This window comes from Pseudomonas flexibilis (assembly GCF_000802425.1).
GTDB classification, from domain to species: domain Bacteria; phylum Pseudomonadota; class Gammaproteobacteria; order Pseudomonadales; family Pseudomonadaceae; genus Serpens; species Serpens flexibilis.
The window spans coordinates 53,391-110,039 of the sequence record NZ_JRUD01000016.1 but is presented as its reverse complement, the minus strand read 5'-3'; the positions used below and the strand labels follow the sequence as shown (position 1 = coordinate 110,039).

Genomic DNA, 56,649 nt, shown 5'->3' with positions numbered 1-56,649 from the left:
CGTCGCGTTGTCATTAGTGGGCTAACTGTCTATACTCCGTAGCCGGCCGTCATGGGCATAGCGCCTGTGTTTTGGCGGTTGCACTCCATGTGGGTGGGTACCTGACCAGTGCACTTCCCAACAACAACGCCCTGCTTCCTGGGGCTCAAAGTGTGAAAAGAAGCCGTGAATAGCCAACGACCAGTAAACCTAGACCTTAGGACTATCAAGCTCCCTGTCACCGCTTACACGTCCATCCTTCACCGCATCTCCGGCGTGATCCTGTTCCTCGGGCTCGTCGTGCTCCTTTACGGGCTCGATATGTCCCTGGCGTCCGAGGAGAGCTTCGAAGAGCTGAAGGCGTGCCTGGCCAGTCCGCTGGCAAAGCTGGTGATCTGGGGTCTGCTGTCCGCTCTGCTGTACCACCTGGTGGCCGGGATTCGCCACCTGTTCATGGATGCCGGCGTCGGTGAGACGCTGGAGGGCGGCAAGCTCGGCTCGAAGATCGTCATTGCCGTTGCCGTAGTATTGATTGTCCTGGCTGGGGTGTGGGTATGGTAACCAACGTCACTAACTTTTCGCGCTCCGGCCTCTATGACTGGATGGCTCAGCGCGTCTCCGCGGTCGTGCTGGCTGCGTATTTCATTTTTCTGCTCGGCTTCGTGCTGCTCAATCCAGGCCTGACCTACGCCGACTGGCATGGTCTGTTCTCCCACAATGCGATGCGCATCTTCAGTCTGCTGGCGCTGCTGGCGACGGTGGTGCATGCCTGGGTCGGCATGTGGACCATCTCGACTGACTACCTGACGCCGATGGCTTTCGGTCGTTGGGCAACCGTGTTGCGCTTCTTCTTCCAGGCGGCCTGCGGCGTGCTGCAGTTTGTGCTGTTCGTCTGGGGCGTGCAGATTCTGTGGGGTATCTGATCCATGTCTAGCATTCGCACTCTTTCCTTCGACGCCATCATCGTCGGTGGCGGTGGCGCCGGCATGCGCGCCGCGCTGCAACTGGCCCAGGGTGGTCACAAGACTGCCGTGGTGACCAAGGTCTTCCCGACCCGTTCGCACACCGTGTCCGCCCAGGGCGGCATCACCTGCGCCATCGCTTCGGCCGACCCGAACGACGATTGGCGCTGGCACATGTACGACACCGTCAAGGGCTCCGACTACATCGGTGACCAGGACGCGATCGAGTACATGTGTTCCGTGGGGCCGGAGGCCGTGTTCGAGCTCGAGCACATGGGTCTGCCGTTCTCCCGCACCGAGCAGGGGCGCATCTACCAGCGCCCGTTCGGCGGCCAGTCCAAGGACTTCGGCAAGGGTGGTCAGGCAGCTCGTACCTGTGCCGCGGCTGACCGTACCGGTCACGCCCTGCTGCACACCCTGTACCAGGCCAACCTGAAGAACGGTACCTCGTTCCTGAACGAGTGGTACGCCGTGGACCTGGTGAAGAACCAGGACGGCGCCATCGTCGGCATCATCGCCATCTGCATCGAGACTGGCGAAACCGTCTACATCCGCTCCAAGGCCGTGGTCCTGGCTACTGGTGGCGCCGGCCGCATCTATGCGTCCACCACCAACGCCCTGATCAACACCGGCGACGGCGTGGGCATGGCCCTGCGTGCTGGTGTGCCGGTCCAGGACATCGAAATGTGGCAGTTCCACCCGACCGGTATCGCCGGTGCCGGCGTGCTGGTGACCGAAGGTTGCCGTGGCGAGGGTGGCTACCTGATCAACGCCCACGGCGAGCGCTTCATGGAGCGTTATGCTCCGAACGCCAAGGACCTGGCAGGTCGCGACGTGGTCGCCCGTTCCATGGTCAAGGAAGTCATCGCCGGCAACGGTGTTGGTCCGAACAAGGATCACGTGCTGCTGAAGCTGGACCACCTGGGCGAGGACGTGCTGCACAGCCGCCTGCCGGGTATCTGCGAACTGTCCAAGACCTTCGCGCATGTCGACCCGGTTGTTGCGCCGATTCCGGTTATCCCGACCTGCCACTACATGATGGGCGGCATTGCCACCAACATTCATGGCCAGGCCATCACCCAGGACGCCAACGGCAACGACAAGATCGTCGAAGGCCTGTTCGCTGTGGGTGAAGTGGCGTGCGTATCCGTACACGGTGCCAACCGACTGGGCGGCAACTCGCTGCTCGACCTGGTGGTGTTCGGTCGTGCCGCTGGTCTGCACCTGGAGAAGGCGCTGAAGGAAGGTGTCGAGGCGCGCAGCGCCAGCGAGACCGACATCGAGGCTTCCCTGAAGCGTCTGGCCGGCGTCAATGAGCGTACCTCCGGTGAGGAAGTGGCCCCGCTCAAGCGCGAGCTGCAGAGCTGCATGCAGAACTACTTCGGTGTATTCCGTACCGGCGAATACATGAAGAAGGGCATCGCCCAGCTGGCCGAGCTGCGCGAGCGCATCGCCACCGTCAAGATCAACGACAAGAGCCAGGCCTTCAACACTGCGCGCATCGAAGCGCTCGAGCTGCAGAACCTGCTCGAAGTGGCTGAAGCAACCGCCATCGCTGCCGATACCCGTACCGAGTCCCGTGGTGCCCACGCCCGCGAAGACTACGAAGAGCGCGACGACCAGAACTGGCTGTGCCATACCCTGTACTTCCCGGGCGAAAAACGCGTCGCCAAGCGCGCCGTCAACTTCGCACCGAAGACTGTGCCGGCGTTCGAGCCGAAAGTACGTACTTACTAAGGGTGATGTGAATGTCTCTGCCCAAGACTTTGCAAGTAAGCGTTTACCGCTACAACCCGGAGCGCGATGCGTCTCCCTACATGCAGGACTTCAACGTCGAGATCGACGGCAAGGATCTGATGGTCCTGGACGTGCTGGCGCTGATCAAGGAACAGGACGAAGGTTTTTCCTACCGTCGCTCCTGCCGTGAAGGCGTTTGCGGTTCCGACGGCATGAACATCAGCGGCAAGAACGGCCTGGCCTGTATCACCCCGCTGTCCAGCGTGGTGAAGAACGGCAAGCTGGTGATCCGCCCGCTGCCGGGTCTGCCGGTCATCCGTGACCTGGCCGTCGATATGAGCATCTTCTACAAGCAATACGAGAAGGTGCAGCCGTACCTGCAGAACAACACGCCGGCTCCGGCCATCGAACGTCTGCAGAGCCCGGAAGACCGCGAGAAGCTGGATGGCTTGTACGAATGCATTCTGTGCGCGTGCTGCTCGACCAGCTGCCCGTCCTTCTGGTGGAACCCGGACAAGTTCCTGGGCCCGGCCGCGCTGCTGCAGGCCTATCGTTTCCTGGCCGATAGCCGTGACACGATGACCGAACAGCGTCTGGCGGCCATGGATGACCCGTTCAGCGTCTTCCGTTGCCGCGGCATCATGAACTGCGTGAACGTATGTCCCAAGGGTCTGAACCCGACCAAGGCCATCGGTCACATCCGTAACATGCTGCTGCAAAGCGGTACCTGATCCCTCGGGATCGTACCCAGGCTGTACCTCTACGCTGTCGGCTAACCCCGGCAGCGTAGTTTTAAGCGGGTCCGGAGCTCACAAAGCACTGGACCCTTCCTGAAAAGTAAATGATGGCTATCAGGGGCATCCGGTAAAAACCCGGTCTATCTGCGGGGTCCCGTAGTGGCTTAACCAGTTGCTCAGGCACGCCGTGCTGCGGTTTCCACGCCGATGGTGTTCCCTTATCGAGGGTGACCAAGCATGCAAGAAAGCGTAATGCAGCGCATGTGGAACAGTGCCCACCTTTCCGGTGGTAACGCTGCCTATGTCGAGGAGCTGTATGAGCTCTATCTGCACGACCCCAACGCTGTGCCCGAAGAGTGGCGCACCTATTTCCAGAAGCTGCCTAACGATGGCGGCAACACGACTGACGTTCCGCATTCGCCCATTCGCGATCACTTCGTCCTGCTTGCCAAGAACCAGCGCCGCGCGCAGCCAGCTTCTGCCGCCAGCGTGAGCAGCGAGTACGAGAAGAAGCAAGTCCAGGTATTGCGCCTGATCCAGGCCTTCCGCGCCCGTGGCCATCAGGCCGCCAAGCTCGACCCGCTGGGTCTGTGGCAGCGCCAGGTGCCGGCCGATCTCACCATTCAGAACTACGGGCTGACCGACGCCGATCTGGATACCACCTTCCAGACGGGCGAGCTGTTCATTGGCAAGGAAGCGGCAACTCTGCGCGAGATTGTCCAGTCCCTGCAAGATACCTATTGCCGCACCATCGGCGCCGAGTTCAACCACATCACTGACTCCGAGCAGCGCAAGTGGTTCGCCCAGCGTCTGGAGAGCGTGCGTGGTCGCCCCACCTACTCGCGTGATGCGCAGGCTCATCTGTTGGAGCGCCTGACTGCAGCCGAAGGCCTGGAGAAGTACCTGGGCACCAAGTACCCGGGCACCAAGCGCTTCGGCCTGGAAGGCGGCGAAAGCCTGATCCCGATGGTCGACGAGATCATCCAGCGTTCCGGCTCCTACGGCATGAAGGAAATCGTCATCGGCATGGCCCACCGCGGCCGTCTGAACATGCTGGTGAACACCTTCGGCAAGAACCCGCGCGACCTGTTCGACGAGTTCGAAGGCAAGAAAGTCGAGGGTCTGTCCTCCGGCGACGTGAAGTACCATCAGGGCTTCTCGTCCAACGTCACCACCCCGGGTGGCGAACTGCACCTGGCCATGGCCTTCAACCCGTCGCACCTGGAAATCGTCTCCCCGGTGGTCGAGGGCTCCGTGCGTGCCCGCCAGGACCGTCGTCTCGATCCGAATGGCGACAAGGTTCTCCCGGTCTCCATCCACGGTGACGCGGCCTTCGCCGGCCAGGGCGTGGTGATGGAAACCTTCCAGATGTCGCAGATCCGCGGCTTCAAGACTGGCGGTACCATCCACATCGTCATCAACAACCAGGTCGGCTTCACCACCAGCAACCCGCAGGATGCGCGCTCCACCGAGTACGCTACCGACGTGGCCAAGATGATCGAGGCGCCGATCCTGCACGTGAACGGCGATGATCCGGAAGCCGTCCTGTTCGTCACCCAGCTGGCCGTCGACTACCGCATGCAGTTCAAGCGTGACGTGGTGCTCGACCTGGTCTGCTATCGCCGTCGTGGCCACAACGAGGCCGACGAGCCGAGCGGCACCCAGCCGCTGATGTACCAGCAGATTGCCAAGCAGCGCACCACCCGTGAGCTGTATGCCGATGCCCTGATCAAGGCCGGTGCACAAACCAACGAAGACGTGCAGGCCAAGATCGACGAGTACCGCACCGCCCTGGACAATGGCCAGCACGTGGTGAAGAGCCTGGTCAAGGAGCCGAACCCCGACCTGTTCGTGGACTGGACTCCCTACCTGGGCCATGCCTGGACCGCTCGCCACGATACCCGTGTACCGCTGGACAAGCTGCGCGAGATTGCCGCTGGCCTGACCCGCATTCCGGAAGGCTTCGTGGTACAGCGCCAGGTTGGCAAGGTCTACGAAGACCGCCAGAAGATGACCGCCGGCGCCATGCCGATCAACTGGGGCTATGCGGAAACCCTGGCCTACGCCACGCTGCTGCATGACGGCCACCCGGTGCGCATGACCGGCCAGGACGTCGGCCGCGGCACCTTCTCGCATCGCCATGCCGCGCTGCACAGCCAGAAGGACGCAACCACTTACATCCCGCTGAAGAACCTGTTCGAGGGTCAGCCGCGTTTCGACCTGTACGACTCCTTCCTGTCGGAGGAAGCTGTCCTGGCCTTCGAATACGGCTATGCCACCACCACGCCCAACGCGCTGGTGATCTGGGAAGCCCAGTTCGGCGACTTCGCCAACGGTGCCCAGGTAGTGTTCGACCAGTTCATTTCCAGCGGCGAGACCAAGTGGGGCCGCCTGTGCGGTCTGACCGTCCTGCTGCCGCACGGTTATGAAGGCCAGGGTCCGGAGCACAGCTCCGCGCGTCTGGAGCGTTACCTGCAGCTGTGCGCCGAGCACAACATCCAGGTCTGCGTGCCGACCACCCCGGCACAGGTCTACCACATGCTGCGTCGCCAGGTGGTTCGCCCGCTGCGCAAGCCGCTGATTGCCCTGACGCCCAAGTCGCTGCTGCGCCACCCGCTGGCCATCTCGACCCTGGAAGATCTGGCCGAAGGCTCCTTCCAGACCGTGATCCCGGAAGTGGACGCCGTCGATCCGGCCAAGGTCGAGCGCCTGATCATGTGTTCGGGCAAGGTCTATTACGACCTGCTGACCAAGCGCCGCAACGAAGGCCGCGACGACACCATCATCGTGCGCATCGAGCAGCTGTACCCGTTCCCGGAAGAGGATCTGGCCGAGATCATCGCGCCCTACAAGAACCTCAAGAAGGTGATCTGGTGTCAGGAAGAACCGATGAACCAGGGCGCCTGGTACTGCTCGCAGCACCACATGCGTCGTGTCGCCAGCGCGCATCAGAAGGGCCTGTTCCTGGAGTACGCCGGCCGCGAGGCCTCCGCTTCTCCGGCCTGCGGCTACCCGTCGATGCATGCCGAGCAGCAGGAAAAACTGCTGCATGACGCCTTCAATATCTAACCCACGTTCTCGAACGTAGTATCGGAAAGACAGGAATTCATCACATGGCTATTGAGATCAAAGCCCCCGCCTTCCCGGAATCGGTTGCCGACGGCACCGTTGCCACCTGGCACAAGAAGCCGGGCGAAGCCGTAAAGCGCGACGAACTGATCGTCGACATCGAAACCGACAAGGTTGTTATGGAAGTGCTGGCCGAAGCCGATGGCGTGGTCGGTGAAATCATCAAGGGCGAGGGCGAGACCGTTCTCTCCGGCGAAGTGCTGGGCACCCTGAACGCTGGCGCCGTGGCCGCCGCTCCGGCTCCGGCCGCTGCTGCTGCCCCGGCAGCCGCCGCCGCTCCGGCCGCTGCTGCCGAAGACAAGATCCTGTCTCCGGCCGCCCGCAAGATCGCCGACGAAGCCGGCGTCGACCGCAATAGCATCGAAGGCACCGGCAAGGGTGGTCGCGTGACCAAGGAAGACGCCGTTGCTGCCGCTTCCGGCAAGCCGGCCGCCGCTCCGGCTGCCAAGACTGCCGCTCCGGCTGCCGACGCTCCGGTCTTCGCTGCCGGCGACCGCGTCGAGAAGCGCGTGCCGATGACCCGTCTGCGCGCCAAGGTTGCTCAGCGTCTGGTCGAGGCCCAGTCCTCCATGGCAATGCTGACGACCTACAACGAAGTCAACATGAAGCCGATCATGGACCTGCGCGCCAAGTACAAGGACCTGTTCGAGAAGAAGCACAATGGCGTGCGTCTGGGCTTCATGTCCTTCTTCGTCAAGGCGGCTGTCGAGGCGCTGAAGCGCCAGCCGGTGGTCAATGCTTCCATCGACGGTAACGACATCGTCTACCACGGCTACCAGGACATCGGCGTGGCCGTGTCCAGCGACCGTGGCCTGGTGGTACCGGTGCTGCGCAACGCCGAGTTCATGAGCCTGGCGGAAATCGAAGGCGGCATCGCTGCCTACGGCCGCAAGGCGAAGGAAGGCAAGCTGACCATCGAGGAAATGACCGGTGGCACCTTCACCATCTCCAACGGTGGTGTGTTCGGTTCGCTGCTCTCCAGCCCGATCGTCAACCCGCCGCAGTCCGCCATCCTCGGCATGCACAAGATCCAGGAGCGCCCGATGGCCGTGAACGGCCAGGTGGTGATTCTGCCGATGATGTACCTGGCGCTGTCCTACGACCACCGCCTGCTGGATGGCAAGGAAGCGGTCACCTTCCTGGTCACCCTCAAGGATCTGCTGGAAGACCCGGCGCGCCTGCTGCTGGACATCTGATCGACGTGTGATTCGCGTCAGGCAGAACCCGGCATGTCCGGGCTCTGCCGTTTGTGGACTTCGCAATTTTCGAAGAGGAAACCCTATGAGCCAGAAATTCGACGTCGTGGTGATCGGTGCCGGCCCCGGCGGCTATGTCGCTGCCATCCGCGCGGCCCAACTGGGCAAGAAGACCGCCATCATCGAGAAGTACACCGGCAAGGACGGCAAGCTGGCCCTGGGCGGCACCTGCCTGAACGTCGGCTGCATCCCCTCCAAGGCGCTGCTGGACAGCTCCTACAAGTTCCATGAAGCCCACGAGAGCTTCAAGCTGCACGGCATCAGCACCGGTGACGTGAAGATGGACGTGCCGACCATGGTCGGCCGCAAGGACCAGATCGTCAAAAACCTCACCGGCGGTGTCTCCGCGCTGATGAAGGCCAATGGCGTGACCGTGTTCGAAGGCCACGGCAAGCTGCTGGCCGGCAAGCAGGTGGAAGTCACCAAAACCGACGGCAGCGTTGAAGTGCTGGCCGCCGAGAACGTGATCCTGGCCTCCGGTTCCAAGCCGGTCGAGATTCCGCCGGCTCCGGTCGATCAGAAGGTCATCGTCGACTCCACCGGCGCCCTGGACTTCCAGAACGTTCCCGGCAAGCTGGGCGTCATCGGCGCCGGCGTGATCGGTCTCGAGCTGGGTTCGGTCTGGGCCCGTCTGGGCAGCCAGGTCACCGTGCTGGAAGCCATGGACAAGTTCCTGGCCGCCGCCGACGAGCAGATCGCCAAGGAAGCCCAGAAGATTCTCACCAAGCAGGGTCTGGACATCCGTCTGGGCGCGCGCGTCACCGGCACCGAGGTCAAGGGCGAGCAAGTGGTCGTCACCTTCAGCGATGCCAATGGCGAACAGCAGCTGACCTTCGACAAGCTGATCGTAGCGGTCGGCCGCCGTCCGGTGACCACCAACCTGCTGGCCGCCGACAGCGGCGTGACCATGGACGAGCGCGGCTTCATCTTCGTCGATGACTTCTGTGCCACCAGCGTTCCGGGCGTCTACGCCATCGGCGACGTGGTGCGCGGCGCCATGCTGGCCCACAAGGCCTCTGAAGAGGGCGTGATGGTTGCCGAGCGCATCGCCGGTCACAAGACCCAGATGAACTACGACCTGATCCCGGGCGTCATCTACACCCATCCGGAAATCGCATGGGTCGGCAAGACCGAGCAGTCCCTGAAGGCCGAAGGCGTGGAGATCAACGTGGGTGTTGCCCCGTTCGCCGCCAGCGGTCGCGCCATGGCTGCCAACGAAACCGCCGGTTTCGTCAAGGTCATTGCCGATGCCAAAACCGATCGCGTGCTGGGCGTCCACGTCGTGGGCCCGAGCGCTGCCGAGCTGGTTCAGCAGGGCGCCATCGCCATGGAATTCGGCACCAGTGCCGAGGACCTGGGCATGATGGTGTTCGCGCACCCGACGCTGTCCGAATCGCTTCATGAAGCGGCCTTGGCTGTGAATGGTCATGCCATCCACGTTGCCAACCGCAAGAAGCGCTAAGGGAGCCCGGCAGGTGGCTTGAACTTTTGCGAGGGGGGAGGGCTCACCTGCCGTATAGGAGGCGTGTCCGTGAGGACACGCCTATTGCCAATAGCAAAAACTAGAAACGGTAGAGAAGCATGAATCTTCACGAGTATCAGGGTAAGCAGCTCTTCGCTGAATACGGCCTGCCCGTCTCCATCGGCCATGCTGTAGACACCCCGCAACAGGCCGCAGAAGCCTGCAAGGAGATCGGTGGCGATGCATGGGTCGTCAAGGCCCAGGTGCATGCCGGCGGGCGAGGAAAGGCCGGCGGTGTAAAGCTGGTTCGCAATCCGGAGGAGGCGCGGGAGTTCGCAACCCACTGGCTGGGCAAGCGCCTGGTGACGTACCAGACCGATGCCAATGGCCAACCGGTCAGCAAGATCCTGGTCGAGGCCTGCACCGACATCGACAAGGAGCTGTATCTCGGCGCCGTGGTCGATCGTTCAAGTCGACGCATCGTCTTCATGGCGTCCACCGAGGGTGGTGTGGAGATCGAGAAGGTCGCCCACGATACCCCCGAGAAGATTCTCAAGGCCACCATCGACCCGTTGGTGGGCCCGCAGCCCTACCAGGGCCGCAGCCTGGCGTTCCAGCTGGGCCTGCAGGGTGAGCAGATCAAGCAATTCACCCACATCTTCATGGGCCTGGCGCGCCTGTTCAAGGACTACGACCTGGCCCTGCTCGAAGTCAATCCGCTGGTCATCAAGAAGGACGGCAACCTGCATTGCCTGGATGCCAAGGTGAACATCGACGGCAACGCGCTGTATCGCCAGTCCAAGCTGCGCGCCATGCATGACCCGTCCCAGGATGATCCCCGCGAGGCCCACGCGGCACGCTGGGAGCTCAATTACGTGGCCCTCGATGGCAACATTGGTTGCATGGTTAACGGCGCGGGCCTGGCCATGGGCACCATGGACATCATCAATCTGCACGGTGGCAAGCCGGCCAACTTCCTCGACGTGGGCGGCGGCGCGACCAAGGAACGCGTGACCGAAGCGTTCAAGATCATTCTCTCCGACAGCAACGTGAAGGCCGTGCTGGTGAACATCTTCGGCGGCATCGTGCGCTGCGACATGATTGCCGAGGGCATCATGGGCGCCGTGCGTGAAGTCGGCGTCAAGGTACCCGTGGTGGTGCGCCTGGAGGGCAACAATGCCCAGCTCGGCGCCAAGATGCTGGCCGAAAGCGGCCTGAACATCATCCCGGCAACCAGTCTGACCGAGGCCGCCCAGCAGGTGGTCAAGGCTGCGGAGAGCAACCAATGAGCATTCTGATCAACAAGGACACCAAGGTCATCTGCCAGGGCTTCACCGGCTCGCAGGGTACGTTCCACAGCGAACAGGCCATCGAATACGGCACGAAAATGGTGGGCGGCGTGACGCCGGGCAAGGGCGGCACCACGCACCTGGGCCTGCCGGTCTTCAACTCGGTTGCCGAGGCCGTGCAAGCCACCGGTGCGGATGCCTCCGTTATCTACGTGCCGGCGCCGTTCTGCAAGGACTCCATCCTCGAAGCGGCGTTCGGCGGCATCAAGCTGATCGTCTGCATCACCGAAGGCATTCCGACCCTGGACATGCTGGAAGTGAAGATCAAGTGCGACGAGCTGGGCGTGCGTCTGATCGGTCCGAACTGCCCGGGCGTGATCACCCCCGGCGAGTGCAAGATCGGTATCCAACCCGGCTATATCCATATGCCGGGCAAGGTCGGCATCGTGTCCCGCTCCGGCACCCTGACCTATGAAGCGGTGAAGCAGACCACCGACGCCGGCTTCGGCCAGTCCACCTGCGTGGGCATCGGCGGCGACCCGATCCCCGGTTCCAGCTTCGTCGACATCCTCAAGTTGTTCCAGGAAGACCCGCAGACCGAAGCCATCGTGATGATCGGCGAGATCGGCGGCAGCGCCGAGGAGGAAGCGGCGGCCTTCATCAAGGCCAACGTCACCAAGCCGGTGGTGTCCTACATCGCCGGCGTGACCGCGCCGCCTGGCAAGCGCATGGGCCATGCCGGTGCGATCATTTCCGGTGGCAAGGGCACGGCGGAAGAGAAGTTCGCCGCGCTGCAGGACGCCGGCGTGAAAACCGTGCGCTCCCTGGCCGATATCGGCAAGGCGCTGGCTGAAGTCACCGGCTGGCAGGTCAAGCGGGCCTGAGCCCCGGCGTGCAAGCAAAGGCCACCGCAAGGTGGCCTTTGTGTTTGCGCATGGCACCGGATGTCCATCAGAAGGTGCAGTAATGACCGTAAATCGTTAGGCTTTGCATCTTTTTGAACGTCCTCTTCAAAAGAGAGCGTCGTTCTGGCCCGCAGCCAGTTTCCCTTACCCCGGGAAGCCACGACATAACATTCTTTTGCAGTGGTGTTACTTCCCATGACCCGTCTGAAAGGTTCCGACCTGGTTGCCCTTGGTTTCATGACCTTCGCGCTGTTCCTCGGCGCCGGCAACATCATCTTCCCCGCAAGCGCCGGCATGGCCTCGGGCGACAATATCTGGCCCGTGGCACTGGGCTTCCTGCTCACCGGAGTCGGCCTGCCGCTGCTGACCATCGTGGCCCTGGCCCGGGTCGGTGGTGGTATGCCGAGCCTGACCGGGCCACTTGGCAAGGTAGCCGGTACCGTGCTGGCCGTGGCCGTCTACCTGTCCATCGGGCCGCTGTTCGCCACGCCGCGTACTGCGGTGGTGTCGTTCGAGATCGGTGTCGCGCCCTTCACCGGTAACAGTGACTGGGCGTTGTTCATCTATTCCCTGGTGTTCTTCGGACTGGTGCTGTTCCTGGTGCTCAACCCCGGACGGTTGATCGACCGGGTTGGCAAGATCATCACCCCGGTGCTGCTGCTGGCCCTGGTGTTGCTGGGTGCCGCCGCGATCTTCGCGCCGGCCGGCCCGGTGGGGGGCACTGCCGTGGAGTACCGCGATGTGCCCCTGTTGCAGGGCTTCCTGCAGGGCTACCTGACCATGGACGCCCTGGGCGCGCTGGTGTTCGGCATCGTGATCGCCACCGCGATCCGCGATCGCGGTGTGACCAGTCCGAGTCTGGTGACCCGCTATTCCATCATTGCGGTGATCATCGCCGCGGTTGGCCTGGCGCTGGTCTACCTGGCGCTGTTCTACCTGGGCGCCACCAGCCAGAGCGTGGCGGGTGAAGCAAGCAATGGCGGGCAGATCCTCACTGCCTACGTGCAGCACACCTTCGGTACTCCCGGCCTGCTGCTGCTGGCCGCGGTGATCATCCTCGCCTGTCTGACCACCGCGGTGGGCCTGCTCACCGCCTGCGGCGAATTCTTCGGCGAGCTGCTGCACACGTCCTATCGCAACGTGGCCGTGGGCTTCACGCTGTTCAGCCTGCTGGTGGCCAACCAGGGGCTCGACCAGCTGATTCGCATCTCGGTGCCGGTGCTGGTGGGCCTGTATCCGCTGGCCATCGTGCTGGTACTGCTGAGCCTGGCCGACAGGCTGTGGCGCGAGCCGCACCGGGTGTTCCGCCCGGTGATGGCGGTCGCCCTGGTCTTCGGTCTGGCGGACGGCCTGCTGGCCAGCGCCTTCAAGGATGTGGTGCCCCCGTTCTTCACCACCTTGCCCTGGGCGGCGCAAAGCATGGGCTGGGTACTGCCCGTGCTGGTGGTGCTGCTGATCAGTGTGGTCATTGATCGCCTGCTGCCGGCTCGACAGTAGTGGCGTAAAGGCATTAGCGGAGAGGACAAGCCGGGTATAATCGCCCGGCTCTGAAGGGAACGTGCCTATGACCTTGACCGACGATTATCTGCGCCAGTTGGTGGCAGCCCTCTGGTTCGTCTTCTGCTGGCTGGGCTACACGCGCTACGCGATCTGGAAGGGCCGGGACACGCCGTGCCTGGCCAGCGTCATGGCCCTGTACCGCGAGGACTGGATGCGGCGCATGCTGCAGCGCGACAACCGCATCGCCGATGCCAGCGTGATCGGCAATCTGGAACGCAATGCCTCGTTCTTCGCCTCTAGTACGCTGATCATCCTGGCCGGTATCGTCACTGCGCTGGGGGCTTCCGACCGTGCGGTATCGCTGCTGGCCGAGCTGCCCTTCATCGAACCGGTCGGCCGGGGCATGTCCGAGCTCAAGCTGTTGTTGCTGGCCATGGTGTTCGTCTACGCCTTCTTCACGTTCAGCTGGTGCATGCGCCAGTACAACTTTGCCGCCGTGCTGCTGGGCTCGGCGCCGCTGCTGGCCGAACGCAACGTCAGCGATCAGGAGCGCAACATCTTCGCCAAGCGCGCCGCCAAGCTGCTGTCGAGCGCCGGCAACCAGTTCAACCTAGGCCTGCGGGCGTACTATTTTGGCCTGGCGGCGCTGTCCTGGTTCATCCATCCGTGGGTGTTCATGGTCGTGACCGCCGGTGTGGTGCTGGTTCTGTACCATCGCGAATTCCACTCCCGGGTACTCAAGGTGCTGACCCATACCCCCGCTCCGATTGCCGCCCCCTCAGCCCAACAGGAGCCCCGCGAGCCCGATTTCCATTGACCCGGGCGGCCTGATGCCGCCCGTTCTGCACCTTGCGAGCCATAACCATGAACAAGAATCCACTCGTGCAGCGCGCCGAACGCTTCCTTTCTGCCCTGCGGCACTGCCAGGTGCTGGGCATGCAGGTGGAAGCGGCCGACAAAAAGGGCCTGACGCTACGCCTGCCATACAGCGAGAAGATCGTCGGCAATCCGGAAACCGGCGGTATCCATGGCGGCGCCATCACCACCCTGATGGACACCACCTGCGGAATTTCCACCGTGTGTTTCCTGCCCGATTTCGAGGTCTGCCCGACCCTGGACCTGCGCATCGACTACATGCACCCGGCCGATCCGCACAAGGACGTCTATGGCTTTGCCGAATGCTATCGGGTGACGCCGACGGTGATCTTCACCCGTGGCGTGGCCTATCAGGATGATCCCGCGCAACCGATCGCCCACGCGGTGGGCACCTTCATGCGCCTGGGGTCCGGCGCGCACATCAAGAGCGGTTTCCCGGAGGGCAAGGCATGAACCGGCAGGCGTTCAACGCACTCTTGAGCGAGGCGCATACCCGCAACGACTACAGCGCCCTGATCGATCTGGTTCCCTATGCACGGCTGATCGGCATCGAATGCCTGCGTCTGGGGGATGACATGGTGTTCCGCCTGCCGGCCCAGGCCGACAACATCGGTAACCCGGTACTGCCGGCGCTGCACGGCGGGGTGATCGCCGGATTCATGGAACATGCCGCATTGCTGCACCTGCTGATGTTCATGGGCAGCGCGCATTTGCCGAAAACCATCGACTTCTCGGTGGATTACCTCAGGGCCGGTCACTATCGTGACACCTTCGCTCAATGCCAGGTGTGGCGACAGGGCCGTCGAGTGGCCAACGTGGCCATCACCGCCTGGCAAACCACGCAAACCGAACCCATCGCCACCGCCCGAGCGCACTTCAAGGTCGACGAATCCTGATCGACCGTTCCGCGCCCGGTGCTCTGGCCGGACGAGGAACATTCAATGGATGCCTTGCTGATTCTCGGCGGCTTCTTCCTGCTGCTTGGCAGTTTCTTCTGGCTGGCCTTGCGCGCGTTTGCGCGGGGGGCCGGCTGGGGATTGCTGTGCCTGCTGCCGCCGTTGACCCTGCTGTACCTGTTCCGCTATGGCAAGGAGGCGCGCGCGCCCCTGCTGTGCGCGCTGCTTGCCGCCATGCCGTTGGGTTTCGGCCTGCTCGGACTGGCGGAGCAGGACCCCAATCGCTTGCGCGCCCTGCTGAACCTGGAATGGCTGGAGCCCGTGCGCAATCCCTGGCAGCCGGACATCCGCCTGCGCGGTCGCCTGTGGGGCGAACCTTTCGCGCCGGTGGAAGGCGAGTTCATCGATGGCCGGTTGCGACTGAGTCAGGGTTCGGCAAGCTTCGACTGGCGCGAGTTGGTGATCCACCTGGGCGAGTTTTCCGGTTCGCAACTGACGCTGGACATCCTGCCGCAGGACGATGACGTCCCGACCATCGAGCTGGTGCGCCAGTTGGGCGGCAATCCGTTACCCGAGGCGTTGCGCCTGGAGCGCGGCTACAGCATGCATCTGCAGTTGCAACGCCAGGCGCCCAACCGGCTGGTGGGCAACCTCCACCTGGGCTTGCCGAGTGCGCACAGGACCTGGGTGTCCGGCCCCATCGAAGTCTTCACCGACCGGTTGCGCTACCGCGAAGGCCGGGTGGATACCCGTTTCGACTCGGTGCAGACCCTGCAGGTCGTCATCGAAGACTACCTGCAGCGCCGCTTTCCGCAGCACCGCGTTGAGGCGGTGCAATTGCCGGACATCGACTGGAACAGCCGGCCGCTGGAACTGCGTGTCCAGGCGCGCATCGGCAACCGGGCGCTGATCGTGCCCTTGCTACTGCTCAAGGACGAACAGATGGGCTGGGGCGTGCCGGGCGACCGTTATCCGCCGCGCGGCGCGTCCGATCAGGAGGCTGATGCCGCCAAGCCCTTGAAATCATGAGCCTCGTCCCCCATCTGCTGGGACACCCCGTCGCGCAAGCGGCCCGTACCCAACACCTGGAGAGTTGAAGACGATGAGTGTGGAAACTCAAAAAGAAACCCTGGGCTTCCAGACCGAGGTGAAGCAGCTGCTGCACCTGATGATCCATTCCCTGTACTCCAACAAGGAAATCTTCCTGCGCGAGCTGATCTCCAACGCTTCCGACGCCGCCGACAAGCTGCGTTTCGAGGCGCTGGCCAAGCCGGAGCTGCTCGAAGGCGGCGCCGAGCTGAAGATCCGTGTCAGCTTCGACAAGGACGCCAAGACCCTCACCGTCGAAGACAACGGCATCGGCCTGAGCCGTGAGGATGCCATTACCCACCTGGGTACCATCGCCAAGTCCGGCACCGCCGAATTCCTCAAGAATCTCACCGGCGACCAGAAGAAGGATTCCCGCCTGATCGGCCAGTTCGGCGTGGGCTTCTATTCCGCATTCATCGTCGCCGACAAGGTGGACGTGTTCAGCCGCCGCGCCGGCCTGCCGGCCGCCGAGGGCGTGCACTGGTCGTCGAAGGGCGAGGGCGAGTTCGAAGTGGCCACCGTGGAGAAGGCCGAGCGCGGCACGCGCATCGTGTTGCACCTGAAGAGCGGTGAGGAAGAGTTCGCCGACGGCTGGCGCCTGCGCAACATCATCAAGAAATACTCCGACCACGTGGCGCTGCCCATCGAACTGCCGAAGGAGCATTACGGGGAAGAGAAGGACAAGCCGGCGGAACCCGAGTGGGAGACCGTCAACCGCGCCAGCGCCCTGTGGACCCGGCCGCGCAGCGAGATCAAGGACGAGGAATACACCGAGTTCTACAAGCACGTCGGTCACGACTTCGAAGACCCGCTGGCCTGGAGCCACAACAAGGTCGAGGGCAAGCTGGAATACACCTCGCTGCTCTACGTGCCGGGCCGCGCGCCGTTCGACCTGTACCACCGCGAAGCACCCAAGGGCCTGAAACTCTATGTGCAGCGCGTGTTCATCATGGATCAGGCCGACCAGTTCCTGCCGCTGTACCTGCGCTTCATCAAGGGCGTGGTGGATTCCAATGACCTGTCCCTGAACGTTTCCCGCGAAATCCTGCAGTCGGGCCCGGTCATCGACTCCATGAAGTCGGCGCTGACCAAGCGCGCCCTGGACATGCTGGAAAAGCTCGCCAAGGACAAGCCCGAGGACTACAAGACCTTCTGGAAACAGTTTGGCCAGGTGCTCAAGGAAGGCCCCGCCGAGGACTTCGCCAACAAGGAGAAGATCGCCGGCCTGCTGCGTTTCAGCTCCACCCACGACGCCAGCGGCGAACAGTCCGTGTCGCTTGCCGACTACCTGGGTCGCCTGAAGGAAGGTCAGGACAAGCTCTATTTCCTCACCGGCGAGAGCTACGGCCAGGTCAAGAACAGCCCGCACCTGGAAGTGTTCCGCAAGAAGGGCGTGGAAGTGCTGCTGCTCACCGATCGCATCGACGAGTGGCTGATGAGCTACCTGACCGAGTTCGACGGCAAGCAGTTCGTCGACGTGGCGCGCGGTGACCTGGACCTCGGCAAGCTGGACACCGAGGAGGACAAGAAGGCCCAGGAAGAAGTCGCCAAGACCAAGGAACAGCTGGTCGAGCGCTTGAAGAAGGTGTTGGAGGCGGAGGTCGCCGAGGTGCGCGTGTCGCACCGTCTGACGGAATCGCCGGCGATTCTCGCCATCGGCGAGCAGGACCTGGGTCTGCAGATGCGCCAGATCCTCGAGGCCAGCGGCCAGAAGGTGCCGGAGAGCAAGCCGATCTTCGAGATCAATCCGCAGCACCCGCTGATCGAGAAGCTGGACGCCGAGGCCGACGAAGACCGCTTCGCCGACCTCAGCCACATCCTGTTCGACCAGGCCGCCCTCGCCGCCGGCGACAGCCTGAAGGACCCGGCCGGCTACGTGCAGCGCCTGAACAAGCTGCTGCTGGAACTGAGCGCCTGAGCGTTGCGCTGAAATCACAAAGGGCCACTTCGGTGGCCCTTTGTGTTTACGCCGCAGTTTTAGGGCGGTCGGCGCATGTCCGGCCGCTGTTGGGCCACGGCGCCATGGCCATGGTGGACAAGGAAAACGTTGTCCACCCTACGTTTGCCCGGCCCGCGACACCTTAGCAACCGTAGGGTGGTCGGCGCACTTCCGGCCGCCGTTGGGCCATGGCACCGTGGCATGGTGGACAAAAACATTGTCCACCCCCACGTGCATCACGCCAGCGCCGTGCTTACCTTGGTGCCATTCAGCAGGGTTTCCATCACCGGGCAGCGGCGTTCCACTTCTTCCAGAAAGGCCTGCTTGCGCGCCTGATCCAGTTCCGGCGCGTCGATGTCGACCTTCAGGCGGATCTCCTGGAAGCCCACCCGGGCGTCGGTCTCGCGGCCGAGCAGGCCGCTGGGGTCGTAGTCGGCCTCCACCTCGAATGTCATGGCGTTGATGGCGAGCTTCTGCTGATGGGCGACGATGCGCCCGATACTGCCGAAGCAGCCGGCCACGGTGGCGATCATCACCTCCAGCGGGCTGGCGCCCAGGTCTGCTCCGCCGGCGGTCTTGGGCTGGTCCATGATGACGTGGTGGCTGCCACACTGGATGTCGATGGTCATGCCGGCCTGCATGTGGCCGCTGGCTTTGATGGTCTTGAGCGCCATGCGCGAACTACCTCATGAAAAGATAAAAAAGCCTGGGAAGGCTAGGGGTGGTTTGGCGCTTCGTCCTTGATGCGCATCAATACCCCTTGGGGTATCAATCGAAGGCCAGCATGCTACGACGTTTGGTCTCGGGATGAAACAGGCGCGCCCGCGGAAATGAAAAAGCCCGGGCATTGGCCCGGGCTTTGGGGGTATCGCGGACCGGATCAGTCCTCGATGGCACCCATGGCGGTGGTGTTGAAACCGCCGTCGACATACATGATTTCGCCGCTGATGCCGGACGCCAGGTCCGAGCACAGGAAGGCGGCGGCATTGCCGACTTCCTCGATGGTCACGTTGCGACGCAGGGGGGTCTGCTTCTCGTTGGCGGCGAGCATCTTGCGGAAGCTCTTGATGCCGGACGCGGCCAGGGTACGGATCGGGCCGGCGGACACGGCGTTCACGCGGGTGCCTTCCGGGCCGAGGCTGCCGGCCAGGTAGCGCACGCCGGCTTCCAGGCTGGCCTTGGCCATGCCCATCACGTTGTAGTTGGGCATGGTGCGCTCGGCGCCCAGGTAGGTGAGGGTCAGCAGGCTGCCGTTGCGGCCCTTCATCATCGGGCGGCCAGCCTTGGCCAGGGCGACGAAGCTGTAGGCGCTGATGTCGTGGGCGATCTTGAAGCCTTCGCGGGTGGTGACTTCGGTGAAGTCGCCGTCCAACTGGTCACCGGGGGCGAAGCCGACGGAGTGGACGATGCAGTCCAGGCCGTCCCACTTCTTGGCCAGCTCTTCGAAGACCTTGGCGATGTCCTCGTCCTTGGCGACGTCGCAGGGGAAGCACAGGTCGGCGCTGGAGCCCCAGCCGGCGGCGAAGTCTTCCACGCGGCCCTTGAGCTTGTCGTTCTGGTAGGTGAAAGCCAGTTCTGCACCTTCGCGGTACATGGCTTCGGCGATGCCCGAGGCAATCGACAGCTTGCTGGCGACACCGACGATCAGTACGCGCTTACCGGCGAGAAAACCCATGTTCTATTCCTCTTGCTTGGTTGGTTGGCGTTGCCGGGGCCATGAAGGCCGCTTCCAGCAACTGCCGGGTATAAGGGTGTTGTGGGTCGGCGAATACCTGCCGCGCCTCGCCTTGCTCGACGACCTGTCCCTGTTTCATCACCAGCAGGTGATGAGAGAGGGCCCTGACCACCGCCAGATCATGGCTGATGAACAGGTAAGTCAGGTTGTGCCGGGCCTGCAAGTTGCGCAGCAGCTCGACGACCTGGCGCTGTACCGTGCGGTCGAGCGCCGAGGTGGGCTCGTCCAGCAGGATCAGCGCCGGCTTCAACACCAGTGCCCGGGCAATGGCTATACGCTGCCGTTGCCCGCCGGAAAACTCGTGGGGATAGCGGTGCCGGGCATCCGGGTCCAGACCTACCTCCGTGAGCGCGTCGATGATGGCCTGTTCCTGCTCCTCGGCGCTGCCGAGACGGTGAATGCGCAGCCCCTCGCCGACGATCTCGCCCACCGACATGCGCGGGCTGAGACTGCCGTAAGGGTCCTGGAAGACCACCTGCATCTGGCGGCGCAAGGGCCGCACCTGCTGCTGGCTGAGGCCTTCCAGGGCCTGGTCCTGGAAACGGATGCCGCCCTGACTGCTGATCAGGCGCAGGATGGCCATTCCCAGCGTGGACTTGCCGGAACCGCTTTCCCCCACGATGCCCAGGGTTTGCCCTTGCAGCAGGGAGAAGTCGATGCCGTCCACGGCCTTCACATGATCGACCGTGCGCCGCAGCAGCCCCTTCCTGATGGGGAACCACACACGCAGGTCGTTCACTTGCAGAATCGGCTGGCCGACGGGGTTGTCCGCCGGCTCGCCGCTGGGTTCTGCGCCGAGCAGTTCCTGGCTATAGGGATGCTGCGGAGCGCGGAACAATTCCTCACACGACGCCTGTTCGACGATGCGTCCGCGCTGCATGACACATACGCGGTGGGCGATTCTGCGCACCAGGTTGAGGTCGTGGCTGATGATCAGCAGTGACATGCCCAAACGGGCCTGCAAGTCCTGGAGAAGTTCGAGGATCTTGAGCTGAACGGTGACATCCAGCGCGGTCGTGGGTTCGTCGGCGATCAGCAGCTCTGGCTCGTTGGCCAGGGCCATGGCAATCATCACGCGCTGGCGCTGGCCGCCGGACAGCTCATGGGGATAGGCCTTGAGGCGCTTGGCCGGCTCGGGAATGCCCACCAGATCCAGCAGTTCAAGGGTGCGCGCGGTGGCGGCGCTGCCGCTCAGCCCCTTGTGCAGGCCCAGGACTTCGTTGATCTGCTTTTCCACCGTATGCAGGGGGTTGAGCGAGGTCATCGGTTCCTGGAAGACCATGGCGATGCGGTTGCCGCGGATGCCGCGCAGGGTCTTCTCGTTCGCCTGCAGCAGGTCCTGGCCCTGGTAATGAACGCTGCCGGCCGGATGGCGGGCCAGCGGGTAGGGCAGCAGGCGCAGGATGGAATGCGCAGTGACGGACTTGCCCGAGCCGCTTTCGCCCACCAGCGCCAGGGTCTCGCCCTTGCGGATGTCGAAGCTGACGCCTTCCACCACGCGCTGCGCCTGGTCGCCGGTGACGAACTCGACGGCCAGGTCGCGGATTTCGATCAGGTTGTCGCTCATCTCACTTCCTCGGGTCGAAGGCATCGCGGGCGGCTTCGCCGATGAACACCAGCAGGCTCAGCATGATCGCCAGCACGCTGAACGCGGCGATGCCCAGCCAGGGCGCCTGCAGGTTGGATTTGGCCTGGGCCACCAGTTCGCCCAGCGAGGGAGAGCCGGCGGGGAGGCCGAAGCCGAGGAAATCCAGGGCGGTCAGGGTGCCGATGGCCCCGGTCAAAATGAACGGCATGAAGGTCATGGTGGAGACCATGGCGTTGGGCAGGATGTGACGGAACATGATGGCGCCGTTCTGCATGCCTAGCGCTCGGGCGGCGCGCACGTACTCCAGGTTGCGGCCGCGCAGGAACTCGGCACGCACCACGTCCACCAGGCTCATCCAGGAGAACAGCAGCATGATGCCCAGCAGCCACCAGAAGTTCGGCTGCACGAAGCTGGCCAGGATGATCAGCAGGTAGAGCACCGGCAACCCCGACCAGATCTCCAGGAAGCGCTGCCCGGCCAGGTCCACCCAGCCGCCGTAGAAACCCTGCACGGCGCCGGCTATGACGCCGATCAGCGAGCTGAGCAGGGTCAACGTCAGGGCGAACAGCACCGACACGCGGAAGCCATAGATGATCCGCGCCAGCACGTCGCGGCCCTGGTCATCGGTGCCCAGCCAGTTCTGGATGGAGGGCGGGGCGGGGGCCGGGATGTCCAGATCGTAGTTGATGCTGGCGTAATCGAAGGGAATCGGCGGCCAGAGCATCCAACCGCCTTTCTCTTCGATGAGCTGGCGCACATAAGGGCTCTTGTAGTTGGCCTCCAGCGGGAATTCGCCGCCAAAGGTGGTCTCCGGGTAGCGCTTGAACACCGGGGAGTACCACTGTCCGTCGTAGCTGACGATCAGTGGCTTGTGGTTGGCGATCAGTTCGGCGCCCAGGCTGAGCACGAACAGCGCAAGGAACAGCCACAGCGACCACCAGCCACGCTTGTTGGCCTTGAAGCGCTCGAAGCGACGTCGATTGAGCGGGGACAGTTTCATCTCAACCCTCCCGGCTTTCGAAGTCGATGCGCGGATCGACCAGGGTGTAGGTGAGATCGCCGATCAGCTTGACCAGCAGGCCCAGCAGGGTGAACAGGAACAGCGTGCCGAACACCACCGGGTAGTCGCGGTTCAGCGCCGACTCGAAGCTGAGCAGGCCCAGGCCGTCGAGGGAGAAGATCACCTCGATGAGCAGCGAACCGGTGAAGAACATGCCGATGAAGGCGGCGGGGAAGCCGGCAATGATGATCAGCATGGCGTTGCGGAACACGTGACCGTAGAGCACGCGGTTGGGGCTCAGGCCCTTGGCCTTGGCGGTGACTACGTACTGCTTGCCGATCTCGTCGAGGAAGCTGTTCTTGGTCAGCAGGGTCAGGGTGGCGAAGTTGCCGATCACCAGCGCGGTCACCGGCAGCGCCAGGTGCCAGAAGTAATCGGCGACCTTGCCCAGCAGCGACAGCTCGTCGAAGTTGCTGGAGGTGAGGCCGCGCAGCGGGAACCAGTTGAAGTAGCTGCCGCCCGCGAACAGCACGATCAGCAGGATGGCGAACAGGAACGCCGGGATGGCGTAGCCGACGATGATCGCCGAGCTGGTCCAGACATCGAAGGCGCTGCCGTGGCGGGTGGCCTTGGCGATGCCCAGCGGGATGGAGACCAGGTACATGATCAGTGTGCTCCACAGCCCGAGCGAGATGGACACCGGCATCTTTTCCAGAATCAGGTCGGTGACCTTGGCGTCGCGGAAGAAGCTTTCGCCGAAATCGAACTGTGCGTAGTTGGTCAGCATCAGCCAGAAGCGCTCATGGGCCGGTTTGTCGAAGCCGTACATGCGCTCGATCTCGGCCACCAGTTCCGGGTCCAGGCCCTGGGCGCCGCGATAGTTGGAGCCGGACGCCGCTTCGGCGCCGCCGCCGGCGATGCGTCCGGTGGCGCCACCGGCTGCGGCGTCGAAGCCCTCCAGGCGGGCGATGGTCTGCTCCACCGGGCCGCCGGGCGCGGCCTGGATGATGAGGAAGTTGATCAGCAGGATGCCGAGCAGGGTCGGAATGATCAGCAGCAGGCGCCGCGCAATGTAGGCCAGCATTATTCAGCTACCTCGTCCGGCGCGGGCGTCGGCGCGCTGCCTTCGATCCACCAGCTCATCAAGCCCACGTCGTAGCGCGGTGTGCGGTGCGGGCGCTTGAGATGCGTCCAGTGCGCCACGCGCCAGGTATCGATGTAGTAGTTGGGCACCACGTAGTGGCCCCAGAGCAGGGCGCGGTCCAGCGCGCGGGCATGGGTGATCAGGCTCTGCCGCGAATCGGCGCGGATCAGGCCTTCCACCAGCGCATCGATCGCCGGGTCGCGCAGGCCGATGAAGTTGCGGCTGCCGGGGCTGTCCGCGCTGCGCGAATGCCAGAACTCCATCTGTTCGTTACCCGGCGAGTTCGATTGCGGCCAGATGCTGGAGGTCATGTCGAAGTCACGGGAACGCAGGCGGTTGATGAACTGCGAGACGTCCACGCGACGCAGCTGCATCTCGATGCCCAGCTCGGCCAGGTTGCGCTTGAACGGCAGCAGCACGCGCTCCATGTTGGCCTGCAGCACCATGAACTCGAAGCTCAGCGGCTGGCCATCGGCATTCACCATGCGGTCCTTTTCCACTCGGTAGCCGGCGTCGAGCAGCAACTGGTACGCGCGGCGCTGGCGGTCGCGAATGATGCCGCTGCCGTCGCTCACCGGCGGCTCGAAACCCTGGGTGAATACCTCCTCGGGCAGGTGCTCGCGCAGGGGCTCGAGGAGCTTCAGCTCCGCCTCGTCAGGCAGCCCGCGGGCCGCCAGTTCCGAGTTCTCGAAGAAGCTGCGGGTGCGCTTGTAGGCGCCAAAGAAAAGCTGTTTGTTGGTCCATTCGAAGTCGAACAGCAGGGCAATGGCCTCGCGCACGCGGCGATCCTGGAACATCGGCCGGCGGATATTGAAGGTGAAGCCCTGCATGCCCACCGGATTGTGGTTGGGAATGGCTTCCTGGATGATCCGGCCGCTGCGCAGGGCGGGGCTGTCATAGCCGGTGGCCCAGTCCTTGGCGGAGTATTCCAGGTTGTAGTCGAACTGCCCGGCCTTGAAGGCCTCCAGGGCGACGGACATGTCGCGGTAGTAATCCAGGGTAATGGCGTCGAAGTTGTAAAGGCCGCGGGTCACCGGCAGATCGGCTGCCCACCAGTCGGTGATCCGCTCGTAGCGCACGGAGCGGCCGGCGGCGTAGCTGGCGATGCGGTACGGGCCGCTGCCCAGCGGCGGCTCCAGGCTGGTGCGGGTGAAGTCGCGCTTGGCCGGCAGCACCTTCATGGCGCGCAGGGCGGCCAGTAGGTCCTCGCTGGCGGGGCCGTTCAATTCGGCACGCAGGCGCCGGGCATCCGCGATGTGCAGGGATTTCACCGCGGCAAGTGCCGGCAGATCCTGGGTGGCACGGGACAGTTGCACGTCCTCGGCGCTGGGGAGGTTCTCGCCCTCGTTCAGGGTGATGGTGACGCTGCGGCCGTCTTCGGCGAGCACTAGCGTGGCGATGGTTTCCAGCGCCGGTGCGGACTCCCTTCGGGACAGGTCGCGTTCCTGCCACCAGTGCCGGGGCAGAATCTGCAACTGCCCGATGATCAGTGGCAATTCGCGGTTGCCGGTATGGGTGAAATCGAAGCGCACGCGATGCAGCCCTTCGGCCACCACCTGCTTGATGTCCGCGTAATAGTGGCGGTACATCGGGTCGCCCTTGCTGACCAGGGTATCGAAGGTGAACACCACATCCTCGGCGGTCAACGGGGTGCCGTCATGGAAGCGTGCCTGGGGGCGCAGGTGGAAGCGCACGAAGCTGTTGTCCGGCGCCTTTTCGATCCTTTCCGCCAGCAGGCCGTATTCCGTGAACGGCTCGTCCGGGGAATGGTAGGTGAGGGTGTCGTAGACCAGCCCGATCATGCTGGCTTCGTTGCCCTTGGGTATGAACGGGTTGAAGCTGTCGAAGCCATTCAGCCCGGCCAGGCGCAGGGTGCCCCCCTTGGGCGCGTCCGGGTTGACGAAGTCGAAGTGGCGGAAATCGGCCGGGTAGAGCGGTGCCTCGTCATACAGCGTGACGGCATGCTGGGGTTGCGCCAGTGCCGCGCCGGCCAGCCCGAGCGTGAGGGCCGTGGCCGGCAGCAGGCGTTTGCACAGGGTGTTCATCGTGAGCTCTTCTCCGTGGGCTTTTGCCACCAGGCACGCAATCCGAGGGTGTACGGCGGCGTACCGGGCATGGCCAGGCGATTGCGATAGGCCAAGCGGTGGTGATCGATGTACCAGTTGGGGATGCTGTAGTGCTGCCAGAGCAGCACGCGGTCCAGGGCGCGGGTGGCGACAATCTGCTCCTCACGGCTGGTGGCGGCCAGCAGCTGTTCAAGCATGGCGTCCACCACCGGATCGGCGATACCCGCATAGTTGCGGCTGCCACGCACGTTCGCCTGGGAGGAATGAAAGTACTGCCATTGTTCCAGGCCGGGGCTGAGGGTTTGCGGCAGTGTCATCAGCACCATGTCGAAATCGAAGCTGTCGAGCCGTTGCTTGTACTGCGCGCGGTCCACGGTGCGCAGGCCGACCTGCACGCCGAGGCGCTGCAGGTTCTCCCGGTACGGCTGCAGGATGCGTTCCAGGCGCGGGTTGACCAGCAGGATCTCGAAACGCAGTGGACGACCCCGGGCGTCGCGCAGCCCCTGACCGGATGGCTTCCAGCCCGCCTCGGCCAGCAGGCCGAGGGCGCGGCGTATGGTCTCGCGCGGAATGCCGCGGCCATCGGTGCGCGGCATCTGCCAGGGACGGGTGAGTGTGCCGGGCGGCAGTTGCTCGCGCCAGGGTGAAAGCAGCAGCCACTCGGCGCCTTCCGGTTTGCCAGTGGCGGAGAATTCGCTGTTGGGGAAGTAACTCTCGCTGCGCCGGTAGGCGGCATTGAACAGGGTGCGGTTGGCCCATTCGAAATCCAGCATCAGGCCCATGGCTTCGCGCACCCGCCGATCGGCGAAGATCGCTCGCCGGCTGTTCATGAACAGCGCCTGGGTCTGGGTGGGAATCCGATGGGGAATCTCCGCGCGGATCACCTCGCCGCGCGCCACTGCCGGGAAGTTGTAGCCGCTGGCCCAGTTCTTTGCCTGGTTTTCCAGGAAGATGTCGAATTCGCCGGCCTTGAAGGCCTCGAAGGCCACATGGTTATCGCGGTAGAAATCCACCTCCACCCGATCGAAGTTGTACTTGCCGCGGTTCACCGCCAGGTCCTCGCCCCACCAGTTCTCCACCCGCTCGAATACCAGGCGTCGGCCGGGCTCCACCTGGACGATGCGGTAAGGACCGCTGCCCAGCGGTGGCTCGAAGCTGGTGGCCTTGATGTCGCGCTTGTTCCAGTAGTGCTGCGGCAGCACCGGCAGCTCGCCGAGGCGCAGGATCAGCAGCGGGTTGCCGGCGCGCTTGAACACGAAACGGATGCGCTGGCGGTTGAGGATGTCGACCCGCGCCACCTCCTGCAGGCTGGTGCGGTAGCTCGGGTGGCCATCGCGCAGCAGGGTGCGGTAGGAAAAGGCCACGTCGGCGGCGGTGATCGGCTTGCCGTCGTGGAAGCGAGCTTCGCGGCGCAGGTTGAATACCACCCAGCTGCGTTCGCTGTCGTAGTCGATGGACTCGGCCACCAGCCCATAACTGGAAGCGGGCTCGTCACCGGAAGGATCGTAGGCGCCGGTGCCGACCATCAGCGGGGCGTTCAGCTCGCTGACGCCGTACTGCCAGAAGTTGGCCGTCGCTGTGGGGCTGGTGCCCTTGAGCGGGTAGGGATTGAGGGTATCGAAGGTACCCAGGCCCATCAGGCGCAGGGTGCCGCCTTTGGGTGCGTCGGGGTTGACCCAGTCGAAGTGGGTGAAGGAAGCGGGGTACTTGAGCGTGCCGAACTGGGCGTAGCCATGGCTGTGGAAGAGCCCGGCGTGCACCGGCAGGCAAAGCAGGCTCAGCAACAGGATAACGAGGCGGTACATCAGGCGAGGAAACCCGGTCCATGGCGGCGGATGAAGCTGCCGGTACAGTACCAGCTTGCCCCGGGGGGCAAAAGCCCGCCGACCCGGGGCTGCGGATCGGCGGTAGGCTGGCAGGCCGCCCTGGGGGAGCGGTTCAATCCGCGAGATAGAGCGTCAGGGTCTGGCCGGGCCGCAGCGCTTCGCTGCTGTTGGGGTTCCAGCTCTGCAGGTGGCTGACGTTCACGTTGAAACGCTTGGCGATGGCGTACAGCGAGTCGCCCTTGCGCACCTTGTAGATCGTCGGTTGCTCACCGGTCGGTTGAGCGCTGCCGCCGCGCAGGGTCAGCACCTGGTCGATGCGCAGGCGGTTGCTCGACAGCTTGTTCCAACGCTTGATGTCGGTGACGCTGACCTTGTGGTTGGCGGCGATGGTCCACAGCGAGTCGCCGTTCTTGACCCGGTAGTTGTAAGTGCCTTCGCCGCCTGTGCTGGCGCTGGCCAGCACGGTGCGGGCAGCGGGTGCCGGCTGGCCGGCGTGCGAGGGAATGCTGAGCAACTGGCCGACCCGCAGGTGTGTGCCGCGGATGCGATTGATTTCCTGCAGCATGCCCACGGTCAGGTTGTGCCGGCGGGCGATGGTGTACAGGCTGTCACCCGGGCGGACCTTGTATTCGTGCCAGTCAACCAGGTCCTCTTGCGGAAGCTGCGCGAGGTTGGTGGCGAGAATCTCGGCGTTGCTGCTTGGCACCAGCAGATGGCGGGGGCCGTCCATGGTGATCCGGCGCTTGAAGGCCGGATTGAGCAGATACAGGTGCTGCTCGTCGATCTCGGCCAGCTTGGCGGCGCGGGCCAGGTCCATGCGGCGGTCGATCTCGACCACCTCGAAGTAGGGCTCGTTGGGGATCGGATTCAGGGCGACATTGTATTTTTCGGGTGCCTTTACCAGCGAGGCCAGGCCAAGCAGCTTGGGCACGTATTCGCGGGTTTCGCGCGGCAGTGGCAGGCTCCAGAAATCGGTCGGCAGCCCCTTGCTCTCGTTGCGCTTCATGGCCCGGCGCACCGTGCCTTCGCCGGCATTGTAGGCCGCCAGGGCCAGTGGCCAGTCGCCGTCGAACATGGCATGCAGGCGGGTCAGGTAGTTCAGCGCGGCGTCGGTGGAGGCGGTGACGTCACGGCGCCCGTCATACCAGTTGGTCTGGCGCAGGTTGAAATGGCGTCCCGTGGAAGGAATGAACTGCCACAGGCCCGCCGCATGGGCGCGGGAATAGGCGAGGGGGTTGTAGGCGCTTTCGATTACGGGCAGCAGCGCCAGTTCCAGCGGTAACTGGCGCTCTTCGAGGCGTTCGACGATGTAGTGCATGTATAGGCTGCCGCGCTCACTGGCAGCTTCGAGCGTCCGGGGATTGTCGATGAACAATTGACGGTGGCGGATGATCTGAGCGTTCTCTTCAATGGAGAAGGCAAAGCCCGCCCGCATGCGTCCCCAGATATCGGCTGGCGGAGCCTGTACGGTCTCGGCGAAAGGTTGCGAAGCGGGCAGAGCAGGGGTGCCCAGGGTTGCCTGCTCCGTCGGATCGGTGGATTGCTGCAGGCTCTGACAGCCCGCCAGAGTCAGCAGGCCGGCCAGCGAGGCGAGTCGCAGGGCCCGTGCCAGAGGGGCTGAATAAAGATGAAAGGAAAGAAGCGGCGGCATTGGAGGTGGTCGTTTCGAGGCCAAAAATTGCCGCGATTCTAGGAACGCAACGGCGCAAGGGCAAGGAGGCCCGGTGACACGGGCCTCGCTTCGAGAAGTTAAAAATGATCTTTCCAGGCGCGCAGCGCTTCAAACACAAGTGCTGGCGTCAGATTTCCGTTTTTTTGACGCGTCGAAATAATTTCATTAATGGATGTTTCGTTGCAGCGCAGAAAGGGGTTGGTGGCCTTCTCGATGGCCAGTGTGGAGGGCAGCGTCGTGTGCCCGGCCGCACGCAGGCACTCCACCTCTTCCAGTCGCGCGCGGACCTGGGGGTTGTGCGGCTCCACGGCGCTGGCAAAACGCAGGTTGCTCAGCGTGTATTCATGGGCGCAGTAGATGCGCGTGGTGTCGGGCAGGTTTGCCAGCCGGCTCAGCGAGTCGTGCATCTGTGCGGGACTGCCTTCGAATAGACGCCCGCAACCAGCGGCGAACAGGGTATCGCCGCTGAACAACACGGGTGTGTCGGCGGCCGTATCGCTGTAGTAGGCGATGTGCCCCAGGGTATGGCCCGGAACATGGAAGACGTGCCATGCGTGGCCCAGCACCTTCACGAGGTCGCCGTCGCCAACCGCCTGGTCGCGGGCCGGGATCGCCTCCCGCTCGGGGCCGACGACCCGCGCTGCGGTCTGCTGCTTGAGAGGCGCAATGCCACCCACGTGGTCGTGATGGTGGTGAGTGACCAGAATATCGGTAAGGCGCCAGTCGGGATGCGCCGCCAGCCAGTTCAGCACCGGTGCGGCGTCGCCCGGATCCACCACCGCGCATGTATGCGTGGCGGGGTTTTGCAGCAGCCAGATGTAGTTGTCATTGAACGCCGGCAGGGCATCGATCTTCAGCATGGCGGATGGCTCGCGTTGCGGAACATAAAGGTGCATCTTAATCGGCATTGCCAAGGCGGACCTTACCCGTCTTCATCCGGAGGTGGTCATGACCGAGCAACCCTTTGCCCAGGCCGATCCTCGCTGGCTGGCGCTGACTGGCGAGGCGCGGCGCTGGTTCGCCGGGCCCCTGGGGCAGCAGATGCTGAACGCCGAGCATCCCGTCCTGGAGTCCGAGCTCGCCGGCTTCTTCGGCGGCTTCAGCATTCATTACGGCCCACCGCCCAAGTCGTGCGCGGCTCGGCAGATCCGCCATACGGTCAGCCTGGGGGCGCCCTTTCCAGGGGTGGAAATCGCCTGCGACGAGCAGGCCTGGCCGCTGGGCGAGCACAGCGCCGACCTGGTAGTGCTGCAACACGGTCTGGATTTCAGCGTTTCCCCTCACGGCTTGCTGCGCGAGGCGGCCCGCAGCGTGCGGCCTGGCGGGCACCTGGTGATCCTCGGCATCAATCCCTGGAGCAGTTGGGGACTGCGGCATTACTTCGCATCCGACGGACTGCGCCAGGCGCGCTGCATCGCACCCAGCCGGGTGGTCGACTGGCTGAACCTGCTGGGCTTCGCGCTGGAGAAACGCCGCTTCGGATGCTATTGTCCGCCGCTTGCCTCGCCGGCCTGGCAGGCACGGCTGGCGCGCCTGGAACGGTGGGGCGGACGCTGGCAGTCGCCGGGGGCCGGCTTTTACATTCTGGTGGCGCGCAAGCTGATGATCGGCCTGCGACCCTTGCGCCAGCCGCGCCGTGAAGCGATGGGAAAACTCCTGCCGTTGCCGGTGGCCAAGGTCAGCCGCCGCGTGCCGAGTATCGCCAAGAAGCATGAGTGACATCGTCGAGATCTACACGGACGGCGCCTGCAAGGGCAATCCGGGTCCGGGGGGCTGGGGCGCGCTACTGATCTACAAGGGCGTCGAGAAGGAGCTCTTCGGTGGGGAAGCGCAAACTACCAACAACCGCATGGAGTTGATGGCGGCCATCCAGGCGTTGGCTACCCTGAAGCGCTCCTGCCAGGTGCGGCTGATCACCGATTCCCAATACGTGATGCAGGGCATCCAGGACTGGCTGCCCAACTGGAAGAAACGCGGCTGGAAAACCGCCAGCAAGCAGCCGGTGAAGAACGCCGACCTCTGGCAGCAGCTGGACGAGCAGGTCAGCCGCCATCAGGTGACCTGGGAATGGGTGCGTGGCCATACCGGCCATCCCGGGAACGAGCGCGCCGACCAGCTCGCCAACCGCGGCGTCGTCATGACGACGAAATAGACAGCAGGACGATAGGACATGCGCAGCGTAGTACTCGATACCGAAACCACCGGTATGCCGGTAGGCGATGGCCACCGCATCATTGAAATCGGTTGCGTCGAATTGATGGGCCGTCGCCTGACCGGCCGCCATTTCCACGTTTACCTGCAGCCAGACCGCGAGGTGGACGAAGGCGCCATCGCAGTACACGGCATTACCAACGAATTCCTGGTCGACAAGCCGCGCTTCCGGGAAGTGGCCGACGAGTTCTTCGCGTTCATCCAGGGCGCCCAGCTGATCATTCACAACGCGGCGTTCGATATCGGCTTCCTCAGCAATGAATTCAACCTGCTGAGCCAGCACGAACGCGCCGATATCGGCAGTTACTGTTCCGTGCTGGATACCCTGCTGATGGCTCGCGAGCGCCATCCGGGCCAGCGCAACAGCCTGGATGCGCTGTGCAAGCGCTATGGCGTGGACAACTCCAACCGCGAGCTCCACGGCGCCTTGCTCGACGCCGAGATCCTTGCCGACGTCTACCTGGCGATGACCGGTGGCCAGACCCACCTGTCGCTGGCTGGTGAGAGCAGTGAAGCCGGGGGCGGACGCCTGGCCCCGTCGCCCATCAGACGCTTTGTCGCGCGCGCGCCTGGCCGTGTCATCCGGGCCACGGACGCCGAGCTGGCCGCGCATGCCGCGCGCCTGGCGGCGCTGGAGAAGGCCAGCGGCGCGCCAGCGCTGTGGGCACAGCTGGAGCAGCAGTAGCCGGGCCTGTGGGGCGGCCTTGTCCGCGAGCCCTTCGGACGGCCGCATCCAAAAGCTCGCGAATGAATTCGCTCCCGCAGCGTCTCTGCAGGCCATTCCTCCCTTGCGACTGGCGTCCGTCTGTATGACTCTTTGACGCCAGACAGCGGGCAGGGTGGACCATGTATAACGAGCTGAATTTTCCGATTCTCATCGTTCATCGCGACATCAAGGCCGAAAGTGTGGCCGGCGAGCGCATCCGGGCCATCGCCGCCGAGCTCGGCCAGGGCGGCTTCACCATTCTCAGCACGGCGAGCACGATGGAGGGGCGGATCGTCGCTTCCACCCATCACGGGCTGGCCTGCATCCTGCTGGCTGCGGAGGGGGCCGGTGAGAACCGCCATCTGCTGCAGGACATGGTGGAGCTGATCCGTGTGGCCCGGGCGCGGGCACCGCAGTTGCCGATCTTCGCCCTCGGCGAGCAGGTGACCATCGAGAACGCCCCGGCCGAAGCCATGGCCGACCTCAACCAGCTGCGCGGCATCCTCTATCTGTTCGAGGACACGGTACCGTTCCTGGCCCGCCAGGTGGCACGGGCGGCGCGCAACTACCTCGACGGGCTGCTGCCACCGTTCTTCCGCGCCCTGGTGGAGCACACCGCGCAATCCAACTATTCCTGGCACACCCCTGGCCATGGTGGCGGGGTGGCCTACCGCAAGAGCCCGGTCGGCCAGGCTTTCCACCAGTTCTTCGGCGAGAACACGCTGCGTTCGGATCTTTCGGTATCCGTGCCGGAACTGGGCTCGTTGCTGGATCACACCGGGCCGGTGGCCGAGGCGGAGGCGCGGGCGGCGCGCAATTTCGGTGCCGACCACAGCTTCTTCGTTATCAACGGCACCTCCACGGCCAACAAGATCGTCTGGCACGCCATGGTCGGTCGCGACGACCTGGTACTGGTCGATCGCAACTGCCACAAGTCCATCCTGCACGCCATCATCATGACCGGCGCGATTCCTCTGTACCTGACACCGGAGCGCAACGAACTGGGCATCATCGGCCCCATTCCGCTGAGCGAGTTCAGCCCCGAGGCGATACGCGCCAAGATCGACGCGCATCCGCTGGCGCGGGGGCGCGAGCCGCGCATCAAGTTGGCGGTGATCACCAATTCCACCTATGACGGCCTCTGCTACAACGCCGAGCAGATCAAGCGAGCCCTGGGCGACAGTGTCGAGGTGCTGCACTTTGACGAGGCCTGGTATGCCTATGCTGCATTTCACGAGTTCTACGCCGGCCGCTACGCCATGGGCACCGCACGGCAGGGCGACGGGCCGCTGGTCTTCAGCACCCACTCGACCCATAAGATGCTCGCCGCGTTCAGTCAGGCCTCGATGATTCATGTGCAGGACAACGGCGAGCGGGCGCTGGATCGCCAGCGCTTCAACGAGGCGTTCATGATGCACATTTCCACGTCGCCGCAGTACGGCATCCTCGCCTCGCTGGACGTGGCCTCGGCGATGATGGAGGGGCCGGCCGGTCGGTCATTGATTCAGGAGACCTTCGATGAAGCGCTGAGCTTCCGGCGTGCCCTGAACAACGTGCGCAAGAACCTGGCGGCGCAGGACTGGTGGTTCCAGATCTGGCAGGCCCCGGAGGCAGACACCGTGGACACGCTGCAGGTCGAAGACTGGGTACTGCAACCGGGCGCCGACTGGCACGGCTTCGACGACGTTGCCGACGACTACATGCTGCTCGACCCGATCAAGGTCACCCTGGTCATGCCGGGCCTCACCGCCGGCGGGCGGCTGGACGAGCGGGGCATTCCGGCGGCGGTGGTCAGTCGCTTCCTCTGGGAGCGGGGGCTGGTAGTGGAGAAAACCGGTCTGTACTCCTTCCTGGTGCTGTTTTCCATGGGTATCACCAAGGGCAAGTGGAGCACCCTGCTTACCGAGCTGTTGGAGTTCAAGCGGCATTTCGATGCCAACCTGCCGTTGAGCGAGGCCTTGCCGTCGGTGGCCAGGCTGGGTGGGGTGCGCTACCAGGGCATGGGGCTGCGCGACCTGTGTGACGAGTTGCATCACTGCTATCGGGAGAACGCCACGGCCAAGGCGCTCAAGCGCATGTACACCCAGCTGCCGGATATCGCCATGACCCCGGCCCAGGCCTACGATCGTCTGGTGCGCGGCCAGGTGGAGGCGGTCCCCATCGATGCGCTGCAGGGGCGGATTGCTGCCACCATGCTGGTGCCTTATCCGCCGGGCATCCCGCTGATCATGCCGGGCGAGCGCTTCAGCGAGCGGAACTCTGCCGTGCTGGACTACCTGCGTTTCGCCCAGGCTTTCGAACAGCGTTTTCCGGGCTTCGCCGCCGATGTGCATGGCCTGCGCCACAAGGAGACGGCCGAGGGGCGGCGCTACAGCGTGGATTGCGTCATTCCGTGATAGCGGGCAGCCGGGCATTTTGCCCGGCGTGGCGTGGAGGGAGAAGGGTGCTGTTTGTCACACCCTTGCCATCGACTTTTAATGGCCGCTTGCTATAGTGGCGCACAGTTTCATACGTCCATTTGAATCGTGAGGGAATACTGCATGGCCGATTACCAAGCTTTCCGGGTCGAGTTGAAGGACAAGATTGCCCACGTGCAGATCAACCGACCGGAAAAGCGCAACGCCATGAACAGCGCCTTCTGGACCGAAATCATCGAGATCTTCACCTGGGCCGACCGTACGGACGACGTTCGGGTGGTCGTCCTCAGCGGTGCTGGCGAGCATTTTTCCTCCGGTATCGATCTGAATCTGCTGGCCCAGGCGGCCGCGTTGGTCGGCAAGGACGTCGGGCGCAGCGCCGATGCCCTGCGCCGAAAGATTCTCGAGTTGCAGGCCTCCTTCAATGCTGTCGACCGTTGCCGCAAGCCGGTGCTGGCCGCCATTCAGGGCTATTGCCTGGGTGGGGCCATCGACCTGGTCTCGGCCTGCGACATGCGTTACGCCTCCCGCGACGCGAAGTTCGCAATCAAGGAGATCGACATGGGCATGGCCGCCGACGTTGGTACCCTGCAGCGTCTGCCGCGCATCATCGGCGACGGCATCATGCGCGAGCTGGCTTTCACCGGGCGTATGGTGGAGAGCGAGGAAGCCCAGCGCATCGGCCTGGTCAACCGGGTCTACGACGACAAGGACAGCCTGCTGGCCGGGGTCATGCAACTGGCCGCGGACATCGCCGCCAAGTCGCCCATCGCCATTCGCGGCACCAAGGAAATGATTCGCTACATGCGTGACCATCGCGTAGATGATGGCCTGGAATACATCGCGACCTGGAACGCCGCGATGCTGCAGTCAGCCGATCTCAGAATTGCCATGGCCGCTCATATGAGCAAGCAGGCGCCGGAGTTTGCCGACTGAAATATTTGAACCGCCTGCAGGGAGAAGCAGTGGCATGGCTGGAGTCACCTCACTCAACCTGGTCCGCGACGAGCTGTTCGCGACCATGGCCGAGGCAGAGCAAAACCTGGAACACTTCATTGCCGAGCGGCAGAACGGCAGCCTGTTGCAACAGGCGGTCGGCAATCTGCAGCAGGTGCGCGGTACCCTCAAACTCATCGAACTCACCGGTGCGGAGCTTTTGGCGCAGGAGATCCTGCGCCTGGGCATGGACGTGCCGGTGGATGCCGGTCCCGAGCGCGATGACCAGTTGACTGCGCTCAGCGGTGCGCTGCATGTGCTGCGCAGTTACCTGGAGGGGCTGGATGTGCACCGCCAGGAGATCCCCGAGCTGCTGTTGCCGGCGATCAATGACCTGCGCAGGTCTGTCGGTCAGCCAGCGTTGCCTGCCAGCTTCTTTTTCAGCGTGCGTCTGGATCAGGCGCGCCCGCCCCGCGACGTCGCTGCCGTCGATCCCAGAGCGCGCCAGGCCCAGGCTCGCCTGCTGCGCCACATGTACCAGCTGGGGCTGGTCGGTTTCCTGCGCGACGACAATCACCAGCCAGGCCTTAAGCTGATGGCCCGTGCGCTGGCGCGCTTCGACAACCTGTTCGGCCACGAGCCGCGTGGCCGGCTCTGCTGGGTCGGCGCAGGTGCGGCGGAAGCCATGCTTGATGGCCAGCTGCGGCCCCGGGAATCCACCCGCAAGCTGTTTAGCCGCATCGATCGGGAACTCAAGCTGCTGCTAGGTAACGAAGGCTATGAAGTCCCTCGTCATGTCCTCAAGGAAATGCTCTATCTGATTGCCCTGGCCGACTCGTCGGGCCCGCGTGCCACCGAGCTTCGCCAGGTGTTCAACCTCAGCCCGCTGCCCTTCACCGACCACATGTTGGAGGAGGGCTACCAGCGCCTGGCCGGCCCGGGCCAGGCCGTGATGCGCTCATTGTCCACTGCCATTCGCGAAGAACTGAGTGCCGTCCAGGACCTGCTCGATCTGATCGGGCGCGGTACCGCCCAGCATGACAGTTTCGCCATGCTGCATAGCCAGCTCGCCAAGCTGACCAAGACACTGGGCATGGTTGGCCTGATCTCGGCCGCCAACGCCCTGCAGGAGCAGCTGTCCCAGGTAGCCACCTGGTCCAATGAGCAGCCGGCGCTTGAGCGGCTGGCCGAAACACTGCTGTACGTGGAAAGCATGGTGGCGAGCCTGGACCGCAGTCGGCGTCGCGCGCCGACTGCGGCTGCGTCCACCGGCAGCGACACGTCCTTCATGCTGCATCAGCTCAATGAGGCGCGCATCGTGGTCAGCGACGAGGCGCAGTCCGGGCTGGCGCTGTCCAAACGTGCCATCGTGGCCTATCTGGAATCCGGCGGTGAAAAGCTGCACCTGGCCAATGTGCCGCATTCCCTCCAGGCCGTGCGTGGCGGGCTCTGGTTTCTGGGATACGAGCGCGCGGCGCGCCTGGTGGGCAGCTGCGGCGATTTCATCCAGTGGCGCATGCTGGAATCCGAGCGTATGCCGGCCGAGCAGCTGCTGGAAACCCTGGCGGACGCACTGACCAGCCTTGAGTACTTCCTGGAAGACGGCAGTCGCCTGCACGGCGAACCGCGCGATGATGTGCTCGATCTGGCTGAGCGCAGCGTTCAGGCTCTGGGTTTGCCGGTGGCCTGCTGATGGATTGGCGACCCGCCTGCATCACGTCCAGCCAGAGGGAAGGCTGGGTTCTGCTGCAGGGGGCGCAGGGCTTTGTGCAGGGAAATGGCGGTCCGTTGTTTTCGCGTGCCTGGGTACGCTCGCAGGGGCTGCAGGGCATAGCCGAGCATGGACTTGGCTACTGGCGGGGTGAGCCGGTGTGCGTGCTGCAGCTGGCCGAATCGACGCCGCTGCCCGCTCGCTGCGAATGGGTGAGCCTGCGGCGACATCTGCTGGAGGGTGACGGGCGAATCGTGCCGCTGCTCAACTACGCCAGCCAGATCGTGACCTGGGCCGAGGAGCACCGCTTCTGCGGTCGCTGCGGCCGTCCACAGCAGGCTGCCGAGGATGAGCGCGCCATGTGCTGCGAGCAGTGTGCGACCCGCCAGTATCCGCGCCTGTCGCCGAGCATGATCGTGCTGGTGACCCGCGGCGATGAGATCCTGCTGGCCCGTTCGCCACGTTTCGCACCCGGCGTCTACAGCACCCTGGCCGGCTTTGTGGAGCCGGCCGAGTCCGTCGAGCAGTGCGTGATTCGCGAGGTGCGCGAAGAGGTGGGGCTGGAGGTCGGCAACCTGCGCTATCAGGGTAGCCAGAGCTGGCCCTTCCCCCATTCGCTGATGCTCGGTTTCCATGCCGAGTACGTCGGCGGCGAGATCGTGCCGCAGCCCGAGGAAATCGAGGACGCCCGCTGGTTCGCCCTCGATGCATTACCGCCGTTGCCCAAGCCGGGCTCCATCTCCCGTTACCTGGTCGACCTTCACCTGGCGCGCCGTTCAGGCCGCCCCGACCCAGTGCTGCCAGGCTAGCCGCAGGCTCAGCGCCAGAACCACCAGGATGAACACCGGGCGGATGAAGCGCGCGCCGCCGTGGATCGCCGTGCGCGCGCCCAGGTAGGCGCCGGCCATCAGCGCCAGACCCATGCCAATACCCAGCACCCAGGCCACCTGGCCGGCTACGATGAACACGCCCAGGGCCACGGCATTGCTCACGAAGTTCATGCTGCGCGCCACGCCGCTGGCTTTGAGCAGGTCGAGCGGGTAGAGCAGCAGCGTGCTGACCGTCCAGAAGGCGCCGGTGCCAGGGCCGGCGACGCCGTCGTAGAAGCCCAGCGAGAGTCCTTGCGGCCATTGCCGATGGCGGCCGAGAGGAGCCTGGCTGTCGCCGGTCGCCTCGCGGGGCTTGCGCTGGAACAGCAGGTACAGCGCGCAACCGAACACCACGACCGGCAGCATCAGGTTCAGCCAGCTGGCTGGCATCAGGTGCGCCAGCCAGGCGCCGAACAGCGCCCCCACGGCGGTGGCCAGCAGCGCGCGCCACCAGCGGCCGGGATCGAACAGGCGGCGTCGGTAGAAAGTGAAGCTGGCGGTGGCCGAGCCGAAGGTGGCGCACAGCTTGTTGGTGCCCAGCACCAGGTGTGGAGGCAGCCCCGCAGTGAGCAGGGCAGGCAGGGTGAGCAGGCCACCGCCACCGGCGATGGCATCGATGAAACCGGCGAGGAAGGCGACGGCCACCAGCAGCCCGAGCGTGAGCGGCTCAAGGGCGATTTCGAAAGGCAGGGTCATGAAAACTCGAACTGGGACAGATTGTGGAAGGGTGCGGCTGGTTGCTCCCGCAGGGGCTTGCGCATAATGCCGGCATTTTCATCGCGCAGGAATCCATCCCATGCAGTATGACGGTCTGGCCTGGCTCGGCGGCGCCCTGGCGACGTTGGTGACGCTGTTGGCGGTACGTCTGCTTTGGCGGCGCGGCTGGTTGGCCGGCTGGTTACGCGGCAACCTGGCGCTGGGCCTGCTGGCGCTGGCGGCGCTACTCGGTCTGCTGGTGAAGGCGTTGCTGGCGTATGCGCCCCTGCCGGAGAGCAACCGACCGCTGGTGACCCTGAGTTTCCAGGCGCTTGCACCCCAGCAATATCAGGTAGCCCTGCTGGAGGGCACCCGCGAACGCCAGGCGATCCTGCAGGGGGATCTCTGGCAGCTGGACGTGCGCATGCTGCGCATGAAGGGACTGGCCGAACTGATCGGTCTGGAGTCTGGCTACCGTCTGGAGCGCCTCGCTGCCCGCTACATGGCCATCGAGCAGCAGGCCCTGCAGAACCAGGCTGATCTGCTGGAAGACGCCCCGCTCGATTTCTGGCACCTGCTGCGCCTGCCGCAGCGCTCGCTCTGGCTGCTCGATGCGACGCCGCTGCGCAGCGGCCAGCTGCCCATGGCGGACGGGGCGGTGTATGTCGTCAGTCTTTCCGCGGCGGGCCTGCTGGCGCAGCCGCTGAATCCGGCCGCGCAACGGGCGGTGCGGCTCTGGACGTTGAAGGAATGAGCCCCGGTACCGCCCGCCATCGTGTGCCGTCTCAGGCCAGGTAGCCTCCGTCCACGTTCAGCGCCACGCCGGTGGTATAGCTGGAGGCGTCGCTGGCCAGGTACAGCACGGCGCCGGCCATTTCGCTCGGCGCGGCGACACGCTTGAGCGGAATGCGCTGCAGGGCCATCTTCAGAATCGCGTCGTTGCTGGTCAGCGCCGATGCGAACTTGGTGTCCGTCAGGCCCGGCAGCAGGGCGTTGCAGCGAATGCCCAGGCCCGCGCATTCCTTGGCGAACACCTTGGTCATGCTGATCACCGCTGCCTTGGTCATGGAGTACACGCCCTGGAACTCGCCGGGGGTGACGCCGTTGATCGAGGCGACGTTGATGATGCTGCCGCCCCCCTGCGCCTTCATCAGCCGGCCGGCTTCCACCGACATGAAATAGTAGCCGCGGATGTTCACATCCACGGTCTTCTGGAAAGCGGTCAGGTCGGTATCCAGCACGTGGCCGAACTGCGGGTTGGTGGCGGCATTGTTGACCAGGATGTCCAGGCGGCCGAAGCGCTCGCGGATTTCCGTAAAGGCCGCGCGGATCTGCTCCATTTCGCCGATATGGCAGCCGATGGCGGTGGCCTGGCCGCCTTCCGCGCGGATGGCCTCGGCCACGCCCTCGCAGCTTTCCACCTTGCGGCTGGAGACGATCACATGGGCGCCCTGCTGGGCGAGCAGGCGGGCAATGGCCTCGCCGATGCCCCGGCTGGCGCCGGAAACGAAGGCGATCTTGCCGTCGAGGTCGAACAGATTGGTCTTGTTCATGGGTCGTTCCCTTTTGTAATTGTCAGAGGGTGGAGGCGCGGATCACCCGCAGGGCCATTTGTTCCAGCAGCCCATTCATCTTCACGAAGGGGGCAAAGCGCGCGTCGCGGGTCTGGCCGTGGTAGTAGCGGTAGTAGATCTGCTGGGCAATGCCGGCCAGGCGGAACAGGCCGTAGCAGTAGTAGTAATCGAAGGTGTCGATGCGAATGCCGGCGCGCTCGGCGTAGTAGGCAACGAACTCCGCGCGGGTCAGCATGCCGGGCGCGTTGCTGGGCTGACGGCGCAGCAGCTGCACGGGAGCCGGGTCGCTGGCTTCCACCCAGTAGGCCAGGGTGTTGCCCAAGTCCATCAGCGGATCGCCGATGGTGGTGAGTTCCCAGTCCAGCACACCGATGATGCGCATCGGATCCTGCGGATCAAGGATCACGTTGTCGAAGCGGTAGTCGTTGTGCACCAGCGCCGGCTTGGGGTGGTCGGCGGGCATCTTCTCTCGTAGCCAGGCCTTCACCTCTTCCCATAGCGGCGCGTCGGGCGTCAGGGCTTTTTCGTAGCGGTCGCACCAGCCTTCGATCTGGCGCTGCACGTAGCCTTCCGGCTTGCCCAGATCGCCCAGCCCGCAGGCCTGGTAATCGACGCCATGCAACTCCACCAGCTTGTCGATGAAGCTCTCGCACAGGGCGCGGGTCTTCTCTGGCGTGAAGGCCAGTTCGGCGGGCAGGTCGCTGCGCAGGATGATCCCTTCGATGCGCTCCATGACGTAGAACTCGGCGCCGATCACCGCTTCGTCCGTGCAGTGCAACAGGGCCTTGGGGCAATAGGGGAAGCCGTCGTTGAGGCGATTGAGAATGCGGAACTCGCGGCCCATGTCATGGGCGGACTTGGCCTTGCGCCCGAACGGCGGGCGGCGCAGCACCAGGGCGCGATCCGGATACTGCAGCAGGTAGGTAAGGTTCGAGGCGCCGCCGGGGAACTGGCTGATCGTCAGCGGCCCCTGCAGGTCTTGCAACTGCCCCTTGAGATAGGCATCCACACGCACGGCATCCAGCTCCTCGCCCTCGCGGATCTGGCTGGCCTGGTCGGTCAGTGACATTGTTGTTCTATCCTTCTGCCTGATGGTCGAGGTCCGTAAGTATTGGCCAATCTAATCGGCGCGGCGGACGCGGCTCAAGGAAACCGCCGCCTTATTGGTCAGGCTGTTGCCGGTCGATAAGTTCGCCGAAGTGACAGGCAAAAAAAACCGGAGCAGGGCTCCGGTTTTTCAGGTGCGGGCGGCAATCAGAAGGCGAACAGCTCGCTCAGCTTCATGGCCAGCATCATGTCGCCTTCAGCGCGCAGCTTGCCGGCCATGAAGGCCTGCATGCCGTCGGTTTCACCGCTGGTGATGCCCTTCAGGGTGTCGGTGTCGAGAATCAGGGTCACGTTGGCGTTGGGATTTTCGCCCTGCTCGACGGCGCAGGTGCCATCCTTGACCACCAGGGCGTAGTTCTCGCCGTCTTCGATGTTGAACTGGAACACGAGGTCCAGGCCGGCAGCGGCGCTCGGGTTGAACTTGGATTGCATGCTTTGGATGATGTCGGCAACGGTGCTCATGTCATGGTTCCTTGTTTTCGGTTTTTCTGGCGGCTTGCGGCCGCAGTATGCCGGGCTCAGCGATAGGTGATGAGCTCCGGGGCCTTCAGCAACTCGAGGTGCGCATGGTTGTTGAAGGAAGCCAGGGACAGGTCGCTACCCCGAAACTTCAGGTGGGTCAGCGACGTGTTGACGATCTGCCAGTTCAGCTCGAAGGCCTTCAGCGGCGGAACGCCGGAAACGCGGTGCAACAGGGCGGTAATGGCGCCGCCCGAGGTAAAGATGGCGATGCGGGCGCGGTCGTTGTTTGCCCGCTCGATGACCCGGCGCAGACCCTGTTCGACTCGAGCGGCGAAGGCTTCCCAGCTTTCCACCCCCGGTGTGTTCAGGCGGCCGCCCAGCCAGCCGTCGATGACGAACTGGAACAGGCGCTGGAAATCGCTGCGGTGGTCGGCTGCATTGCGCAGAATGTGCAGGGCTCGCGGTTCATGTTCCAGCAGCTCGGGCAGATGGGCGCGGATCAACTCCTCGGCCTTGAATTCGTCGAAAGCCGGTTCGATATGCAGTTGCGGGGTAGGCAAGCCGGCGCTGCTCAAGCGGCGCAGGGCGTGCTCGGCCGTATGGCGCTGGCGCTGCAGGGTGCCGCTGTAGCAGTGGTCGAAGGCGGTACCGAGTCGGGCCAGGTGGTCACCGAGGATTTCCGACTGGCGCACGCCGGTGGCGCAGAGGACATCGTAGTCATCCGCACCGAAGGAAGCCTGGCCATGTCGAATCAGATAGATACTGCCCACACCCGGTACCCGGCAGGTTGAAGTGAACCGAGGGTAGGGTGAGCGCGGGTGGCTGTCAACGAAAAAACATACGCTTGTTTGAATTGCGCTGCCCCGTGCCGATGACGTCTGTGGCGGGCCATGGGTATGCTTGGCCGCAATCGGGCTCGGATAGCGTAGGAGGGAATGTGGAGTTTCTGGCGGATTATGCGGGCTTTCTTGCCAAAACGGTCACCGTGGTGGTGGCCATTCTGGTGGTACTGGCGGCCATCGCCGTGCTGCGCGGACGCAATCGGGCGCGTAGCGGGCACCTGGAAGTGCGCAAGCTCAACGAATTCTTCACTGGCTTGCGCGAGCGACTGGAGCAGGAGCTGCTCGACAAGCACGAGCTAAAGGTCCGGCGCAAGGCGGAGGCCAAGGCCGACAAGTCCGCGAAGAAGGCGGGTGAGCATAAGCCGCGCGTGTACGTGCTGGACTTTGATGGCGACATCCGCGCCTCGGCGGTCGAACATCTGCGCCACGAGATCACCGCGCTGCTGAGCGTGGCGACACCCAAGGACGAAGTGGTGCTGCGCCTGGAAAGCCCGGGCGGCATGGTGCACGGCTACGGCCTGGCGGCCTCGCAGCTGGTGCGCATCCGCCAGGCGGGTATACCGCTGACCGTGTGCGTCGACAAGGTGGCGGCCAGTGGCGGCTACATGATGGCCTGTATCGGCGATCGGATTCTCAGCGCCCCCTTCGCTGTGCTCGGCTCGATTGGTGTGGTCGCGCAGATCCCCAACCTGCACCGGCTGCTCAAGAAGCACGATGTCGATTACGAGGTGCTGACCGCCGGCGAGTACAAGCGCACGCTGACGGTGTTCGGCGAGAACACCGATAAGGGCCGGCAGAAGTTCCAGGAGGACCTGGAACTCACCCATGTACTGTTCAAGGACTTCGTGTCCCGTTACCGGCCGCAGCTGGACATCGACCAGGTAGCCACCGGCGAGGTCTGGCTCGGCCAGGCGGCGCTGGGTCGCCAGTTGATCGACGAGCTCAAGACCAGCGACGAATACCTGTGCGAGCGTGCCCGCGAAGCCGACCTTTATCTACTGCATTTCGCCCAGAAAAAAAGTCTGCAGGAGCGTGTCGGCATGGCCGCCAGCTCGACGCTGGACGGCGTGCTGACCAGCCTGCAGAAGCAGCGTTTCTGGTAGTTCAAGAACAATAACAGGAGACGATCCATGACCCATTTCCAGGCCCTGCAGGCCGATCGCGACGAACAGGGTGCCTTTTGCCAGAAGGTGGTTACCCGCGAGCTGGACTCACTGCCGGCGGGTGACGTGCTGGTGCGCGTGCGCTATTCCTCACTGAACTACAAGGATGCGCTGTCGGCCACCGGCAATCCCGGCGTGACGCGCAACTACCCGCATACCCCTGGCATCGATGCCGCCGGCGAGGTGGAAGCCTGTGCCACCGGTGAGTTCTCGGCGGGGGACCGGGTGATCGTTACCGGCTACGACCTGGGCATGAATACGTCCGGCGGTTTTGGCCAGTACATCCGCGTGCCGGCCGGCTGGCTGGTGCCGCTGCCGGCCGGACTGAGCCTGCGCGAGGCCATGCTGCTGGGTACTGCTGGCCTGACCGCCGGCCTGTGCGTGGACAAGCTGTTGGCCGCCGGCGTCAGCCCGGAGGGTGGTCCGGTGCTGGTAGCCGGCGCCACCGGCGGGGTGGGCAGCATCGCGGTGATGCTGCTGGCCAAGCTGGGCTTCGAAGTGGAGGCGGTGACCGGCAAGGCGGAGCAGGGTGGCTGGTTGCGCCAGATCGGCGCCAGCGCCGTTCTGGGCCGCGAGGCCGTTCAGGAAGGCACCGCCAAGGCGCTGCTCAAGGAGCGCTGGGCTGGCGCGGTGGACACGGTGGGCGGCGACGTGCTGTTCAATGTGGTCAAGTCGCTGCGCCGTGGCGGCAGCGTCGCCTGCTGTGGCCTGACGGCGGGCACCGGCTTCCAGGCCAGCGTGTTCCCCTTCATCCTGCGTGGCGTGAACTTGCTGGGGGTGGATTCGGTGGAAATCCCGCTGGCGGACAAGGCCGATATCTGGCGCAAGCTGGCCGGGCCGTGGAAGCTGGAAGGGCTGGAGCGCCTGTGCCACGAAGTTGGCCTGGCGGAGCTGCCGGCGGAGATTGCGCGTATTCTGGAAGGCCGCCAGGTGGGCCGCGCGCTGGTGCGGGTTGATTGAGGTCGGCCGCTCCACCGTAGGTGGACAGCGCTGTTCTTGTCCACCATCGCGCCGGAACGGCGCGCAGGGTGGATCGGTGAAGCGCAATCCACCCTGCGCTTGCCCTCCGTAAAAGAAGGCCCCGCCGGTTGGTGGGGCCTTTTGCTTACTGTCGGCGACGGAACAGCGGACGCGGATCGTCGCTGGCCGCCTGGTAGGTCACGGAAAAGTCCTTGAGGCCTTCCAGCGCATCGTGGGGATCGCGGTCCGCGCGGATCGCATAGGCATCGAATCCACAGCGGCGCATAAAGAACAGCTGGTCGCGCAGCACGTCCCCGATGGCGCGGATCTCGCCGCGATAGCCGTAGCGTTCGCGCAACAGGCGGGCGCTGGAATAGTGACGGCCATCGGTAAAGGCCGGGAAATTGAGTGCCACCACCTGAAAGGCGTCCAGCTGGTCGCTGATCTCCTCCACGGCTTCGTCCGCATCCAGCCAGACGCCCAGGCCTCCATCGCGGGCCTTGAGCGCGTGGGCGTGCTCGCGCCATAGGGCCAGCGGCACGATCAGGTTGTCGCTATTGGGCAGGCCTTCAAGGGTCGCTTCCTTGTCCAGCAGATGCCAGCGGTCATCCACTACCTGGTCGTTCTTAATGATGCGCTGCATAGACGCGTTCCTTGAAGGGGTCGATGCCAATACGGCGGAAGGTATCGATGAAGCGCTCGTCTTCGGTGCGCTGGGCCAGATAGACGCCGACGATTTTCTCGATCACGTCTGGCATGTCATCCTGGGCAAACGATGGGCCGAGGATCTGGCCGAGGCTGGCGTCGCGGCCGGAGCTGCCGCCCAGCGACACCTGATAGAACTCCGCCCCTTTCTTGTCCACGCCGAGAATGCCGATGTGGCCGATGTGGTGGTGGCCGCAGGCGTTCATGCAGCCGGAGATGTTCAGGTCCAGCTCGCCCAAGTCGAACAGGTAGTCCAGGTCGTCGAAGCGACGCTGGATGGCTTCGGCCACTGGAATCGACTTGGCATTGGCCAGCGAGCAGTAGTCCCCGCCGGGGCAGGCGATGATGTCGGTGAGCAGGCCGATGTTTGGCGTGGCCAGGCCCAGCTCGCGCAGCTCCAGCCAGAGCGCGTGCAGCTGGCTCTGCTCGACGTCGGCGAGAATCATGTTCTGTTCGTGGGAGTTGCGCACCTCGCCGAAGCTGTAGCGGTCGGCCAGCTCGGCGATGGCGTCCAGCTGCTTGTCGCTGACATCGCCTGGCGCCACGCCGGTCTTCTTCAGCGACAGAGTGACCGCCGCGTAGCCCGGCTTCTTGTGGGCGGTAACGTTGCGCGCGCGCCAGCGGGCAAAGCCGGGGTTTTCTGCATCCTGCCGGGCCAGCAGTTCGTCCTGATCCTCAAGCGCGCGATAGGCCGGGTCGACGAAGAAGCGGCTGACGCGCGCGACTTCCTCTTCGGTCAGGGTGGTGGGGCCATCCTTAAGGTGCTGCCACTCGGCATGCACGCGCTCGGCGAATACCTCGGGAGTCAGCGCCTTGACCAGGATCTTGATGCGCGCCTTGAACTTGTTGTCGCGACGGCCATAGCGGTTGTAGACCCGTAGAATCGCATCCAGGTAGCTGAGCAAGTGCTGCCAGGGCAGGAATTCATTGATGAAGCTGCCGACAATCGGCGTGCGGCCCAGGCCGCCGCCGACCGAGACGCGAAAGCCCAGCTCGCCGGCGGCGTTGCGTACGGCTTCCAGGCCGATGTCATGCACTTCAATGGCGGCGCGGTCGCGCGCCGCGCCGTTCACCGCGATCTTGAACTTGCGCGGCAGGAAGGCGAATTCCGGATGGAAGGTGGACCACTGGCGGATGATCTCGCACCAGGGGCGCGGGTCCACCAGCTCGTCGCGGGCCACGCCGGCGAACTGGTCGGTGGTGGTGTTGCGGATGCAGTTGCCGCTGGTCTGGATGGCATGCATCTGTACGCCGGCCAGCTCGGCCAGGATGTCCGGCACATCTTCCAGTTCCGGCCAGTTGAACTGCACGTTGGTGCGCGTGCTGATGTGCGCGTAGCCCTTGTCGTAATGACGGGCGATGTGCGCGAGGGTGCGCACTTGCGTCGAGGACAGCAGACCGTAAGGCACCGCGATGCGCAGCATGGGTGCGTAGCGCTGGATGTACAGGCCGTTCTGCAGGCGCAGCGGGCGGAACTCGTCTTCCTTCAGCTCACCGGCCAGGTAGCGGCGGGTCTGGTCGCGAAACTGCCGGACGCGCTCCTCGATGATGTGCTGGTCGTACTGGTCGTAAACGTACATAGGGGTCCTGTAAGCGGTCTACTGCCGGGTTGCGCGCGCAGTCGCGCCACCGCACGTTGGGGCCGGCACGATAGCAGTATCGATTTATGCTTAAAAGTGAAGTTTAAGAATATGTTTAGAGTTAAAAGGAATTAAAAACAGCGCGCGCGCCTTCTGCAAAGCTGGTCTTTACTCGAAGCGGGTTGCGCAGAATAAGGGAACACGCATGGACAAGCACTCCGGTCATGACGAGAGCGACAGCCGAGTCGACGCAGTGGCGATTCTCGCGCTGATTCTTCTGGCCGTCTCGACGGCAGTCTATTGGGTCAGCCAACAATAGCTGGCAGAATGCCAGGCTTTGTCTGGCTTCGATGGTGCGGTGTTGTCAATGAGGCGTGTAGTCACCGGGTTGTTTCTGTGCTGGATGACCTTTGCCGCCTGTGCCGCCCCGTCGGTGGCCTTCATCAATCCTGGCTACTCCAGCGAGCCCTTCTGGGTCAGTTATTCCCACTTCATGCAGGCCGTGGCCGATGACCTGGGTATGGAACTGGAAATCCATTACGCCGAACGGGATTTCAACCGCCTGCTGGCGCTGGGCAGGCAGGTGCGCGACCGCCAGCCGGACTACCTGTTGTTCGTCAATGAGATCTATGCCGGTCCCGAGCTGTTGAGAATTTTCGAAGACAGCCCGGTTCGACTCTTCAATGTGCACAGCACCCTCACCGCCTCGCAGCGCGAGCGCACCGGCAATCCGCGTGAGCGCTATCGCAACTGGATCGGCAGCCTGATTCCCAACGACGAGGAAGCCGGCTATCTGATGGGCAAGGCCCTGGCAGCCATGAAGCCACCGGGCCAGGCGGAAATGCTGGCCTTCGGCGGCGTGCCGCAGACCCCGTCGGCGCAGCTGCGCAACCTGGGCCTGCTGCGCGCGCTTGGCGAGCACCCGGACATTCGTCTGCGCCAGCTGGTCAACGGCGAGTGGTCGCGCCAGCGGGCCCGGGACCAGGCGCGCACGCTGTTCGAGCGCTACCCCGCTGTCCGGCTGGTATGGTCCGCCAACGACGAGATGGCCCTCGGTGCCATCGAGGCGGTGCGCGAGCGGGGACTGCAGCCGGGCAGGGATGTGCAGTTCAGTGCGGCGAACAATTCCGCCGAGGTCTTCCAGGCGCGGCTGGAAGGTGACATCGGGGCGCTGACGTCCGGGCATTTCACCCTGGGAGGCTGGGCGCTGCTGCTGGTTCACGATTACCACCTGGGGCGGGACTTTGCCGAGAGTATCGGCGTTGATGCGTTGGGCAAGGTGTTCAGATTGCTGGACGAGGAGCAGGTGGCGCTGCTTCAGCGCCGGCTCGGCGCAGCGCCGCTGCAGGTGGATTTCCGTCGTTACAGCCGGGTTTTGCACCCTGAACGGGTCGGCTATCCGCTGGATCTGTCACCGTTGCTCGATGTGCCGACTCAGGCCAGGTAGAGCGCCAGCTTCACCAGGCCGAGGACGATCAGTACGAAGAACAGGCAGAACAGCAGCCCGAGCACGATGAACTGCACCGGGCGGCCGCGACTGAAATCGCGCGCGCGGTTCTTGCCGCTCTGCACGCCCAGGGCGGCCGCCAGCACGCTCTGCAGCAGCTCACCCCAGCCAAGGGGGCGCTTGTCGTCGTGGTCGTTCATGTCGTGCTCCTGTCGCAAAGGGTATCAGCGAAAGTAAAGCTGCCCGTGGCGAGATGGGTGCCTGTGACCGGAGTCACGGGGCGGCGGGGGCGAGCGGCTGCGCAGGGTGCCGAATGTTAAAGTCGCAGGCCAGACCGGCAGGGTGAGCGGGTTGGAGCAGGCACCACAGGGAGAAACTGAAGTGAGAATCATGGCATCGACCGACTGGGAGGCTCGCGCGCTGCGGCTGCTGGGCGTGCTGCTGCTGGTCCTGTTCACCGCCTGGCTGGGCATCGCCACGCGACCGGTCGGCCTGCTGGCCTCCTTCTGGCCCGCTAATGCCGTGCTGCTGGGGCTCTTCATCCTTCACCCCCAACTGGCACGCCCGGAAGGCTGGATCGCCGCCCTTGCGGGCTATGTGTCGGCCGATCTGTTCATGGGCGGCGACCTGTTGTTCTCCCTGCGACTTTCCCTGGTCAACCTCGCCTTCGTGGCCAGTGGCCTGCTCTTGGTCCGGCTGATGCCCCGGCGTTTTCGCTCTCTGCGCAGGCCCAGCGGCCTGCTGGCGCTGTTTGCCATCTGTCTGCTGGCCTCGGGCTGTTCCGCGCTGGCCGCCGTGTTGCTGGGGCATCTCGTCAGCCCTCGGCTGTTCGCCACGGCGTGGGAGGCCGGGGCATCCTGGTTCAGTGCGGACCTGACCAATGCCGTGCTGATCCTGCCTGCCATGCTGTCGGCGCCGGAGTTTTTCTCGCGTCTGGCCAGCGGCAGGCATTCCCGGCGGCGGGACGACCTGTGGGAGTTCGCGCCGGTGGTGGCGCTGCTGGTCTCGCTGATGGTCTGTGTCGGTGTGGGTGGGCCGGCCTCGCTGGGCATCGTGGTGCCCGCGCTGCTCTGGTGCGCCCTGAGTTATTCCCTGTTTATCTCGGCCTTGCTGACCCTGCTGGCCTGTGTCTGGTTGTTCGTGGCGGTGAGTCTCGGGCTGGTGCCGCTGCTCGATGCGGGCAACGATTTCGCCCGGACGGTCGCGCTGCGCCTGGGCATCACGCTCTTCGCCCTGGGCCCGCTGACGGTGGCCAGCATCAACCAGGCTCGCAATCGTGAATTGCTGGCGCTGCGACAGCGCGCCGATCACGACATCCTGACCGGCGCCCTGTCGCGCCGGGGCTTTTTCAGGCGTGGCGAAGGACTGCTGCGCCAGCACAGGGGCACCGCAACCCCGCTGGTGGTGATGATGCTGGACCTCGACCACTTCAAGCGCGTCAACGACCGCCATGGACATGCGGTGGGTGACGAGGTGTTGCGTAGCTTTGCCGGCGGTGTCCGGCAGATTCTGCGTCAGAGCGATCTCTTCGGGCGCCTGGGCGGCGAAGAGTTCGCTCTCGTGCTGTCTGGCCTCACGGAGGCGGATGCGCTGGGCATGGCCGAGCGGATCCGCAGCGCGGTGGCGCGGCGCCCACTGCAGGCGGGGACCGATCATGTGGTCGCGACGCTGAGCATCGGTCTGGCCTGGTATGCGCAAACGCCGGCTGGGACGCTGGATGAATTGCTGGCTGACGCCGATCGCGCGCTGTACCAGGCCAAGGATGAAGGGCGTGACCGGGTGGTGATGGTCACGCTGGCCGGGCGGGAAAGCCCCGAACTGTCAGCGTTGCCCCTGGCCTGAACGGGTGCGGCTGCCGCGCTCGGCGCGGGCGCGCAATTGGCCGCAGCCGCCGTCCACATCCTGCCCCGCCGAGTTGCGGACCTTGGTCAGCACGCCGTTGCCATGCAGATAGCGGACGATCTGGCGGATGCGTTCGCCATCCGGCCGCTGGTACTCATCCTGCTCCAGGCTGTTGTAAGGGATGACATTCATGATCGCGTACTTGCCCTTGAGTAGCCGGATGATCCCTTCCATCTCGTCCTGGCTATCATTGATGCCCTTGAGCAGGGTCCACTGGTACTGGATCGGATAGCCGACCTCGCGAGCGTAGGCTTCGCCGCGCTCGACCAGCTCCTCGGGTGCCAGGCGCGGCGCGCGCGGCAGCAGCTGTTCCCGCAGGGCCGCATCGGTGCTGTGCAGGGACAAGGCCAGCGCCGGTTTCACACGCTGCAGCGGCAGGCGCTCGAATACCCGGGGATCACCCACCGTGGAGAACACCAGGTTCTTGTGACCGATGCCGCCTTCACTGCCCAGCACGTCGATGGCGTCCAGCACGTTGTCGAGGTTGTGGGCCGGCTCGCCCATGCCCATGAACACCACCTTCTTCACGGCGCGCTTGCGCCGGGCCAGGGCGACCTGGGCGAGGATCTCGGCACTGCCGACCTGGCGCAGCAGGCCGCTCTTGCCGGTCATGCAGAAGGTGCAGCCCACCGCGCAACCCACCTGGCTGGACACGCAGAGCCCGTCGCGGGGCAGCAGCACGCTCTCGACCAGCTGTCCGTCATTCAGCGCCACCAGCAGCCGGGCGGAGTCATCGGCACCCGGGTGCTCGGAGCGCAGGCGGGCCAGGTCGTCGAGCATCGCCTTGAGGGCCGGGAGGTTGTCGCGTACCGCCAGGGGGAGGAAATCCTGGCTCTGCTGGCGCCGGGTGCCGGTGTCCAGCGGCAGCCCGTGCAGCCAGGCACGCAGGATACGGGTGATGTGCAGGGGCTTGGCGCCCAGCTCGGCGAGGTGTTGATGGATCTGCTGGATTCGCATGGGTCGAATGTCTGGAAGGCTAGCGAGGCAGGCGTGTCGTGCTGAACAACATGCCCAGCAACAAAGCGGCGACCATGGCGAAGGCGATGGTCAGGGAGCTGTGGTGAGCCACGAAACCCATCAGCGCCGGGCCGGCCAGGACGCCGGCGAAGCCTACCGTGGTGGCGGCGGTGACCGCCAGGTGTACCGGCATGTCCTTCTGGTGGTTCAGGGAAGAAATCAGTACGGGGGATATGTTGGCGCAGCCCAGGCCACACAGGGCGTAACCGATCAGCGCGACGATCCAGTGGCTGGCCAGCAGGCTGAGCAGCAGGCCCGTGGCGGCCAGCACCGATCCGATGACCACCACGCGCACGGTGCCCAGGCGGGCGACCACCGGCCCGCCGGCCAGACGGGCGATGGCAACCAGCGCGGCGAAGCTGGCATAGCCCAGGCCAGCCAGGGACATGGCCATGCCTGTTTCCTGGGTGAGGTAGATCGCGCTCCAGTCCAGGATCGCGCCTTCAGCCAGGTAGACGACAAAGCACAGCAGGCCCACCACCAGCACCACGCCAGTGGGGCGGGCGAACATCACGCCGCCGGCGGGCGCACGGTCCGGCAACAGGCCGCTGCGGATGGCCAGTGTGGTGACGAGGATCAGGCCGACCAGCAGCAGTGTACTGAGCGCCGGAGACAGACCGAGCGTCAGCAGGGCGGTCAGGCACGCCGCCCCGGCGATGGTGCCCAGGCTGAACATGCCGTGAAACTGTGACATCAGCGGCCGTTGCAGGGCGCGTTCCACTTTCAACGACTGGATGTTGAGCAGGATGTCCAGCACACCCAGCGTGCCGCCGAAGGCGAACAGGGCAAACCCCAGCCAGACGATCGAATCGGTAAGCGCCATGATCGCGAGCGCGCAGATCAGCAGCGCCAGGCTACCCAGGGAGGCCAGGCGAATGCCCAGACGCGCGGCCAGCATGCCGGACAGCGGCATGCAGGACAGCGAGCCGGCACCCACGCAGAGCAGCAGCAGGCCAAAGGTGGCGTCGCTCATCGGAATGCGCTCGCGCACGTAGGGAATCAGCGGGGCCCAGACCGACAAGCCGAACCCGGCAAGGAAGAAGCCGCAGCGGGTGGCCCAGCGCACCCGGGGGGCGCTGATGTCGAGGGTGTGAGAAGCAGACATGAAAGAAAAACGAGCCTCGGTAATGCGGATGCCGGGTGCCGCCCCGGGGCGGCGCAACATACCGCAAAGCGGTGGCGGGTGGGAGATTTTTGGCGCCGCGTGGTATGGTGCGCGCCCCTCGTAAGATGCCTCGACCTGCCATGAAATTCATCCACCGGCGCGAATACCTCAACGAAGACGATCTGGTGATCATCGAATCTTCCCAGCCGTGCAACATCCGGCTGATGAACGACGCCAACTTCCGCAGTTTCCGTAACGGCGGACGGCACACCTACCACGGCGGCGCATTCATCCGTTTCCCCGCCCGGATCCGCGTGCCGAGCACCGGTTTCTGGAACATCACGCTGGATACCGTGACACGCAAGGCCATCAGCGTGACCCAGAAGCCCAAGCTGGATTTTCGCATTCGCTTCAAGCGCAACACGCCCACCGACCAGGGCTGATACGCGGAACCGCTGCGTCGTATGTGGGTCGCAGCCCTGTGGGTGGCCTTGCCCGCAGGAGATCCCATGCACATCCGGTGTCCTCGTTCATGACAGTGCGCAGCTCGTCTGTGCGGTTGCGTGCCCATGCGGGGATGCTGCTCTGGGCACTGCTGGTGGGACTGTCCTTCCCGGCGGTTGGACTCCTGGGTCAGCAGCTGCCGCCGCTCTGGCTGACTGCCCTGCGCTTCACCATCGCTGCCCTGGCGCTATTGCCTCTCTATCTCCGCCAACCCGGCTGGCCTTCCGCCCGGGGCTGGCTGCTGTACCTGCTGATGGGGGCTTCGCTAGGCGGATTCTTCGCCATCATGTTCTGGGCGGCCCATAGGGTCAGCTCGCTGTCCATGGCCGTACTGTTTGTCAGCGTGCCGTTGCTGGCCTATGGACTGGGGCGCGGCTTTGGCGTGGAGCGGCCGGTGCCTGCGCTGCTGGGCTGTCTGCTGCTGGGGGCAGTGGGAGCCCTCGGGCTGGCCTGGGCTGAACATCGCTCCAGCGACCAGCTACTGCAGCCCGGCATGGGCGAGGCGCTTTTCTTCCTCGGCTGCCTGTGTTCGGCGCTCTACCCGGTTCTCAGCAAGTGGGGCCTGGCGCGGGGCTGGCTGGAGCAGGCGTCGGTGCCCCGTGCGTTCTGGAGCCTGCTGGGCGGTGCGGCGATCACTGCCGGGCTCGGCCTGTTGCTGGAGACGCCTGAAAACCTGCTGGGCATGAGTCAGCGGGAATGGCTGGTGGTGGTGTACCTCGGAATCCTGTCGACCAGCGCCACCTTCTGGCTGCAGCAACATGCCACCCGGCTGCTTTCACCCGGAGGGATCGCTGCCTACGGCTATCTGGTGCCCTTCGTGGCGATGCTGGTGATGTTTTCCCGTCAGCCTGAAGCCATCGGCTGGGCCTGGCTGCCCGGCAGCCTGCTGGTGCTGCTCGCCATGGGCCTGCTGTTGCGCGAGGACCTCCATGCTCACGCGCCGTTACACAAGTAGATGCCTAACCGATTGATTTTCCTTGCGTTGATTTTATGCTTGCCCACCATTGGAAGGCCGCAAGCCGGCCCCATATAGCGCCTATGTAGGCACAACCTCAGGAGTTACCCCCGCGTGAAATCCCTCAAGTTCTCCTTTACCAGCCTGGCTCTGGCCGGCCTGCTGGTTGGCACCACCGGTTACGTTGATGATGCGGAAGCCGCCCGCAAGCGCATGAGCGCCAAGCCGGCCCCGGCCGCTCAGGCCAAGCCGGCTACCCGTTACGGTTCCTCTCCCGCCGCCCAGGCCAAGCCTGCCGCTCCGGCACAGAACGCCGCTCCGGCTGCCGCCATGGCGCCGGCCCGTACCACCGGTACCGCGCCCGCCGCTGCGCAGGCCGCGCCGCAGTCGGCCGGCAGCGGCTTCATGGGCAGCATGGCTGGCGCTGTCGCCGGTAGCGTGATCGGTGGCGCAGTGGTCAACACCCTGTTTGCCGACGATGCGGTTGCCGAAGAGGCCCCGGTGGCTGAAGCCGTTCCGGCCCAGACCGAGGCCGTGGCGCAGTAATCGGCTCGTTACGAAGAAAAAACCGCCAGCTTGTCTGGCGGTTTTCGTTTCAGGCCAGGGTGGCGCAGAGGGTCTGGAAGTCCGGCCGGCTGGCGACCCGTTCGTCCAGGCAAGCCTGCTGGAGCTGGCGCAAGGCTTGCTGGCGCTGCGGCTGGTCATCGGCAGGGCAGTGGTCGAGCAGTTCCTCCAGCAGGCAGCCGAAGGCGCGGCTTTCCAGGCGCATCAGCCGCTGCCCCTGGGCGCTGTCTGGATCGATGAAGGTGGCGCCGCCGAAGTCGCTGAGCAGGGTGTGGCCGTCGCCGTCGACCAGCAGGTTATGGCCATACAGGTCGCCATGCAGAATGCCACGTCCGTGCAGGTGCGCCACGGCGGCCGCGGTGCCCTGGGCGATGCGCAGCGCCTGCTCCGTCGAGAGCGTCCAGCCGTCGGGGTAGCAATCCCGGGTGCAGCTGGCAAGCGACGGCGGCCCGGCCAGGGTGCGGTAGCGCGGCGGCAGGCGCTCCATCAGCAGCGCCGGCAACGGACTGTGTTTGGTGCGCAGGATGCCCTTGACGGCTATCAGATGCGGGTGCGCGCCGGCAGCCAGGCAGGCCGCCAGCTCGCTTTCCGGCAGGCCGTCGCTGGTGACCTGGCCCTTGAACAGCTTGGCCGCCACGGCGGCGCCGTCCTGTAGCAGCCCGGCATGGATCAGCCCGGAGGCGCCCTGGCCGAGCAGCTCGCCCAGTTGCACCTCGTTCCGGGAATAGACGCGCGTGTCCGGGACGGCGGGGAAGGGACTGCACGGGTTGCCGGAAAACGCCAGCCAGCTCAGGCGCGGCAGCTCGCCGAGCCAGTCCGGCAGCGCCTCGAAGCGGTTGGCGGCCAGTCGTAGCAGTTCCAGGTTGGCTGCGTCGGCGAGGCTGTCCGGCAACGCCGACAATCGATTGCCGGAAAGCATCAGCTTCTGCAGGCGCGGGCGCTGGCCCAGCGCATCCGGCAGCCGGGCAATGCGGTTATCGGTAAGGATAAGCCAGCGCAGCTGTGGCGGCAGTGCGGCGCCGGCCACCCGCTCGATGCGGCAGGCCTTGAAGCCGACCATCTCCAACCGCGGGCATTCGCCCAATACCTCGGGAAGCTCGGTGAAGGGATTCTCCGAACAGAAGACGACCTTCAGGTTCTTCAGGCGCGGCAGGTCATCCGGCAGGCGTGACAGTTGGTTGCCGGACAGGTTGAGGACTTCCAGGCTGTCGGCCAGCGCGAAGATCTCGTTGGGGAATTCCGTCAGGTCGGCGGCCAGGTCCAGCCGACGTAGGCCGGCCAGCTCGCCACGGCGCAGTTGCTCGAGGGTATGCATGGGCGAATCAGGTGTCGAGGAAGCGTAGGGTGGACAACCGCTGTGCGTTGTCCACCGTGCAAGACCTGCGGTGGATGCGCAAAACGACATCCACCCACCGGGCCTCAGGCGTCGTAACCCAGGTTCGGCATCAGCCAGCGTTCGCTGACGTCGATGGCCTGGCCCTTGCGCCGCGAGTAGCTTTCCACCTGGTCCTTGTCGATCTTGCCGACGGCGAAGTACTGCGCCTCGGGATGGGCGAAGTACCAGCCGCTGACGGCCGCGGTGGGGAACATGGCGTAGTGCTCGGTGAGGGTCACCTGACTGATGCCGTCGGCGTCGAGTAGTTGGAACAGCGTGCCCTTCTCGGTGTGATCCGGGCAGGCCGGGTAGCCGGGCGCCGGGCGGATGCCCTTGTACTGCTCGCGGATCAGGTCGTCGTTGCTCAGCTGTTCGTCCGCCGCGTAGCCCCAGTATTCCTTGCGCACGCGCTCGTGCAGCCACTCGGCGCAGGCCTCGGCCAGGCGGTCGGCCAGCGCCTTGACCATGATCGAGTTGTAATCGTCGCCGGCGTCCTGGTAGGCCTTGGCCACTTCCTCGGCGCCGATGCCGGCGGTGCAGATAAAGCCTCCGACATAGTCCTGCTTGCCGCTGTCCTTCGGCGCGACGAAGTCGGCCAGGCTGAAGTTCGGCTTGCCGTCGGTCTTGATGGTCTGCTGGCGCAGGTGGTGCAGGGTCGCCAGCGGCTGGCCGTCCTCGCCGTAGACTTCCAGATCGTCATGGGCGACCTGGTTGGCCGGCCAGAAACCGACTATCGCCCTGGCGCTGATGAGTTTCTCGCTGATCAGTTTCTCCAGCATGGCCTGGGCATCGTTGTACAGGGCGGTGGCGGCTTCGCCGACCACTTCGTCCTGCAGGATGCGCGGATACTTGCCGGCCAGGTCCCAGGAGATGAAGAACGGCGTCCAATCGATGTACTGTGCCAGCGTGCGCAGGTCGATATCCTCCAGCACCTTGCGGCCAGTGAAGGTCGGCTTGGCCGGGGTGTAACCGGCCCAGTCGAACTGCGGCTTGGCGGCGATGGCCTGCTCGTAGCTCAGGCGCTCGGTGCGCGCGCTGCGGTTGGCGGTGCGCT

51 protein-coding genes (1 of these 51 cut by a window edge) are annotated in these 56,649 nt (G+C 64.6%); 30 read left to right on the top strand and 21 right to left on the bottom strand.

All coding sequences use genetic code 11. The features are described from left to right. The first annotated feature begins 165 nt into the window (after window positions 1-165). The 15 genes from sdhC (at window position 166) to htpG (ending at window position 17,735) form a co-directional block, all read left to right on the top strand. On the top strand, window positions 166-540 hold the full coding sequence (gene sdhC, locus SF06_RS11555; protein ID WP_027590093.1) for a succinate dehydrogenase, cytochrome b556 subunit: 375 nt from the start codon (window positions 166-168) through the stop codon (window positions 538-540). Then, on the top strand, window positions 534-902 hold the full coding sequence (gene sdhD, locus SF06_RS11550; protein ID WP_027590092.1) for a succinate dehydrogenase, hydrophobic membrane anchor protein: 369 nt from the start codon (window positions 534-536) through the stop codon (window positions 900-902). The genes sdhC and sdhD overlap by 7 nt, the downstream gene beginning before the upstream one ends. A 3-nt stretch (window positions 903-905) precedes the next feature. Next, window positions 906-2,678: a succinate dehydrogenase flavoprotein subunit gene (gene sdhA, locus SF06_RS11545; protein WP_027590091.1), complete on the top strand. Its 1,773-nt coding sequence runs from the start codon at window positions 906-908 to the stop codon at window positions 2,676-2,678. 11 nt (window positions 2,679-2,689) lie between these two features. Next, complete coding sequence (locus tag SF06_RS11540; protein ID WP_037008717.1) at window positions 2,690-3,409, top strand: succinate dehydrogenase iron-sulfur subunit; 720 nt, start codon at window positions 2,690-2,692, stop codon at window positions 3,407-3,409. Between the two features lie 243 nt (window positions 3,410-3,652). Next, on the top strand, window positions 3,653-6,484 hold the full coding sequence (locus tag SF06_RS11535) for a 2-oxoglutarate dehydrogenase E1 component (protein ID WP_039561508.1): 2,832 nt from the start codon (window positions 3,653-3,655) through the stop codon (window positions 6,482-6,484). Between the two features lie 44 nt (window positions 6,485-6,528). Next, entirely contained in the window at window positions 6,529-7,740 is a 1,212-nt protein-coding gene (odhB, locus tag SF06_RS11530; protein WP_027590088.1) for a 2-oxoglutarate dehydrogenase complex dihydrolipoyllysine-residue succinyltransferase, read from the top strand. An 85-nt stretch (window positions 7,741-7,825) separates the two neighbouring features. Further along, window positions 7,826-9,262, top strand: a complete 1,437-nt coding sequence (lpdA, locus tag SF06_RS11525) for a dihydrolipoyl dehydrogenase (protein ID WP_027590087.1) — start codon at window positions 7,826-7,828, stop codon at window positions 9,260-9,262. A gap of 119 nt (window positions 9,263-9,381) precedes the next feature. Then, window positions 9,382-10,551 carry an ADP-forming succinate--CoA ligase subunit beta gene (gene sucC / locus SF06_RS11520; RefSeq protein WP_027590086.1) on the top strand — a complete coding sequence of 390 codons (1,170 nt, stop codon included), beginning with the start codon at window positions 9,382-9,384 and terminating at the stop codon, window positions 10,549-10,551. Beyond that, window positions 10,548-11,435, top strand: a complete 888-nt coding sequence (gene sucD, locus SF06_RS11515) for a succinate--CoA ligase subunit alpha (RefSeq protein ID WP_027590085.1) — start codon at window positions 10,548-10,550, stop codon at window positions 11,433-11,435. Before sucC ends, sucD begins: the two co-directional genes overlap by 4 nt. Window positions 11,436-11,651: 216 nt before the next feature. Then, a complete protein-coding gene (brnQ, locus tag SF06_RS11510) occupies window positions 11,652-12,953 on the top strand; it encodes a branched-chain amino acid transport system II carrier protein (RefSeq protein WP_027590084.1) in 1,302 nt (433 codons plus the stop codon). Between the two features lie 67 nt (window positions 12,954-13,020). Then, window positions 13,021-13,773 (top strand): DUF599 domain-containing protein, encoded by a 753-nt coding sequence (locus tag SF06_RS11505; protein WP_027590083.1) that lies wholly within the window; start codon window positions 13,021-13,023, stop codon window positions 13,771-13,773. Window positions 13,774-13,820: 47 nt separating this feature from the next. Then, window positions 13,821-14,285 carry a PaaI family thioesterase gene (locus tag SF06_RS11500; RefSeq protein ID WP_027590082.1) on the top strand — a complete coding sequence of 155 codons (465 nt, stop codon included), beginning with the start codon at window positions 13,821-13,823 and terminating at the stop codon, window positions 14,283-14,285. After that, window positions 14,282-14,728 carry a PaaI family thioesterase gene (locus SF06_RS11495; RefSeq protein ID WP_027590081.1) on the top strand — a complete coding sequence of 149 codons (447 nt, stop codon included), beginning with the start codon at window positions 14,282-14,284 and terminating at the stop codon, window positions 14,726-14,728. Before SF06_RS11500 ends, SF06_RS11495 begins: the two co-directional genes overlap by 4 nt. 45 nt (window positions 14,729-14,773) lie before the next feature. Beyond that, complete coding sequence (locus tag SF06_RS11490; protein ID WP_052199802.1) at window positions 14,774-15,757, top strand: hypothetical protein; 984 nt, start codon at window positions 14,774-14,776, stop codon at window positions 15,755-15,757. 73 nt (window positions 15,758-15,830) lie between these two features. After that, complete coding sequence (gene htpG, locus SF06_RS11485) at window positions 15,831-17,735, top strand: molecular chaperone HtpG (RefSeq protein WP_027590080.1); 1,905 nt, start codon at window positions 15,831-15,833, stop codon at window positions 17,733-17,735. 257 nt (window positions 17,736-17,992) lie between these two features. Here the strand turns inward: htpG and SF06_RS11480 are convergent, their stop codons facing one another. The 9 genes from SF06_RS11480 to gloB form a co-directional block, all read right to left on the bottom strand. Next, on the bottom strand, window positions 17,993-18,430 hold the full coding sequence (locus tag SF06_RS11480) for an OsmC family protein (protein WP_027590079.1): 438 nt from the start codon (window positions 18,428-18,430) through the stop codon (window positions 17,993-17,995). 206 nt (window positions 18,431-18,636) lie between these two features. Next, window positions 18,637-19,431 carry an enoyl-ACP reductase FabI gene (fabI, locus tag SF06_RS11475; protein ID WP_027590078.1) on the bottom strand — a complete coding sequence of 265 codons (795 nt, stop codon included), beginning with the start codon at window positions 19,429-19,431 and terminating at the stop codon, window positions 18,637-18,639. Next, window positions 19,412-21,058, bottom strand: coding sequence for an ABC transporter ATP-binding protein (locus tag SF06_RS11470; protein ID WP_039561506.1), 1,647 nt, complete (start codon window positions 21,056-21,058; stop codon window positions 19,412-19,414). The genes fabI and SF06_RS11470 overlap by 20 nt, the downstream gene beginning before the upstream one ends. A gap of 1 nt (window position 21,059) precedes the next feature. Continuing rightward, window positions 21,060-22,079, bottom strand: coding sequence for an ABC transporter permease (locus SF06_RS11465; protein ID WP_039561501.1), 1,020 nt, complete (start codon window positions 22,077-22,079; stop codon window positions 21,060-21,062). 1 nt (window position 22,080) lies between these two features. Beyond that, window positions 22,081-23,163 (bottom strand): microcin C ABC transporter permease YejB, encoded by a 1,083-nt coding sequence (locus tag SF06_RS11460; protein ID WP_027590075.1) that lies wholly within the window; start codon window positions 23,161-23,163, stop codon window positions 22,081-22,083. Next, window positions 23,163-25,268, bottom strand: a complete 2,106-nt coding sequence (locus tag SF06_RS18020; RefSeq protein WP_081798243.1) for an extracellular solute-binding protein — start codon at window positions 25,266-25,268, stop codon at window positions 23,163-23,165. Before SF06_RS18020 ends, SF06_RS11460 begins: the two co-directional genes overlap by 1 nt. Further along, window positions 25,265-27,094: an extracellular solute-binding protein gene (locus SF06_RS11450; RefSeq protein ID WP_027590074.1), complete on the bottom strand. Its 1,830-nt coding sequence runs from the start codon at window positions 27,092-27,094 to the stop codon at window positions 25,265-25,267. Before SF06_RS11450 ends, SF06_RS18020 begins: the two co-directional genes overlap by 4 nt. A gap of 133 nt (window positions 27,095-27,227) precedes the next feature. Then, a complete protein-coding gene (locus SF06_RS11445) occupies window positions 27,228-28,766 on the bottom strand; it encodes a lytic transglycosylase (protein WP_081798242.1) in 1,539 nt (512 codons plus the stop codon). A gap of 98 nt (window positions 28,767-28,864) precedes the next feature. Beyond that, on the bottom strand, window positions 28,865-29,647 hold the full coding sequence (gene gloB, locus SF06_RS11440; protein WP_039561500.1) for a hydroxyacylglutathione hydrolase: 783 nt from the start codon (window positions 29,645-29,647) through the stop codon (window positions 28,865-28,867). Between the two features lie 88 nt (window positions 29,648-29,735). On the opposite strand from gloB, the gene SF06_RS11435 reads away from it, so the two are divergent. The 7 genes from SF06_RS11435 to nudC all read left to right on the top strand — a co-directional run bounded on the left by SF06_RS11435 (window position 29,736) and on the right by nudC (window position 37,577). Beyond that, window positions 29,736-30,506 (top strand): class I SAM-dependent methyltransferase, encoded by a 771-nt coding sequence (locus SF06_RS11435; protein ID WP_039561499.1) that lies wholly within the window; start codon window positions 29,736-29,738, stop codon window positions 30,504-30,506. Beyond that, complete coding sequence (gene rnhA / locus SF06_RS11430) at window positions 30,499-30,939, top strand: ribonuclease HI (RefSeq protein WP_027590070.1); 441 nt, start codon at window positions 30,499-30,501, stop codon at window positions 30,937-30,939. Before SF06_RS11435 ends, rnhA begins: the two co-directional genes overlap by 8 nt. Window positions 30,940-30,957: 18 nt before the next feature. Then, window positions 30,958-31,683 (top strand): DNA polymerase III subunit epsilon, encoded by a 726-nt coding sequence (gene dnaQ, locus SF06_RS11425; RefSeq protein ID WP_039561498.1) that lies wholly within the window; start codon window positions 30,958-30,960, stop codon window positions 31,681-31,683. A 161-nt stretch (window positions 31,684-31,844) separates the two neighbouring features. Then, entirely contained in the window at window positions 31,845-34,100 is a 2,256-nt protein-coding gene (locus tag SF06_RS11420; protein WP_027590345.1) for an Orn/Lys/Arg family decarboxylase, read from the top strand. Between the two features lie 144 nt (window positions 34,101-34,244). Beyond that, window positions 34,245-35,057, top strand: a complete 813-nt coding sequence (locus tag SF06_RS11415) for a crotonase/enoyl-CoA hydratase family protein (protein ID WP_027590346.1) — start codon at window positions 34,245-34,247, stop codon at window positions 35,055-35,057. A 34-nt stretch (window positions 35,058-35,091) separates the two neighbouring features. Next, window positions 35,092-36,750 carry a FimL-related protein gene (locus SF06_RS11410; RefSeq protein WP_039561497.1) on the top strand — a complete coding sequence of 553 codons (1,659 nt, stop codon included), beginning with the start codon at window positions 35,092-35,094 and terminating at the stop codon, window positions 36,748-36,750. Continuing rightward, on the top strand, window positions 36,744-37,577 hold the full coding sequence (nudC, locus tag SF06_RS11405; protein WP_437123607.1) for an NAD(+) diphosphatase: 834 nt from the start codon (window positions 36,744-36,746) through the stop codon (window positions 37,575-37,577). The genes SF06_RS11410 and nudC overlap by 7 nt, the downstream gene beginning before the upstream one ends. On the opposite strand, the gene SF06_RS11400 is transcribed toward nudC, so the two are convergent. Then, complete coding sequence (locus SF06_RS11400) at window positions 37,545-38,327, bottom strand: TSUP family transporter (protein WP_437123608.1); 783 nt, start codon at window positions 38,325-38,327, stop codon at window positions 37,545-37,547. The genes nudC and SF06_RS11400 overlap by 33 nt on opposite strands. Before the next feature lie 106 nt (window positions 38,328-38,433). On the opposite strand from SF06_RS11400, the gene SF06_RS11395 reads away from it, so the two are divergent. Next, on the top strand, window positions 38,434-39,087 hold the full coding sequence (locus tag SF06_RS11395; RefSeq protein WP_027590350.1) for a hypothetical protein: 654 nt from the start codon (window positions 38,434-38,436) through the stop codon (window positions 39,085-39,087). A gap of 31 nt (window positions 39,088-39,118) precedes the next feature. Here the strand turns inward: SF06_RS11395 and SF06_RS11390 are convergent, their stop codons facing one another. The 4 genes from SF06_RS11390 to SF06_RS11375 form a co-directional block, all read right to left on the bottom strand. Next, window positions 39,119-39,886, bottom strand: coding sequence for an SDR family oxidoreductase (locus SF06_RS11390; RefSeq protein WP_027590351.1), 768 nt, complete (start codon window positions 39,884-39,886; stop codon window positions 39,119-39,121). 22 nt (window positions 39,887-39,908) lie between these two features. Then, complete coding sequence (locus SF06_RS11385; RefSeq protein WP_027590352.1) at window positions 39,909-40,976, bottom strand: phosphotransferase family protein; 1,068 nt, start codon at window positions 40,974-40,976, stop codon at window positions 39,909-39,911. A 185-nt stretch (window positions 40,977-41,161) separates the two neighbouring features. Continuing rightward, a complete protein-coding gene (locus SF06_RS11380; protein ID WP_027590353.1) occupies window positions 41,162-41,476 on the bottom strand; it encodes an SCP2 sterol-binding domain-containing protein in 315 nt (104 codons plus the stop codon). A gap of 56 nt (window positions 41,477-41,532) precedes the next feature. Next, window positions 41,533-42,246, bottom strand: coding sequence for a histidine phosphatase family protein (locus tag SF06_RS11375; RefSeq protein ID WP_027590354.1), 714 nt, complete (start codon window positions 42,244-42,246; stop codon window positions 41,533-41,535). A 167-nt stretch (window positions 42,247-42,413) separates the two neighbouring features. Here SF06_RS11375 and sohB point away from each other — a divergent pair, with 167 nt between their 5' ends. Together sohB and SF06_RS11365 are read left to right on the top strand one after the other, a co-directional pair. Next, a complete protein-coding gene (sohB, locus tag SF06_RS11370; RefSeq protein WP_027590355.1) occupies window positions 42,414-43,421 on the top strand; it encodes a protease SohB in 1,008 nt (335 codons plus the stop codon). Between the two features lie 27 nt (window positions 43,422-43,448). Further along, window positions 43,449-44,441 (top strand): YhdH/YhfP family quinone oxidoreductase, encoded by a 993-nt coding sequence (locus SF06_RS11365; RefSeq protein ID WP_039561492.1) that lies wholly within the window; start codon window positions 43,449-43,451, stop codon window positions 44,439-44,441. Window positions 44,442-44,586: 145 nt separating this feature from the next. On the opposite strand, the gene SF06_RS11360 is transcribed toward SF06_RS11365, so the two are convergent. Continuing rightward, window positions 44,587-45,084 (bottom strand): DUF934 domain-containing protein, encoded by a 498-nt coding sequence (locus SF06_RS11360; protein WP_027590357.1) that lies wholly within the window; start codon window positions 45,082-45,084, stop codon window positions 44,587-44,589. After that, complete coding sequence (locus SF06_RS11355) at window positions 45,068-46,726, bottom strand: nitrite/sulfite reductase (protein ID WP_039561490.1); 1,659 nt, start codon at window positions 46,724-46,726, stop codon at window positions 45,068-45,070. Before SF06_RS11355 ends, SF06_RS11360 begins: the two co-directional genes overlap by 17 nt. A gap of 367 nt (window positions 46,727-47,093) precedes the next feature. Between SF06_RS11355 and SF06_RS11350 the strand changes: the two genes are divergently transcribed. Then, window positions 47,094-48,173, top strand: a complete 1,080-nt coding sequence (locus tag SF06_RS11350) for an ABC transporter substrate-binding protein (RefSeq protein ID WP_039561488.1) — start codon at window positions 47,094-47,096, stop codon at window positions 48,171-48,173. Here SF06_RS11350 and SF06_RS11345 read toward each other — a convergent pair. Further along, a complete protein-coding gene (locus tag SF06_RS11345) occupies window positions 48,161-48,373 on the bottom strand; it encodes a DUF2970 domain-containing protein (RefSeq protein WP_027590360.1) in 213 nt (70 codons plus the stop codon). The two genes, SF06_RS11350 and SF06_RS11345, sit on opposite strands and share 13 nt — an antisense overlap. Before the next feature lie 190 nt (window positions 48,374-48,563). Here SF06_RS11345 and SF06_RS11340 point away from each other — a divergent pair, with 190 nt between their 5' ends. Next, window positions 48,564-50,015 (top strand): GGDEF domain-containing protein, encoded by a 1,452-nt coding sequence (locus SF06_RS11340; RefSeq protein ID WP_052199799.1) that lies wholly within the window; start codon window positions 48,564-48,566, stop codon window positions 50,013-50,015. Here SF06_RS11340 and SF06_RS11335 read toward each other — a convergent pair. Both SF06_RS11335 and SF06_RS11330 read right to left on the bottom strand, forming a co-directional pair. Then, on the bottom strand, window positions 49,995-51,032 hold the full coding sequence (locus tag SF06_RS11335; RefSeq protein ID WP_039561486.1) for an RNA methyltransferase: 1,038 nt from the start codon (window positions 51,030-51,032) through the stop codon (window positions 49,995-49,997). The genes SF06_RS11340 and SF06_RS11335 overlap by 21 nt on opposite strands. A 19-nt stretch (window positions 51,033-51,051) precedes the next feature. Continuing rightward, window positions 51,052-52,197 (bottom strand): MFS transporter, encoded by a 1,146-nt coding sequence (locus tag SF06_RS11330; protein WP_039561485.1) that lies wholly within the window; start codon window positions 52,195-52,197, stop codon window positions 51,052-51,054. A 140-nt stretch (window positions 52,198-52,337) separates the two neighbouring features. Here SF06_RS11330 and SF06_RS11325 point away from each other — a divergent pair, with 140 nt between their 5' ends. The 3 genes from SF06_RS11325 to SF06_RS11315 all read left to right on the top strand — a co-directional run bounded on the left by SF06_RS11325 (window position 52,338) and on the right by SF06_RS11315 (window position 54,202). Next, entirely contained in the window at window positions 52,338-52,640 is a 303-nt protein-coding gene (locus tag SF06_RS11325; RefSeq protein ID WP_027590363.1) for a DUF1883 domain-containing protein, read from the top strand. Window positions 52,641-52,729: 89 nt separating this feature from the next. Then, a complete protein-coding gene (locus SF06_RS11320; RefSeq protein WP_039561484.1) occupies window positions 52,730-53,656 on the top strand; it encodes a DMT family transporter in 927 nt (308 codons plus the stop codon). Between the two features lie 114 nt (window positions 53,657-53,770). Next, window positions 53,771-54,202 carry a hypothetical protein gene (locus SF06_RS11315; RefSeq protein WP_052199797.1) on the top strand — a complete coding sequence of 144 codons (432 nt, stop codon included), beginning with the start codon at window positions 53,771-53,773 and terminating at the stop codon, window positions 54,200-54,202. A gap of 49 nt (window positions 54,203-54,251) precedes the next feature. On the opposite strand, the gene SF06_RS11310 is transcribed toward SF06_RS11315, so the two are convergent. Both SF06_RS11310 and metH read right to left on the bottom strand, forming a co-directional pair. Beyond that, window positions 54,252-55,535, bottom strand: coding sequence for a leucine-rich repeat-containing protein kinase family protein (locus SF06_RS11310; RefSeq protein WP_039561482.1), 1,284 nt, complete (start codon window positions 55,533-55,535; stop codon window positions 54,252-54,254). 104 nt (window positions 55,536-55,639) lie between these two features. Further along, window positions 55,640-56,649: the end of a methionine synthase gene (metH, locus tag SF06_RS11305; protein WP_039561480.1), read on the bottom strand. It continues 2,683 nt past the right edge of the window; 1,010 of the gene's 3,693 nt are visible here — the last part of the coding sequence; the start codon falls outside the window, past its right edge — the gene reads right to left on this strand; the stop codon is at window positions 55,640-55,642.

What these genes read in the sequence shown, in the direction of transcription:
- SF06_RS11350 (WP_039561488.1), top strand. Translation starts at nt 47,094, where the DNA reads ATGAGGCGTGTAGTCACCGGGTTGTTTCTGTGCTGGATGACCTTTGCC.
- sucC (WP_027590086.1), top strand. Translation starts at nt 9,382, where the DNA reads ATGAATCTTCACGAGTATCAGGGTAAGCAGCTCTTCGCTGAATACGGC.
- SF06_RS11395 (WP_027590350.1), top strand. Translation starts at nt 38,434, where the DNA reads ATGCAGTATGACGGTCTGGCCTGGCTCGGCGGCGCCCTGGCGACGTTG.
- SF06_RS11445 (WP_081798242.1), bottom strand. Translation starts at nt 28,766, where the DNA reads ATGCCGCCGCTTCTTTCCTTTCATCTTTATTCAGCCCCTCTGGCACGG.
- sdhD (WP_027590092.1), top strand. Translation starts at nt 534, where the DNA reads ATGGTAACCAACGTCACTAACTTTTCGCGCTCCGGCCTCTATGACTGG.
- SF06_RS11505 (WP_027590083.1), top strand. Translation starts at nt 13,021, where the DNA reads ATGACCTTGACCGACGATTATCTGCGCCAGTTGGTGGCAGCCCTCTGG.
- fabI (WP_027590078.1), bottom strand. Translation starts at nt 19,431, where the DNA reads ATGGGTTTTCTCGCCGGTAAGCGCGTACTGATCGTCGGTGTCGCCAGC.
- SF06_RS11480 (WP_027590079.1), bottom strand. Translation starts at nt 18,430, where the DNA reads ATGGCGCTCAAGACCATCAAAGCCAGCGGCCACATGCAGGCCGGCATG.
- rnhA (WP_027590070.1), top strand. Translation starts at nt 30,499, where the DNA reads ATGAGTGACATCGTCGAGATCTACACGGACGGCGCCTGCAAGGGCAAT.
- SF06_RS11345 (WP_027590360.1), bottom strand. Translation starts at nt 48,373, where the DNA reads ATGAACGACCACGACGACAAGCGCCCCCTTGGCTGGGGTGAGCTGCTG.
- sdhA (WP_027590091.1), top strand. Translation starts at nt 906, where the DNA reads ATGTCTAGCATTCGCACTCTTTCCTTCGACGCCATCATCGTCGGTGGC.
- SF06_RS11320 (WP_039561484.1), top strand. Translation starts at nt 52,730, where the DNA reads ATGACAGTGCGCAGCTCGTCTGTGCGGTTGCGTGCCCATGCGGGGATG.
- SF06_RS11435 (WP_039561499.1), top strand. Translation starts at nt 29,736, where the DNA reads ATGACCGAGCAACCCTTTGCCCAGGCCGATCCTCGCTGGCTGGCGCTG.
- SF06_RS11535 (WP_039561508.1), top strand. Translation starts at nt 3,653, where the DNA reads ATGCAAGAAAGCGTAATGCAGCGCATGTGGAACAGTGCCCACCTTTCC.
- SF06_RS11450 (WP_027590074.1), bottom strand. Translation starts at nt 27,094, where the DNA reads ATGTACCGCCTCGTTATCCTGTTGCTGAGCCTGCTTTGCCTGCCGGTG.
- lpdA (WP_027590087.1), top strand. Translation starts at nt 7,826, where the DNA reads ATGAGCCAGAAATTCGACGTCGTGGTGATCGGTGCCGGCCCCGGCGGC.
- SF06_RS11335 (WP_039561486.1), bottom strand. Translation starts at nt 51,032, where the DNA reads ATGCGAATCCAGCAGATCCATCAACACCTCGCCGAGCTGGGCGCCAAG.
- brnQ (WP_027590084.1), top strand. Translation starts at nt 11,652, where the DNA reads ATGACCCGTCTGAAAGGTTCCGACCTGGTTGCCCTTGGTTTCATGACC.
- SF06_RS11325 (WP_027590363.1), top strand. Translation starts at nt 52,338, where the DNA reads ATGAAATTCATCCACCGGCGCGAATACCTCAACGAAGACGATCTGGTG.
- SF06_RS11465 (WP_039561501.1), bottom strand. Translation starts at nt 22,079, where the DNA reads ATGAAACTGTCCCCGCTCAATCGACGTCGCTTCGAGCGCTTCAAGGCC.
- SF06_RS11340 (WP_052199799.1), top strand. Translation starts at nt 48,564, where the DNA reads ATGGCATCGACCGACTGGGAGGCTCGCGCGCTGCGGCTGCTGGGCGTG.
- gloB (WP_039561500.1), bottom strand. Translation starts at nt 29,647, where the DNA reads ATGCTGAAGATCGATGCCCTGCCGGCGTTCAATGACAACTACATCTGG.
- SF06_RS11390 (WP_027590351.1), bottom strand. Translation starts at nt 39,886, where the DNA reads ATGAACAAGACCAATCTGTTCGACCTCGACGGCAAGATCGCCTTCGTT.
- sucD (WP_027590085.1), top strand. Translation starts at nt 10,548, where the DNA reads ATGAGCATTCTGATCAACAAGGACACCAAGGTCATCTGCCAGGGCTTC.
- htpG (WP_027590080.1), top strand. Translation starts at nt 15,831, where the DNA reads ATGAGTGTGGAAACTCAAAAAGAAACCCTGGGCTTCCAGACCGAGGTG.
- SF06_RS11410 (WP_039561497.1), top strand. Translation starts at nt 35,092, where the DNA reads ATGGCTGGAGTCACCTCACTCAACCTGGTCCGCGACGAGCTGTTCGCG.
- SF06_RS11310 (WP_039561482.1), bottom strand. Translation starts at nt 55,535, where the DNA reads ATGCATACCCTCGAGCAACTGCGCCGTGGCGAGCTGGCCGGCCTACGT.
- SF06_RS11415 (WP_027590346.1), top strand. Translation starts at nt 34,245, where the DNA reads ATGGCCGATTACCAAGCTTTCCGGGTCGAGTTGAAGGACAAGATTGCC.
- SF06_RS11540 (WP_037008717.1), top strand. Translation starts at nt 2,690, where the DNA reads ATGTCTCTGCCCAAGACTTTGCAAGTAAGCGTTTACCGCTACAACCCG.
- SF06_RS11500 (WP_027590082.1), top strand. Translation starts at nt 13,821, where the DNA reads ATGAACAAGAATCCACTCGTGCAGCGCGCCGAACGCTTCCTTTCTGCC.
- SF06_RS11385 (WP_027590352.1), bottom strand. Translation starts at nt 40,976, where the DNA reads ATGTCACTGACCGACCAGGCCAGCCAGATCCGCGAGGGCGAGGAGCTG.
- SF06_RS11330 (WP_039561485.1), bottom strand. Translation starts at nt 52,197, where the DNA reads ATGTCTGCTTCTCACACCCTCGACATCAGCGCCCCCCGGGTGCGCTGG.
- dnaQ (WP_039561498.1), top strand. Translation starts at nt 30,958, where the DNA reads ATGCGCAGCGTAGTACTCGATACCGAAACCACCGGTATGCCGGTAGGC.
- SF06_RS11470 (WP_039561506.1), bottom strand. Translation starts at nt 21,058, where the DNA reads ATGAGCGACAACCTGATCGAAATCCGCGACCTGGCCGTCGAGTTCGTC.
- SF06_RS11380 (WP_027590353.1), bottom strand. Translation starts at nt 41,476, where the DNA reads ATGAGCACCGTTGCCGACATCATCCAAAGCATGCAATCCAAGTTCAAC.
- SF06_RS11355 (WP_039561490.1), bottom strand. Translation starts at nt 46,726, where the DNA reads ATGTACGTTTACGACCAGTACGACCAGCACATCATCGAGGAGCGCGTC.
- SF06_RS11490 (WP_052199802.1), top strand. Translation starts at nt 14,774, where the DNA reads ATGGATGCCTTGCTGATTCTCGGCGGCTTCTTCCTGCTGCTTGGCAGT.
- SF06_RS18020 (WP_081798243.1), bottom strand. Translation starts at nt 25,268, where the DNA reads ATGAACACCCTGTGCAAACGCCTGCTGCCGGCCACGGCCCTCACGCTC.
- odhB (WP_027590088.1), top strand. Translation starts at nt 6,529, where the DNA reads ATGGCTATTGAGATCAAAGCCCCCGCCTTCCCGGAATCGGTTGCCGAC.
- SF06_RS11365 (WP_039561492.1), top strand. Translation starts at nt 43,449, where the DNA reads ATGACCCATTTCCAGGCCCTGCAGGCCGATCGCGACGAACAGGGTGCC.
- SF06_RS11420 (WP_027590345.1), top strand. Translation starts at nt 31,845, where the DNA reads ATGTATAACGAGCTGAATTTTCCGATTCTCATCGTTCATCGCGACATC.
- SF06_RS11495 (WP_027590081.1), top strand. Translation starts at nt 14,282, where the DNA reads ATGAACCGGCAGGCGTTCAACGCACTCTTGAGCGAGGCGCATACCCGC.
- SF06_RS11460 (WP_027590075.1), bottom strand. Translation starts at nt 23,163, where the DNA reads ATGCTGGCCTACATTGCGCGGCGCCTGCTGCTGATCATTCCGACCCTG.
- SF06_RS11360 (WP_027590357.1), bottom strand. Translation starts at nt 45,084, where the DNA reads ATGCAGCGCATCATTAAGAACGACCAGGTAGTGGATGACCGCTGGCAT.